Source organism: Collimonas sp. (assembly GCF_039923675.1).
Classification (GTDB): domain Bacteria; phylum Pseudomonadota; class Gammaproteobacteria; order Burkholderiales; family Burkholderiaceae_D; genus Collimonas.
Genome location: NZ_JBDTCG010000105.1, coordinates 1 through 49507, shown reverse-complemented (window position 1 = coordinate 49507; position 49507 = coordinate 1). Strand labels below are relative to the sequence as shown.

Sequence of the window (49507 nt, the reverse complement as noted above, 5' to 3'; positions counted from 1 at the left end):
CATGCTCTGGATCAAATCGCTGCATATCGTCTTCATCGCGTCCTGGTTTGCCGGCCTGTTCTACCTGCCGCGCATCCTGGTCAACCTGGCGCAGGAAACCAACCCGGTCGCCACGCAACGATTGCTGCTGATGGCGCGCAAGCTGTATCGCTTCACGACCATGCTGGCGCTGCCGGCGATTTTATTCGGCGCCTGGATGTGGCTGGGCTACGGTATCGGCAAAACCGGCCCTGGCAACGGCTGGATGCATGCCAAGCTGTTTTTGGTGCTCCTGGTGATCGGCTACCACCATGCCTGCGGCAGCCTGCTCAAGAAATTCGAAAAGGGCGTCAATACCCGCAGCCATGCCTGGTTCCGCTATTTCAATGAAATCCCGGTCATCTTGCTGCTGGCGATTGTGATCCTGGTCGTTGTCAAACCGTTCTAACCTTACCCTGGAACCAGCCATGAGCAAGCTTTGTGAATATTATTTCGCGCCGCATTCACCCTTCGCCTATCTGGGCCACGCGCGCCTGGTTGCTTTAGCCAAACAGTACAATGTCAAAATTGCATTGAAGCCTTGCGACTTGTCGAAGGTCTTCAATACTTCGGGCGGCCTGCCGTTGGCCAAACGCGCCCCTCAGCGCCAGGCTTACCGGCTAGAGGAACTACGGCGCTGGAGCGACTATCTGCAAGTGCCGTTGAATCTGCAGCCGACTTTCTTCCCGGTGCAAAGCGATAATGCGGCAAAACTCATCATCGCCGTGCAACTGGCGCATGGAACGGAAGCCGCCCTGGCGCTGACCGGCGCTATAATGCGGGCTGTCTGGGCAGAACAGCGCAATATCGCCGATGACGCCACGCTGGCTGCGATTGCCTCGGAACTTGGCCATGACGGCAAAACCTTGCTGAAGTCGGCAGAAACCGCCAGCGTCCAGAGCGAATTCGATCGTTTTACCGAGGAGGCGATTTCCGCCAGCATCTTCGGCGCCCCTTGGTATGTGGTTGATGGCGAGGCATTCTGGGGCCAGGACCGGCTGGATTTCGTCGAGCGCGCCTTCGCCAGATAGATTTTGTATTTTCATTAAAGCAGTTCAGGGAGACTCGAAAACCTAGAGAGTCTCCCGTTTTCACCTCTACGGATAAAGGGTTCCCCACCATGTCGCACCAATCTACTGATAAACACTCCTATTTCTGCCCTTGCCCGCGCGGCCTGGAAGGCGCACTGGCAGAGGAACTGAATGAAATCGCCCAATTCGGCGCGCCTGCCGTGACCCTCAAGGTACATACCCAGGTTCCCGGCGGCGTGCATTGTTCCGGCTTGCTGAGCGACGCCTGGCGCATCAACCTGCACTCGCGGATTGCCAGCCGGGTGCTGCTGCGCCTGACGCACGGCGCCTACAAGAACGAAAACGATATCTACGACATGACGCTGGAACAGGAATGGGAAAGCTGGTTTCCGGTCAGCCACACCATCCGCGTCGACGTCACTGCAGTGAAATCGCCGTTACGCAGCCTGCAATTCACCACGTTGAAGATCAAGGATGGCATCTGTGATCGTTTCCGCGACCTGTGCAATGAACGGCCGTCAGTCGACACCGGCACGCCGGACATGCGCATCGTCGGCTTTCTCGACGCCCATAATTTCACTCTGTACCTCGATACTTCCGGCGAAGCCCTGTTCAAGCGCGGCTGGCGCGCCGAAACCGGCGATGCGCCGCTGCGTGAAAACCTGGCCGCCGGCCTGCTGCGCACTTCCGGCTGGAAGCCCGGCACTGTCCTGTTCGACCCGATGTGCGGTTCGGGCACGATCCTGATCGAGGCAGCCCAGATCCTGGCAGGTATTCCAGCCGGCGCCCGTCGTCATTTTGCGTTTGAAAAATTCAACGATTTCGAGAGCGCCAAATGGCAGGCCATCAAAGGCAGCTTCAAACCCAACCCTTTGCCGACGACACCAACCATTTTCGGCAGCGACATCTCCGGCGACATGGTACAGATTGCGGCAAACAACCTGCGCAATGCGGGCATCCTGTTTGAAGTGCCGATCAAACAGATCGAAGCGCAGGAAGTCAAGCCGCCCAACGATGCAGAGAGCGGCATCATGCTGACCAACCCGCCGTATGGCGAGCGGATCGGCGTGCGCGGCGACAGCACCCTGAGCAGCGACGACTTGCTGACGGCCTTCTTCACCGCCTTCAGCACCACGCTGAAACAGCGCTTTGCCGGCTGGAGCATCTTCCTGTTCTCGGCCGATCTCGGCTTGCCCAAGCTGCTGCGCCTGAAAGAAGCGCGCAAGACACCGTTTTTCAACGGCGCCCTGGAATGCCGCCTGTTCCGCTTCGATATGGTGGCGGGTTTCAATCGTCGCGAGGCGGCCAAGCCCAAGGCTGAATGATAATCTGCTCCAATTAGCAATTTCCCCTTAAACAAGCGCATTCTTTGCGCTTGTTTTACATCCTGCTTCCCCTCCCCCTCCCCTTCATCAATGACGTTGCTGCTGTGCTTTAGCGCCGGCCCAGGCACTTTATTGTTCGCAAAGCATGATTCTGTAGCGCCCCGGCACGATGCGCTAAAAGCACTTGCATTCCAGGCTCAAGTAGCCAATAATACAAATACGAATTGTTCGCATTTACAGAAAGGACTATTATGAGCCACTCGATACGACGTGAAGTACAGCTTGAGAAAGCCCCGGTATCCAGCATCACGAAGTCAGTTGCATCTGCGGTCACACGTATCAAGAGCCAGGATCTGTTCAAACAAATGCGTGAACTTGAAATCGATCATGGCGGCAGGATCTACAAACTCAGGCTGACCCAGCTGAACAAGCTGATCCTGACAGCGTAAGGGATCGCAAAAGCAGTTTTCATTTGCCAGAACTTGTGAAGCCCGCCTGCAGCAAACGGAAGCCAGCCAGCGAGTCACACCAGGAGTACTTGATGGTTTCGGAGAAAATCAATCGGGCTTTCGTAGAGCCCAACAGTGCACCGGCGCAACCGGAACTGCTGGTCTCGGCGGTATTGCACCTGATGTCGCATTACACCGCGAACAGCCAGGAAACCAGCGCTTGCGTCAAGCTGGCCTCGGTGATCGAGCGGCATTTGAAGGCGCTGGCCGATTTGCCGAATCTGGCGCCGGTGTTGCGCGCCACCTGTCAGCAGTTGTCGGAGCAATGGGGCACGGTAGTGGAGAGCACCATGCCGCTGCCGGAAAAACACAATCTGTTCAGCAGGTTAGTAGCCGGCAATCGGGTGTTTTAGAGAAGTATCGATAAACCATAAGGCCGCACCAGCATCTTTGTCGGCCGATTCTTAATTTTAATCTGCCTTCCACTATGGCAGTAGGGTGCAAAATGATTGTTTGTGTATGCAACAACGTTTCTGATAGAAAAATCCGGCAGGCTGTCGATTCGGGCATGACTTCCATGTCTGAATTACGCGAGAACCTGGGCATTGCCACCTGCTGCGGCAAGTGCCATTCTTGTGCAAAAAGCGTGCTGCGCGAGTGTCTGGATAACCAGGCGCCCGCAGCCCTCCGTCACGTTCATGCAATGGTGTTTCAACAAAACATACAAGCCGCTTGATGTCAGATGGAATGAGCGCAACCATGTCGTCAGTAGCAACCAGCCATCCTGCGCTTGCATGGAAAAGAATCAAACGTATCGGCCCGCTAGGCACGATCCTGCTGCTCCACGTCGCCTTCTTCTGGGCGCTGGAAAGCGGCTTGATCCATCAAGCTGCGCAAGTCATGCCGAAGGAAATCTTCGCCAGCTTCATCACGCCGGAAAAAGCGCCTGAACCGCCGCCGCCCATACCGCAGCCGGCAGCGCCGAGAACCGTCGCCATCGTAAAAAAGAGCATTACCCCTCCGCGTCCGACGCCGGTCATCAACAACACACCATCGGAGACAGCAATTTCTGTGCCGACGCCATCGCCACAGCCCCGCGAAGAAACGCCGCCAGCTGCGACCGCCCCGGCGCCGGCGCCAGTTACAGCGCCGCCACAGCCACGCACGATTACCTCCGGCGTCGAATACATCCAGCCGCCCGATGTGAAATATCCGGCGACTTCCAAGCGCATGGGTGAGGAAGGCAAGTCGATCATCCGGGTCCTGATCAATGAAAAAGGACGTGCCGAACGAGTCGAAGTGCAGAAATCGTCTGGTTCGGCCCGTCTCGACGACGCCGCCAAGGAAGCCGTCATGCGCGCCTTGTTCAAACCCTATACGGAAGATGGCAAGGCGCTGCCGGTATTTGCCATCGTGCCGATCAATTTTCAGCTATCCAATTAATCAAAGGCGCTGCCGGGCTTGGCCCGGCATAACGTCAGCCGCACTCACAATACAGTTACAAGGGGAAAGTCATCATGGAAGCAAGTCCATACGGATTAGAGGCGCTCTGGAGCCAGGGCGATTTCGTCATCAAAAGCGTTGCTGTGCTATTGGTCGCGATGTCGATCGCATCATGGTACGTGATATTGACCAAGGCATTGCAGATCTTGCGCTTCCAGCGCGCCGCCCACGCCGCCGGCCACCAGTTCTGGGACACCACCAGCCTGCCGGAAGGGATTGCCACGCTGGGCACCGAAAACCCGTTTGCCGAAGTAGCGCAAGCCGGCGTCTCCTCGATGCGCCATCACGCCGCGCACAAAGGCCATCTGCACGACCAGTTATCCGTCAGCGACTGGGTCACCCTTTCCCTACGACAAGCGATCGACGAGGTCTCAGGCAAGCTGCAGGCCGGCATGGCGGTACTGGCTTCGGTCGGCTCGACAGCGCCTTTTGTGGGCTTGTTTGGCACCGTATGGGGCATTTATCACGCGCTGGTGTCGATCGGTACTTCCGGCCAGGCCAGCATCGACAAGGTCGCCGGTCCGGTCGGCGAAGCGCTGATCATGACTGCGCTCGGCCTGGCGGTGGCGATTCCGGCCACCTTCGGCTATAACGCCCTGGTGCGCGGCAATAAAACCATCATCGCTAAACTGAATAAATTCGGCTTCGACCTGCATGCGCTGTTTGTGACCGGTTCCCGCTCCAGCAATAATGAAGCTGACGGCGCCAGCGGCGTCAACGGTTCCGGCAATGGCGCCAAGCTGGTCGCCGTGAAAGGTGCATGATGGGCATGGGTTCCCTGTCCGATTCGGACGACGATTTCAATCCGGAAATCAACACCACGCCGCTGGTGGACGTCATGCTGGTGCTGCTGATCATCTTCATCATGACCATTCCGGTGATGAACCATGCGGTCAAGATCGATCTGCCGCGTGCGACCAACCAGCCGGACCAGACCAAGCCGGAAAACATCAACCTGGCGATCGATGCCGACGGCAAGCTGTTCTGGAATGAAGAAGCGATCGACCGCAACGAACTGACTTCACGAATCGCGGTAGCGGCGCAAAAACAGCCGCAACCGGAGCTGCATTTGCGGGCAGCGCGCACCGTGCAATATGAAAAGGTCGCACAGGTGATGGCCGCAGCCCAGTCTGGCGGCCTCGGGAAAATCGGTTTCGTTACCGAGCCCGACGCCAAGTAAGGCTTGCCGCCGTCATCATCTTCCAGAGCCCTTGCATCAGCCATGCACGGGCTCTATTTACGTCTGGCGACGACAAAGGCAGCGCCCTTCCCTGTTTCACCGATGCACAAATCACAATGAAAATGATTCGCGCTATCTAATGATGAAAAAGCTTTTTGCATGCGCTATCATGGCTGCGATTTCGGTTGAATTTCGGTAAAACGACGCTCCGATCCTGTGAGAAGCCGGCATAAATACTGCGTTCCCGTACTTTATTGCCGCCCCACTCTGCCCCAATATCATAGCGAGGTCCCCATGCAAGGCGAAAAACAAATCATCACGCTGCTCAATGCGCAGCTCACCAACGAACTGACAGCGATCAACCAGTACTTCCTGCATGCCCGCATGTACAAGCACTGGGGCCTGGAAAAGCTCGGCAAGAAGGAATACGAAGAGTCGATCGGCGAAATGAAACACGCCGACAAGCTGATCGACCGCATCCTGATGCTGAATGGCTTGCCGAACCTGCAAGCATTGCACAAGCTGATGATCGGCGAATCGACGCCGGAAATGCTGCAATGCGACTTGAAGCTGGAACAGGCCGCGCAAAAAACCGTCAAGGAAGGCATCGCCGCTTGTGAAAAAGCCAGTGACTATGTATCGCGCGAACTGTTCGTGGAAATCCTCGAAGATACCGAAGAACATATCGACTGGCTGGAAACCCAGCTCGACCTGATCGACAAGGTCGGCCTGCAAAACTTCCTGCAAAGCCAGATGGACGCCTGATTGGCGCTCTGAAGCGGCTCCGGCCACCAATGCAAAGCGGCTCCCGACGTGATGTCGGGAGCCGCTTTTTTTCGTGCTTACTGCACCGCGGCCAGCAAGCTGCGCATCACGGTATCGGGGTTCAATTGCGCCCCTGTTACCTCGACCAGCTTCCGCTTGCTGGTCTGGCCGTGCGTAATGCTCACCTTGCTGCGCGGTACATCGAGCGTCTCCGCCAGAAAGCGGATCAGGGCTTCATTTGCCTTGCCTTCGATCGGCTGGGCTTGCAGGCGTACCTTCAGCACATCGTCCAGCGGCCCGATTACCTGGCTTTTCTTGGCATTCGGCGTCACCTGCAGCGCCAGGCGCACACCGCCGCCTATCGCCGAGCACCAGGCCGCAGCGGGTTCGGCAAGCGCGCCGGTGAATGCCTTGCGGTTCATGCCACCGTCATGATCAGATAAATCACCAGTTGGTGCACCACGCGCAAAAGTATCAGGGCCACCAGCGGCGACAGGTCGACGCTGCCGATCAACGGGACAATCCTGCGCAAGGGCCGCAGCAGTGGTTCATTCAGCGCCCGTACGAAGGGCGCCAGAGGAGCATTCGGGTTGACCCAGCTGAAGATCGCTTCAATGATCAGCAATGCGATCAGTCCGTAAAAGATCCACTGGAAAAACAGTAATGCCGACAAGCTGAAAATCAGGGAAGCGTTGAACGCCGACCTGACGCCAAGCTCCAGCAAAATGCAGATGACGGCGACCAGCACCGCACCGATCAGGCTGGCCCAATCGTAGCCGCCTACCCCTGGCAACACCCGCCGCAGCGGCTTTACCGCCCAGTCAGACAGGGTGAAAATGAATTGTGCAAGCTGCTGCGGCGGCCGTACGCGCACCGCCTGAATCCAGAATCGAAGCAACAGGACGCCGCCCAGGACGCTGGCGATGGTTTCGATAATCAAGGTAAATATATTCTGCAACACGACGTGTTTCCTTTTCCAGATGGGGCAATGATTCGGACCGGCCCGCAGCAGCGTAAGCCGGACCGTGCAGCCAATATACTAGAACTCATTTGATAAATCTTGGCGATATACGTTCTCCTGAGATGCTCGAATACGGGAGAAAAAATACCGAGCGGAGGGAAAGCGGCCGCAAATCGGGAAAATAATGTTCTGCCCGCCATCATAGCCGCTATTCCAGCTTGATCTGAATACACGCCGCCGGCGCGCTGCGGCGCCAATTGCGTTGAGGGATATCGCCAGTCTGCGTCTACCCCTGAAAAATAAAAACCCGCTGGACAGCACTAGGCTATACAGCGGGCGATGCATCTGAATCAGATCAGATGCGCTGGCAATTCCCGATTAAGGGCGTGTGCCAGTTGGAAACGGCCAGGCCGCTGCCGGGTTGAGCACAGTCTTGGCTGGCTCAACTGCTGCAGGTTTTGCTGCCGCTGGCTTCTTGGCTGCAGGTTTCGCAGCCTTCTTGACAGCTGGCTTAGCTGCTGCTGCAGGCTTGGCGGCAGGTTTCGCTGCTGCCTTAGCTACCGGCTTTTTTGCTGCTGGCTTAGCCGCGACTTTCTTAGCTGCCGGCTTTTTTGCCGCTGGTTTAGCTGCTGCTTTCGCTACTGGCTTTTTCGCTGCAGGTTTAGCTGCTGCTTTCGCTGCCGGTTTTTTTGCTGCAGGTTTAGCTGCTGCTTTCTTGGCTACCGGTTTTTTCGCTGCAGGTTTAGCTGCCGCTTTCTTAGCTACTGGCTTTGCTGCTGCTTTAGCTACTGGCTTCTTAGCTACGGCTTTCTTAGCAACCGGCTTCTTAGCTGCTGGTTTAGCTGCTGCTTTTGCTTTAGCGACTGGCTTCTTCGCTACGGCCTTTTTAGCAACTGGCTTTTTAGCTGCTGGCTTTGCTGCGGCTTTGGCTGCAGGTTTCGCTGCTGCTTTAGCTACCGGTTTTTTCGCTACAGCTTTTTTAGCAACTGGCTTTTTAGCTGCTGGTTTAGCTGCTGCTTTAGCTACTGGCTTCTTGGCCGGAGCTGCTTTTTTTGCAGCGGGTTTCTTCGCTGCGAGTTTCTTTGTTGCTGTTGCCATTTTGTTTCTCCTTCACGTGATGGAAAAAATCAAGCTCCAAGTTGGAAACCCGACGAACCCATCGCGATGGGAACGGCGGATTATTCATCGGCGCAATCAACTCTGCTTGCGCTAATGAATTCGGCACCAGCTGAACTGCTCCATCCCCTCATTGATGCAGCACTTCAGCCATTATCGGCTAGGGCCTTTTCACCAGTTCCAATACTGGTGAGTAGGTATTCGCGACACCTGTCGGCGGCGATCCTTAGCCAAAAAAACGCCAGCGGCTAAGCCGGCGTCGGAATTCTGTTACAAAAATTTTTAGATTTTTCCAAAGAAAACGCCGCCAAACCCGATTGAATCGGGGTAAGCGGCGACAACAGATAAGTACGTTTCTGTCTTTGGTTGTTCATTAAGTTTGGAAATCACCTTTCAGTTTGCAGACTTTTTTATGTACTAAGCGCTGCAGGTCTCCTCACCTCATCCATCCACTACAATAATTCTTGTCCGAGATCTGAAGCCTTTATTCCCAGTTCAGTGCACCGCCGGTTTGGTATTCGATTACACGAGTCTCAAAAAAGTTGCGTTCTTTTTTCAGATCGATCATCTCACTCATCCAGGGGAAGGGATTTTCTTCCTGAGGGAACATCGGGTCCAGTCCGATCTGTTGCGCGCGGCGATTTGCGATGAACCGCAAATACCCTTTGAACATTGGCGCATTCAAACCGAGCACTCCACGCGGCATTGTATCCTCTGCGTAGCGATATTCCAACTCCACTGCGCTTAAAAACAACGCTTTAATTTCGTCGCGGAATTCCGGCGTCCACAAATGCGGGTTTTCCATCTTGATCGTGTTGATCAAATCGATCCCGAAATTGCAGTGCATCGACTCGTCGCGCAGAATGTATTGATACTGTTCGGCGGCGCCCATCATCTTGTTCTGACGGCCCAGCGCAAGGATCTGCGTGAATCCGACGTAGAAGAAAAGTCCTTCCATGATGCAGGCAAACACGATCAGCGAGCGCAGCAATTTCTGATCGTTTTCCGTCGTGCCGGTCTTGAACTCGGGATCGGTCAGCGTATTGATGAAGGGAATCAGGAACTCGTCTTTGTCGCGGATCGATTTGACTTCGTGATACGCATTGAAGATTTCCGCTTCGTCCAGACCCAGCGATTCCACGATGTATTGATAGGCGTGGGTGTGGATCGCTTCTTCAAAAGCCTGGCGCAACAGGTACTGGCGGCATTCCGGCGCAGTGATGTGGCGGTAGGTGCCGAGCACGATATTGTTGGCGGCGAGCGAGTCGGCGGTGACGAAAAATCCCAGGTTGCGCTTGACCAGGCGGCGTTCGTCGTCGGTCAGGCCGTTCGGGTTCTTCCACAGCTCGATATCGCGCTGCATGTTGATTTCCTGCGGCATCCAATGGTTGGCGCAGCCGGCCAGGTACTTGTCCCAGGCCCATTTGTATTTGAACGGCACCAGCTGGTTGACGTCGGTATGGCCATTGATGATGCGCTTGTCGGCGGCATTCACGCGATGGGTGACATCGACCACGGGGGCTGGCACAGCTTGTCCCATCAGCGATGGATCCAGGACGGCGTCAGACATTTGCGGGCGAGCCGAAGGCGCAAACGCTGGCTGTGCGCCTTGCAGGTGTGGCTGCGGCTGTAATGGCAGGGCCGGAGCACGAGGAGCGGGTGCGGAACTTGTTTCTTCATCCCAGGAGAGCATTCTTTTTCCTTTTATCTTTCGCAGGGTGAGCACCTGTGCCCACCCTACTTTGCAATATGTCGTTTTATCTGAACAGCGTTACTGGCAGGCTTCGCACTCTTCAAACCCTGGATCGCCAGGACGCATGGTGCATGCAGGACCATCCAGCTCCATCGGCTCCGCAGCCGCAATTGGTGCAGTGCCGTAAGTCGCCGCCGCGCCGCCGCTGATGCCGCCATCTACCGACACTGCATTCAGTGCGCCGGTTTTCGAGGTCGACTTCTCGGTATGCGTCGCGCCGATGGTGCGCAGGTAGTAAGTGGTTTTCAAACCACGCAGCCATGCCAGCTTGTAGGTTTCATCCAGCTTCTTGCCCGATGCGCCTGCCATATAGATATTCAGCGATTGTGCCTGGTCGATCCATTTCTGGCGGCGCGATGCAGCTTCCACCAGCCAGGACGGCTCGACTTCAAATGCTGTTGCGTAGATGTCGCGCAGATCTTGCGGAATGCGGTCGATCTTGGCCAGGCTGCCGTCGAAATACTTGAGGTCGGAGATCATGACTTCATCCCACAGACCGCGCGCTTTCAAGTCCCGCACCAGGTATGCATTGATTTCAGTGAACTCGCCGGACAGGTTCGATTTCACGTACAGATTCTGGTAGGTCGGTTCGATACAAGCCGATACACCAATGATGTTCGAGATCGTCGCTGTCGGGGCAATCGCCACGCAATTCGAATTGCGCATGCCGAATTCCTTGATGCGGCCGCGCAGTTCAGTCCAGTCCAGCGCTGCCGACATGTCTACCTCAAGGTAGCCGCCGCGCTCTTCCGCCAGCAGTTTCACCGAATCCTGCGGCAGAATGCCTCGGTCCCACAAGGAACCGCGATAGCTGCTGTAACGGCCGCGCTCTTCCGCCAGTTCGGTCGATGCCCAATAAGCGTGGAAGCAGACGGCTTCCATCGACGTATCGGCAAATTCAACCGCTGCTTTCGAAGCGTAAGGCATGCGCATCATGTGCAGGCAATCCTGGAAACCCATGATGCCGAGACCAACCGGACGGTGCCGCAGATTGGAATCACGCGCCTTCTTCACTGCATAATAGTTAATATCGATCACATTATCCAGCATGCGCATCGCAGTATTGATGGTTTTCTGCAATTTGGCGTGGTCCAGCTGGCCGTCTTTCATGTGCGCCGGCAGGTTGACCGAGCCCAGATTGCAGACCGCGATCTCGGATTCGTTGGTGTTCAGCGTGATCTCGGTGCACAGATTCGAGCTGTGAACCATGCCGACGTGCTGCTGCGGCGAACGGATGTTGCATGGATCCTTGAAGGTGATCCATGGGTGGCCGGTTTCAAACAGCATCGACAGCATCTTGCGCCACAGGTCGAGCGCCTGGATCTTCTTGAACAGGCGCAGTTCGCCACGGGCAGCCTTGGCTTCGTAGCCGGTGTAGGCGGCTTCAAAGGCCTTGCCGACCTTGTCGTGCAGGTCCGGCGCATCGCTAGGCGAGAACAGGGTCCAATCGCCCTTTTCCATCACGCGCTTCATGAACAGGTCAGGAATCCAGTTGGCGGTGTTCATGTCGTGGGTACGGCGGCGGTCATCGCCGGTATTTTTACGCAGGTCGAGGAATTCCTCGATGTCCATGTGCCAGGTTTCCAGATAGGCGCAGACCGCGCCCTTGCGCTTGCCGCCCTGGTTGACTGCCACTGCAGTGTCGTTGACCACTTTCAGGAACGGCACCACGCCTTGCGACTTGCCGTTAGTGCCCTTGATGTGGGCGCCCAGCGAACGCACTGGCGTCCAGTCGTTGCCCAGGCCGCCGGCGTACTTGGCCAGCAAGGCGTTTTCCTTGATGGCTTCGTAGATGCCGTCGAGATCGTCGGCAACCGTCGTCAGGTAGCAGGACGACAGCTGCGAACGTTGCGTACCGGAGTTGAACAGGGTCGGCGTCGAGCTCATGAAGTCAAAGCTGGACAACAGATTGTAGAACTCGATGGCGCGCGCTTCGCGGTTGACTTCGTTCAGCGCCAGACCCATCGCCACCCGCATGTAGAACGCTTGCGGCATTTCAATGCGGATATCGCGCACGTGCAGGAAATAACGGTCGTACAGCGTTTGCAGGCCGAGGTAGCCGAATTGCAGGTCGCGTTCCGGCTGCAGGGCTTCGCCCAGTTTCGCCAGGTCGAATTGCGCCAGGTTGCTATCCAGCAGATCGGCTTCAATACCCTTTTTAATAAATTTCGGGAAATATTCAAGGTATTCCGCCGGCGCGTCGGCTTGCGCCACTTCCTTGCCGAACACTTCCTTGCGGATGGTGTGCATCAGCAGGCGTGCAGTAACCGTGCTGTACGCAGGGTCTTTTTCCATCAACGCGCGCGCCGCCAGGATCGCCGACTTGTGCAGCTCTTCAACCGGCACGCCGTCGTACAGGTTCTTGACGGTTTCAGCCAGGATGGCTTCGGCGTTAACATGCGTTTCCAGGCCGATACAGGCTGCAGTGATCAAGTCACGCACCTGGTTCATGTCGAGCACGCGGCGCTGGCCATCTTCAGTGACAAACAGTTCCGCACCGGCGGCCGCTGATTTGGCAGGCGTCTGCTGTTGCAAGCGTTCTTCCATGCGCTTGGCGCGATACAGCACATAGGCACGCGCCACATCATGTTCGCCGGAGCGCATCAGGGACAGTTCGACCTGGTCCTGGATGTCTTCGATATGGAAGGTACCGCCGTTCGGCTGGCGACGCACCAAGGCGGCGACGACGTTTGACGTCAGTTGCTCGACCAGCTCGCGCACGCGCGCCGATGCCGCACCCTGGCCGCCGTTGACGGCGAGGAAAGCCTTGGTCACGGCGATCGAGATCTTGGACGGCTCGAAGCCGACCACGGCGCCATTGCGCCGGATAATTCTGTAATCGCCAAAACTGCTGGATACCTTGACGGGAGAGCCGCTACCGGTTGACGACGGAACACCAGCAACTTCGGCTGATGATTTAACGGAAATTTCTTGAGTAGATTGCACTGAGCCTCCCGAGACTATGAAAGCAGACGAACTCATTACGCCTGCTGTGATTAATTAGAACCTTGGAACCGTTGATGGTTCAGAAACTGTATTGCTGCATCAGCCATTGTGGTACCGGCAACCTGCCGGCAAGCGTTCATGACCGACGCTCAAATCACGATAAAAAGAGAAAATTCAACGTTAAAAACAGATATGCGAAATACGGCAAAGGGCCGAGACAAAAAAGGAGTGCAACGATGACCGACAACAAATCCAGAGGCCGCTTAGCAGCCTGTCCGACACCTGCATTTATACTGATATGAGTACAAAAACAAAACACCACACGGTGGACAGACCATGCAACACCAGCCAATGAAGAGATACAAAAAAACACTACATATAGGTTTCTGGATTTGATTTTTACTAATTGTAGTACCTAGACCTCGCTGATGCAATCCAAAAGTAGGATCTTTTTTATACGCAAAAAGAGACTAATCAATTGACTTTTTTGTCTATGGCGGGAAAGCGCAGCGGCAGCTTGCCGGAGGCTTGCGGCGTATACCCGGCTAAGGCTTGCTGGTATTGGGTCCAGTCGAAAAACGGCCCCGGATCGGTCTTTCTGCCGGCCGCGATATGTTCATGGCCGGCCACTGCCGCCAACGGATAACGCAACTGCAAAGCGTAGGTCAAGGCAGCCAGCGCACCATATTGCATTTCGGAAAACTTCTCGAAATCGGTGCCCTCCAGCTCGATCCCGATCGAAAAATCGTTGCAGCGCTCGCGCCCCTCAAAAGAGGAGACGCCGGCATGCCAGGCGCGTTCATTTGCGGACACGAACTGGATGACGCCGCCGTCGCGCAATATCAGAAAATGCGAGGAAACCCGCAGCGGACGCAGCTGTTCGAAATAAGGATGGGCGTCATACGCCAGCCGGTTGCCGAACAGGTCGGCAATATAGGGGCCGCCAAACTGGCCGGGTGGCAAACTGATGTTATGGATCACCAGCAGGTCGGTGACACAGCCGTCCGGCCGGGCGTCGCAATTGGGCGAAGACTGGCGCACCACTTCATCCGGACGGCACCAGCCATCGGCGCCGACTTCAAAGTAAGGGTGAACTGTACTCTGCTCCGTCATTGTTACCTGGCCTTAGTCCTGCTCGTGAATCGATAGCCGCTGCATCCGGTAGCGTAGCTGGCGAAAGCTGATGCCCAGCAGATCGGCTGCCTTGGTCCGGTTGAAATGCGTGCGCGTCAGTGCGCGCCGGATGACATCGCGTTCGATATCATCCAGATAATCCGGCAACGATGGCGGCAATTCGGACCCGCTTAATAGCGATGCCGCCGTTGCTGCAGTTGCCACAACCGGTTCGAAGCTGGCCGGCAAGCTGGCCAGGCCGGCATCCGCATAAGCGTCATCCATGCCCTGAGGCTCAGGCGGACGACCATTGCCGCCACCCTTCAAGCCAAGATCCGCGACTTCGATGACGCCATCGTTGGCAAACGCCAGCGCGCGTTCCAGAATATTTTCGAGTTCGCGCACATTTCCCGGGAACCCGTAAGCACATAAAGCCGCCATGGCCGCCGGCGTCAGCGTCACCGGCGCCGCCTGCGGCGCATACGCCGCCAAGCGTCCTAGCACCGCTGCGATCAGCAAACCAAGATCATCCAGGCGCTCGCGCAACGGCGGTAATTTTAATTCGATAACATTCAAACGATAGTACAAATCCTGGCGAAATCTACCTGATTCGACACACTCGGCCAGATTCTGGTGCGTAGCGCTGATCAAACGGACGTCCACCGGCTCTTCTACCGTCGCTCCAACCTTGCGCACGCGCCGCTCTTGAATCGCGCGCAATAGCTTGACCTGCATCGCCAATGGCAGATCGGCGACCTCGTCCAGCAATAGCGTGCCGCCATTGGCCGCCTGGAAAAATCCTTCACGGTCATCGGCGGCGCCGGTAAACGCGCCTTTGCGGTAGCCGAAGAATTCCGCTTCCATCAAGGCTTCCGGAATAGCGCCGCAATTGACCGCGACAAACGGCTTGTCGGCACGCGGGCTGAGCGCGTGAATATCGCGCGCCGCCAATTCTTTGCCGCTACCAGACTCGCCGGTAATCGCTACCGGCGCCATGCTGCGCGCCAGCCGCACAATCTGGGTCCGCAGCTCCTGCATGGCGGCGGACTGGCCGATCAGGCGCAACGCGGCATTGCCACGCGTCTTGGCGTCGCCTGGCTGGCGCGGACTATCGGCCGGCTTACCGATACGCAATGCCGATTGCACCATCAATCGCAGCTGATCCAGCGCCACGGGCTTCGACAGATAGTCGAAAGCGCCGGCTTTCAAAGCGATCACGGCATTGTCGGCGCTGCCATAGGCGGTAATCACTGCGATCGGAATGACCTTGTCGCCGCCGGTGACTTCGCGCACCAGTTCGATGCCGAGACCGTCCGGCAACCGCATATCGGTCAGGATCAGCGCATAGTCATTGTTTGCCAGATGGCTGCGCGCCGCGGCCAGGCTGTCGGCGCTGTCGACGTCGAGCCCCATCTTGACCAACGCTATCTCTAGCAATTCGCGCAGATGGGCTTCGTCATCGACGACCAGAATACGGGGTGAACTCATGGCAATGGTCTTTTTATAGTCAGTTCTAGTCAGCTAATGACAATGGATCATGGGGAGCAAACGCAATAACAAAACGACCACTCACATGGCTGGAATTCTGTCCTTGAACATCATGCCGGTATTCGTAATCAAGTAGTGCGCCATTATTCAAACACAACTCGCGCGCTAAAAACAAGCCCAGTCCGGTGCCTTTGCTGGAGGTGGTGTAAAACGGCTCGAACAGGTGGGCCCGCACCGCCGGCGAGATCGGCTCGCCATCATCCTGCACATGAAGCTCCAGGCGTCCGGCTACGTTGGACATGACATGCAAACGCATCCCGCCCGGCCTGCCGCTGGCGTAACGCACGGCATTCGACAACAAGTTGGTCACTACTTCGCGCAGATGCAGCGGATCGAACCAGACGCTATAGCGGTCCGCCGGGTCTACCTGCAAGGCAATCGCGCCAGGCGCCACTGCATGGGTCTGGCTCATCTCATTGACGATATCCTGCAACAGCGGCACCAGTTGAATCGGCTCTATCTGCCGTTGCGCCTTGCGCGACAGTTTAAGGATATCCTCGATCATGCGGTTCAGGCGCGCGACGTTGTCTTCGACAATCGTCAGCAAACGTATCTGCGTCTGGCTCTCCGCTTCCTCCAACAGCAAGGTGGCGGCATAGGAAATCGACGCCAGCGGATTGCGGACCTCATGGGCAATGCTGGCGGTCAGGCGCCCCATGGCCGCCAGTTTCAGTTGCTGCGCCTGGTTTTCGATTTCACTGACATCTTGCAGGAAAATAACCGCGCGGTACTCGCTCAGTTCGCGCATCCTGACCGCGGCAAAGCGTACTTTCAAATGCGCCGCCAGCTCGCGCCGCCCGCTCCAGTCGATGGCAGCCGCTTCCTGGCCCAGGTCATCGGTATGCTTGATGGTGACGAATACCGCCTCGCCGACCACCGGCGAACCGCTCCGAGGCAGGTCGCTGACTCGTGATTCCCAGGAAAACAGGGCATCGGTGATCGGCGCCAGCAGCGCATAGTCGCTCAATTTATGGCGCGCTTCTTCGTCCTGCAGCGAGAAAGACAGGCCCAGCATGCGCTCGGCGGCCGGGTTGGCCATGATCAGCGTGCCGATCGGATCGACCACCAGCAAGCCGTCGCCCATGTCCTTGATGGCGATGCGGTTGATATCCATCTGCACCCGCAAATCCCTGCCGCGCTGGGTCGCCAGCTCTTCCTGCTTGATCAGTTTGTTGGCCAGACGGTTGATCACCAGCACCGCGAAGAAGAAGGCGCCACCATACAAACCGGCTTGCACTGTGGAGATGTCGGGCGCCGACTGCAAGATCTGGTAGCCGCTTTCGGCCAGCAAGACCATGGTCGCGATCGATACAAAGAATAGCGCTACCAGCAACGGCGCCAAAATGGCAGCACCAGCCAGCGGGAACAGGTACAAGATCGCAAGGCCGCTTTTAGCGCCGCCCGCGCCGACGTACAGAATCGACACCGCGACCAAGTCGACCGTAATCGGCAGCACGATCTGCAGCATGTAATGGCGGTGGTGATACGCGGTCACCAGCGTAAAGACGATCGCGCATAGCAGATAGATTCCGCAGGTTTCCGGATTCGTAACGAGTTGCGAAAACCAGATTTCGCTTCTGCTTTGGCTGCTGAGATAAGCCAGCATCACCATCGCAACCACGATCCGCGTTACGTTGAAGGTCTGCAGCGTGCGCCAGAAAGTATCCGGTTTATCGCTCAGCGGGGTGAGGCGGGAGCGGGAGCTGGTCATGCGCAATTTTCCTGTCTCACGATGCATGTTGAAATCGCAGGCCGTCCGCGATCGGCGGGAGCCGGGAATAAAGGCGGCGATTCAATGTTTGACTGGATCAGGAAGCATGCAGGCGACGGTGTTCCGCGCTACAAAACACAGCGCCGGAAGCATCGGCAATCGCTTCCGATGCCGGAAAATGCATGCCGCAATGTACACAGGCCACCATGGCTTCCGCCTGCCCGGGTTCGTTCGCAGCTGAGGCCGCGCCGCCTGAACCGGCGCCAGTGCCAGGGAAAGGCGCGCCGCCCGACGAAGGACGGCCCTGGCCGAGATTTTTTTTCAAGCGCTGCAGCCAGACGACAACGGCCAGCACAATGACAATCAAGATAAGAAATTTCATACTAATACCCGATGCAACACGACTTCAAGCACAAAACGGCTCCCTACATACGCCAATAATAAAATGGCAAATCCGGTCAAGGTGAAACTCAGCGCGGTGCGGCCGCGCCAGCCCTGCCACTTGCGGCCGGCCAGCAACAGGCCGAACAGCGCCCATGACAACATGGTGAAAATGGTCTTGTGATCCCATTTGAATGCTTTGTGAAACAACTCTTCGGAAAAGACCACGCCCGACAGCACCGTCAGCGTCAACAGGAAAAATCCAAACGCAATCAGACGGAACAACAGTTTTTCCATCGTCAGCAATGCCGGCAAACGATCCAGTGCCAGTCCGAACCAGCCGGCTTTGACGCCGCCCGGCCGCGTATGCAGGCGCGATTCCTGCAGCACCATCAGCACCGCATGGAAAGCAGCAATCGTCAGGGTACTGTAAGCCAGGATGGAGATCACGATATGCCACAGGAAGATCGGCGATTTGTCGTTCAATGGCACCATATTTCCCGGGAATATCGCCGGCAACACCGCCGCCAAGGCCGCCATCGGCAGCACCAGCACCCGCAAACCGTCCAACGCGTAATTGCGGTTCTCCAGCCAGTAGGCGGCTACCGAGACCCATAAGGTCGCCGACAGCATCATCGAAAATCCGACCCGCAACTCCTCCGGTCCGACCACGTCGGTCCACAGCACGCCGCCATGCAGCAACCAGGCAGCGGCGACCACGATCGAAATAGTCTGGCGCCGGCTCGACGGCAAAAAGGTGCAGCCTATATAAAGCAGCGCCACCAGAACGAAAAGAGATGTTTGCATCGTGTAAGTTTACAACATGTGGCGTCTGCGCGGCGTGCTCAAACAAGGCGAACATTGCTGTGGATGCAGGCAATCCGCATTTCTTGCAACTTACGCATCATTTCCACTCTATTATTTTGATGGCGGCCCGTTTGTTACAGCGCGGCCCTGAATGCTTGGTCTTTGCCCGGCATCAGGTAAAATGGCGGTTTACAAGCTTTACTGTGCCCCGTTATAGCGCGTTAACCTATTAGTCAGACAGTCAGACGATTAATTACGCGCAAACCGGTTCACATTGACCGATTGCATCTCTTCTGGAAACGCTGCGTACCCATGCTCGACAATCTTACCCAACGCCTCGCCAAAGTCGTCAAAACCATGCGCGGCGAAGCGCGTCTTACCGAAACCAATACTGCGGAGATGCTGCGCGAAGTCCGCCTGGCCTTGCTGGAAGCCGACGTCGCCCTGCCCGCTGTGCGCGAATTTATCGCCAACGTTAAACAAAAAGCGCTGGGCGAAGAGGTCATTGCCTCGCTGACCCCGGGCCAGGCCCTGGTCGGCGTGGTGCAGCGCGAGCTGGCCTCGCTGATGGGCGCCGATCTCGGCCCGGAAGCTTCGCAACTGAGTTTTGCCACCCAGCCGCCGGCGATCATCCTGATGGCGGGCCTGCAGGGTGCAGGTAAAACCACCACCGTCGGCAAGCTCGCCAAATATCTACGCGAACAAAAGAAGAAAAAGGTATTGACCGTTTCCGCCGACGTCTATCGCCCGGCGGCGATCGGCCAGTTGCAGACCGTGACGGCCCAGGTCGGCGCCGACTTTTTCCCGACCGAGATTACCGACAAGCCGGTGGATATCGCACTGGCTGCGCTGGACTACGCCAAGCGCCATTATCACGACGTCCTGATCATCGACACCGCCGGCCGCCTGGGCATCGACGAAGCGATGATGAAAGAAATCAGCGCCATCCACGCAGCCGTCAAGCCGATCGAAACCTTGTTCGTGGTCGACGCCATGCTCGGCCAGGATGCGATCAATACCGCCAAAGCCTTCAGCGATGCGCTGCCGCTGACAGGTATCGTACTGACCAAACTGGACGGCGATGCGCGCGGCGGCGCGGCGCTGTCGGTCCGGCATATCACCGGCAAGCCGATCAAGTTTGCCGGCACCGCTGAAAAACTGGACGGCCTGGAAGCGTTCGATCCAACCCGCATGGCCAACCGCATTCTCGGCATGGGCGACATCCTGGCACTGGTCGAAGAAGCGCAGAAAGGCGTCGATGTCGCAGCGGCCAAGGATCTGGCGCACAAAATCAAGGGTGGCGGCAAATTCGACCTCAACGACTTCAAGGCGCAGCTCGGCCAGATGAAGAAAATGGGCGGCCTGTCGAACCTGATGGACAAGTTGCCGGCGCAATTCCAGCAAGCCGCGGGCGGCGCCAATATGGACCAGGCGGAGAAACAGGTGCGCCGGATGGAAGGCATCATCAACTCGATGACGGCCCAGGAACGGGCCAAGCCGGAGCTGATCAAGGCTTCGCGTAAACGCCGTATTGCGGTCGGGGCCGGGGTCCAGGTACAGGAAGTCAACCGCATGCTGTCGCAATTTGACCAAATGCAGTCGATGATGAAAAAGCTCAAAGGTGGCGGCATGATGAAAATGATGCGCGGCATGAAGGGCATGATGCCGGGCATGCGCTAACTCTTTCGTCAGTACGTTCGTGGAACCGAAAAGCCTTGCAAGTCATTGACTTGCAAGGCTTTTCGCAAAATTAATGCCATTTCAGTATGGCTCACACCGGCTACCGGCGATCATTGTTACCTGACCTGAATCCAAGCCGGTCATCACAATCGCCCGCTCAAGCGCGCCAATCCGGCATTTCTCGATGCTGAGAGGCGCTTATGCTTCCGTATCAAAACCCGCACAAACCCATAAAAAACACTTGCATCGCCAGGAAAAGCGCAACACTATTAGCGATGCGTGCTTGACGCATTTTCTCAATATCCCTGAAGGAGGCTCAAAGATGGCCACAGCAGCAAAAAAACCAGCGGCAAAGAAAGCTGTCGCACCAGCCAAAGCGCCGACTAAATCGGCACCGAAGGCAGCTCCTAAAAAAGAAGTTAAAGCCGGTACTGTAGCGCGCAAGCCAAATGCCGCATTCATGAAGCCACTGACGCCATCGGCTATCCTGGCTGCGGTTGTCGGCGCGACCCCGTTGCCACGCACTGAAGTCACCAAGAAAGTTTGGGAATACATCAAGAAGCACAATCTGCAAAATCCGGCAAACAAGCGCAATATTCTTGCAGATGACAAATTGAAAGCTGTCTTTGGCGGCAAAAAAGAAGTGTCGATGTTTGAAATGACAAAACTCATTTCCGATCACTTGAAATAATGCTTGGGGCTTAGCCGCAATTTATTGTATTGCGCCGCCCTAGGTGCCAAACAAAAACGCCCGCACCGCGCGGGCGTTTTTGTTTCCGCAGGATTTTCATCCTCACCGGATCGGCCTGCATGATTCAGTCGAGCAGATCCGAATAGTCGATTTCAGCATAGCCTGCCAGCGTCTTCCACGGCAAGACCTTGGGCGCCTCGATCACGCTGACCTGGGTCTCACGGCGTGTGCGTCCATGCGCGTCTTCCGACTCTACCTTGCGTGGGTACGCACCCTTGATGTCCCAGCTGACGCGCACCGTCAAATCGCCGCGCCTGCTTTCGTATTGCTGGACGCCGTCTTTGACAACCCCTACCGCACGCATGCTTTTCAAGCTCTGCGGATCGCTCAAATAAAACGTACTGCCCCAGCTGCCGTTGTAGCCGATATTGCCGTAGTACTGGGAATCGACCTTGACGCTGCGCCGCTGATCGCGCTCGACCAGGCGTGCATCCAGCGAACCATCCGCCTTGCGCCGCACCCACATCGGCGCGCTGCCGGCGTCCGGGTGACTATGGCCACCGTGATCTTGCTCGTGCTTGCGATCGTCGGCAGCCTCGCCGGCGATCACGCGTTCGGTCCAGACCTGGTCATTGCGGCGATATAGTCGCTCGATGAAAGTGGTTTCACGCTTGACGCCGTCCCGCCCGACTGTCATCGCATAGTGCCGGACCTGCAGATTCTGGTCAGGACCGCCGGCGACCTCCGTTGCCAAGGCGCCCGGCGCCTGCGACAACAATCCCAACGCAGCGGCCGTCATCGCCAATCCCATCTTGCATTTTTCAAAGCCCATCATTTTTCCACCAAAAAAGATGCCGCCATCGCGACGATGGCGGCTTAAGTACTACTCAGGAAACCATATTACAAACCAAGCGCAGTCTTGACCTTGCCGAATACCTTGATGTTTTCAAACGTGCCTTTGAAGCTGTCGCTGCCCGCGCCGGCCGAGAACAGCATGACGTCGCCGCCGCCGTGCGTTTCGGATCCGGGCGAGCCGGCAAAGCGCACACCGACTTGCTGCAGATAATCGTCGGCTTCGGTATCGACATTGGTCAGGTCTGCATCTTCCGGCCGTCGTGGCGCACTGCCGTTGCCGAACACCAGCGTGGTGTAGGGTTTGCCGTCGGCCGCCAGCGCCAGTTTGCCGTCGTAGTAATTGGCGACCTTGCCCAGGATCGGATTGCCGCGCTTCGGATAGCCGTTGAAGCCGATCGCGTGGTCATGGTCGGCAGTCACCACGATCAAGGTATCTTTCAAATCGACCAGCTCCAGCGCCTTCTTGATGGCGGCGTCGAATGCCAGCGTATCTTCCAGCGCGCGCTTGGCGTTGGTGCCATGCAAGGCATGATCGATGCGGCCACCTTCCACCATCAGGAAATAGCCGTTCGGATTTTTCTTCAGCACGCCGATGGCCTTTTCCGTCATCTCAGCCAGGCTCGGCTGGTTCAGCTTCTGCTTGACGCGGTCCAACTCGTAATCCATATCGCTGGCGGTAAACAAGCCGAGCAGTTTGCTGACGTTGGCAGGATTGACGGCTTTCAATTCCGTGCCGGAGGCGACGTAGGTATAACCGGCGGCCTTGAACAGGCTCAAGGGATCAAGGTTATCGTTGCGCTTGCTGGCCGGATTGGCCTTCGGCAGGAAATGGCGCAGACCGCCGCCAAGCAAAACATCGACGCCGTCTTTCAATGCCAGGTTGTAGCGCGGCGCGCCTGGTGTGGCCTGCTCCGTGATGGTGTTGTAGGCATCGCGGTTGCAGACATGCGCATAGGTTGCCGCCGGCGTGGCGTGGCTGATGCGGGTGGTACTGACAGCGCCGACCGCCTTGCCTGCGCCCTTCGACAACTCAAGCAAGGTTTGCACCGCCTGGCCGTTGCCGGCGACGCAGGTAGAGTCGGCGTTGCTTTGATAAGGCTTGCCGTTGGCGTCGAAGGCACTGGTGTCGGACGACATCGAGATGACGTCATTCTTCATCTTGACGCCGGTCATGTAGGCCGCCATCGACGGTGCGCTGTCGGTAGTCTGGCCGTCCAGTGAAAAGGTTTTAATCCGCGCGGTGCGGTTCAATGTTTCCATCGTCAGGCGTCCGGCTTCGCCATGGCCATAGATGCGCGCGGCAGTGACGGTCACTGGCCCCATGCCATCTCCCAAAAAGAAAATGACGTTCTTGGCCTTGGCCGGTACGACATCTGCGGCAATCACGGTGGCGGCAAATAACGACGACAGCGCGCACGCCATGGCGCATTGGCAGATGCGATGCTGGAACTGCTGCTTGGTTTGCTGGATAACTAGCTTATTGTTTCTCATGTCTGACCTTTGTATATGCGCGACAAATTCTGTTTAATCTCTGACGGCCTCACAGGCCGACGGCTTTCTTCACCAGCCCGAACACCTCGGAGTTGTCGAGCACGCCGCGAATGTTTTCCGCGCCCATGCCCTGTGCGCCGATAAAGACATTGGTGCCGCCGTGCGTTTCGCCGCCCGCTTCCGTCGGGATCACCGACTCTTGCATATAGTCTTTGTCCGCCACCTGCATATCCGACAGTGCGCCGCGCGCCGCCAGATGGTTCGGGCCGTTGCCGAAACCGATCACCGTGTAGGGATTGCCGTTGATGTCGCGCTCCGGCTGGCCGGTCAGGACATTCTTCACCACGCCTAGTACGCCAGGTTCGCTGCCGGTGGTCTTGCCGGTGCGTTTGGCGTAGCCGTTCAGCAGGATCGAATGATCATGGTCGGCGGTGACGACCACCAAGGTATTCTTCAAACCAGGATCGACTTGCTGCATCTTGTCCAGCGCTACCTTGATCGCATCGTCGAAGGCGACGGTTTCCTGCAAGGCGCGGCGGGCGTTGGTGGCATGCAGCGCGTGGTCGATACGGCCGCCCTCCACCATCAGGAAGAAGCCGGTCTTCTTGCTGTTCAAGAGGTCGATCGATTTGCCTGTCATCTGCGCCAGGCTTGGTTCCTTGGCCGCGTCGCGGTCGAGGTCGTAAGTCATGTGGTCCTTGTTGAACAGGCCGACCACTTTCGGCGCGGTGTTGCTGATCTTGTCGAAGTCGGCAGAATTCGCGGCATAGGTATATCCCGCAGCCTTGAATTCAGCCACCAGATCGCGGCTGTCGCTACGCTTGCTGTCGGCATCGGTCTTCGGCAGGAAATGCCGGCGGCCGCCGCCAAAAATCACGTCGACGCCATTGGTGAGCTTGCCGTTGAAGCCCGCGCCCTTAGGCGTGAGTTGCGCCGCGATATTGTTTTCGCCGTCGCGGTGACAGATGTGCGAATAGGTTGCAGCCGGCGTGGCATGGGTAATCCGCGTAGTGGTGACGACGCCGGTGCTGTAGCCCTTGGCCTTCATGATTTCCAGCAAGGTATCGGCCGGCGTGCCGTTGCCGCTCGGGCAGGTACTGTCTGCGCCGCTGACATAGCTCTTGCCGCCGGCGTCGCGCGCGCTGGTGTTTGCCGACATCGAAATGACCTCGTTGTTGGCCTTGATCCCGGTCATGTAAGCCGCCATTGACGGCGCGCTGTCGGTGACCTGGGCATCGTTCGAATAGGTGGTGACGAAGCCGGTTTCCGGCAGGGTGTCAAGAGTCAGATCACCCTCTTCGCCCACCTTGTAGATGCGCGCGGCGGTCATGGTGGTGATGCCCATGCCGTCACCCAGGAAAAAGATGACGTTCTTGGCGGCCGGTTTGACCTCCGGCCGCTCGACCGGCGCTTCCACTATCGAATTGCTGGATCCGCTACACCCCGCCAGCGCCACCGATACAGCGGCGGTGGCGGCGGCAATCAACATGCTTAATTTCATTCGTTGCTCCGTGTTATCAATCAAAAGTTGTAAGCATTTGTAATAATTTGTTACAACTGTAACTGCAACTTGTTACAACTTGATGACGACCGAAGCTATCGACTTCAATCGGAATGAAAATCTGCACGCGGAAACGCAAGCCAGGCAACGCAGGGAAGATGAAAGGGGCTGACCCGCGCATTGGCAGGCCAGTTATTTGAATAATGCTTTAAGGGATGGCGAAACGGTTACTACGAGAACAACAGCGTGCGGCGCAAGTGCGCTCGACCGCGAAAACACTTACTGGTGAGCAGATACGGTGTGCAGCGGCGATGCATCCTTGTATTCCCAGCGTTTCCAGGCTGCCAGTACGGCATTCGGATACTCCGGCCGGCCGCGGCTGCCGTTATAACGGCCCAGCGCCAAGTACAGATTACCCTGCTCCATATCGATGTACATACGCAAAATCGAACAGCCATAGCGCAGATTGGTTTGCATATCGAACAGTTTGCTGCGGTCGGCGTCGCCGATCACGCGGCTCCAGAACGGCATGACCTGCATGTAGCCATGGGCGCTGACACTCGACAAGGCGTATTTGCGGAATGCCGATTCAACCTGGATCAAACCCAGCACCATGGAAGGATCAAGGCCGGAGCGCTTGGCTTCGTACCAGGCGGTTTCCAGAAACTCGATGCGCATCTGCGAATCCGGCAGCTTCTTCTTCAGGCGCTCCGACATTTCGCCCAGCCAGTACAGATACTGGATGCGTTGGTCGATATCATTGAATTTGGGTTTAGGCGGCCGCGCATCATTGATGGCGCGCGACAAGGCCAGGCGTACCGAATCCGCCAGTTCTTCTTCTTTTTGATTTCCGGCGTGTGCCATACCGCTCAAGACCAGCAGCACGGACAACAGGCTCATCCAGCGAATACAAGAAAACCCGCGCAATCGATACTCCCAAAAAATCACTTTTTATTTTTGAAGGAGTATACAAAGAAAACGGCGCAAGAAACCGTTGCGCCGCTACTTTGTTGTATTTAGGAAACCAATCTGCTTCAGGAAGCCAGCTTGGCCTTGATGAAAGCTTGCATTTCAGCCAATGGCACCGTGGTGGCTTCGGTATCGCGCCGGCCCTGGTATTCAATCTGGCCATCCTTGAGGCCACGGTCACCCACCACGATCCGATGCGGCACGCCGATCAGCTCCCAGTCGGCAAACATGGCGCCCGGACGCTCGCCGCGATCATCCAGGATGACATCGACGCCGGCGGCCAGCAATGCTTCATACAGCTTGTCGGTTTCGGCCTTGACCGCCTCGCTGCGGTCATAGCCCATCGGGCACAAGACCACTTCAAACGGCGCGATAGAGAGCGGCCAGATGATGCCCTTGTCGTCGAAATTCTGCTCGATCGCAGCGCCCAGGATGCGGGTGATGCCGATACCGTAGCAGCCCATCTGCAGCATTTGCGGCTTGCCGCCTTCATCCAGGAAAGTCGCCTTCATCGATTCCGAGTACGCGGTGCCGAGTTGGAACACGTGGCCGACTTCGATGCCGCGCAAGATTGCCAATGCGCCCTTGCCATCCGGCGATGGATCGCCTGCCACCACATTGCGGATATCGAACACCATTGGCTCGGGCAGGTCGCGGCCCCAGTTGACGCCGGTGAAGTGGAAGTCTACTTCGTTGGCGCCACTGACAAAATCGTGCATGTTGGCGACGGTGACGTCGGCCACTACGGTCACAGGCTTCTTGGTGTTGACCGGGCCCAGATAGCCAGGCGGCGTACCGAAATATTCGACGATTTCCGCTTCGGTAGCAAAACGATAACCTGCCAGGCCAGGGATTTTATTGGCCTTGATTTCATTCAGATCATGATCACCGCGCAGCATCAGCAGCCAGACCACCTTGCTGGCAGGCTCCTTGTCCATTGCTTCTTTTTCAACGGTAAGCACGATCGACTTGATGGTTTGCGTCAATGGCAGCTGCAGCAACTCCGCCACCGCCTCGCATTTGGCCTTGCCCGGCGTCGCTGTCTTGGTCAAGGCTTGGGTCGCGGCCGCACGGGTCGGAATCAGGGGCAAGGATTCAGCAGCTTCCATATTCGCTGCGTAATCCGAGTTCGGGCAGTACACGATGGCGTCTTCACCGGTGGCGGCGATCACGTGGAACTCATGCGAACCGGTGCCGCCAATGGCGCCGTTATCGGCCGCAACAGCACGGAATTGCAAGCCGAAACGGTTGAAAATGCGGACGTAGGCGTCATACATGATCTGGTAGGACTGCTTCAGTCCATCCAGGTCGCGGTCGAAGGAATAAGCGTCCTTCATGGTGAATTCGCGGCCGCGCATCAGGCCGAACCGTGGTCGCCGCTCATCGCGGAACTTGGTCTGGATATGGTAAAAATTTACCGGCAGCTTGCGGTAGGAGCGCAGTTCGGTGCGGGCGATGTCAGTAATCACTTCTTCGGAAGTCGGCTGGATGATGAAGTCGCGGCCGTGGCGGTCCTTGACGCGCATCAGTTCGGCGCCGTATTTCTGCCAGCGTCCGGTTTCCTGCCACAGCTCGGCCGGTTGCACCACCGGCATCAACAGCTCGACCGCTCCCGAACGGTTCATTTCCTCACGCACAATGTTCTCGACTTTGCGGATCACGCGCAGACCCATCGGCATATAGGTGTAGATGCCAGAACTGATGCGCTTGATCATGCCGGCGCGCATCATCAGTTTGTGACTGACGATTTCAGCGTCGGATGGAGCTTCTTTGAGCGTGGAGATAAAAAAACGGGAGGCGCGCATAACGATGAATTCTTTTTAAAAAGAGAGGGTTATAATCAACTCAATTTTAAAGGATTAGCTGGCTGATGCGCCTACTCTTTGCACATTTGATTGATGTTCTGGCTATTGTTACTGTTAGCCGGGGCAGATTGCGCGCCTAATCGGGCGAGGACAGAGTCGTTCGCCGGACTAAGGCGGCGTTAAAGCTTTGTTCCGCAATGATGACAGCAAGCAAGGAATCAGGCAGGAGAACCGCCTGGCCGCAGAAAGTTTTGAGGTAACAACATGCTTGACCGTGAAGGCTTTCGCCCGAACGTCGGCATTATCTTGCTCAATACCCAGAATGAAGTCTGGTGGGGCAAGCGCGTGCGCGAACACTCGTGGCAATTTCCACAGGGCGGTATCAAATACGGGGAAACCCCGGAGCAGGCCATGTTTCGCGAACTCGAGGAAGAAATCGGGTTGAAGGCGGAGCACGTCAAGATCATCGGCCGCACCCGCGACTGGCTGCGCTATGAAGTCCCCGATCATTTCATCAAGCGCGACGTACGCGGGCATTATCGCGGCCAAAAGCAGATCTGGTTCCTGCTGCGCATGACCGGGCGCGACTGCGACGTCAACCTGCGCCTGACCGAACATCCGGAATTCGACGCCTGGCGCTGGCATGATTACTGGGTGCCGCTGGATGTCGTGATCGAATTCAAACGCGATGTCTATCAGCGCGCCTTGCAAGAACTATCACGTTTCCTGACGCGTCCTTTGCAAAATGTGCCGCATCACGCCCGTCATTTGCGCACCGGCCACGGGCCGCGCGCGTCGACGCCATGTACACCGGCTATTGTTGCCGAACCCGAAAAAAAGTGAGTCCCTCCATGGCTTTAGTGTTACCTGTTCCCGCTAGCGTAAAGAAAATCGTGCAATTGCTGGCCGCCAGCCTGCTGTTGCTGGGCAGCGCCACCTATGTGCACGCCGCCACCGATCCATTTGATATCGGCGGCACCAACAAACCGAATCCCGGTGATTTCGACGATGATGACGACGGCAAAGCCTGGCAAGAAATCAAGGCTGTACTGCCGCCAGCGCCGCAAGCGGCCAACCTGATGTCGTTCTATGTCAGCCCGACCGCCACCATGAATTTCTTCATCGACGTCAATTCGATCTCGGCCGACAAAGACGGCGTGGTGCGCTATACGCTGGTCAGCAAGAGCCAGGGCGGAGCGGAAAACGTCAGCTATGAAGGCATCCGCTGCCAGACTTATGAAAGCAAGATGTATGCATTCGGACAGAAAGACGGGAGCTGGTCGCGGGCGCGCCTGAATGACTGGAAGCAGATCAGCGAATCGTCCGGCAACCGCCAGCATGCGGCATTGGCCAAGGACTTTGTTTGCCAGGATGGCATGGTGGCCGGCAAGGTTACGGAAATCCGAGACAGGATTCGCTTGAACCGCACGATCAAACCGGGCAGTTGACCGAAAAAATCGGCTTTGAATAGAAAACGGCTCCTGCACTATGCGGAGCCGTTTTTGCTTGTTTTGCTTGTTTTGCTTGTGTTGCCGCAGTCACATCGCCATTACAGCAAGACCATATTGTCGCGGTGAATCAGCTCCGATTCTTCGACAAAACCCAGGATCGCCTGGATTTCCGCTGACGGATGGCGCATGATGCGGCGCGCTTCCGAGCTGGTGTAGTTGCTGATGCCGCGCGCAATGGCGTGACCATCGACGTCGGTGCAGGTAATGACATCGCCACGGCCAAATTCGCCGGAAACGCCGGTGACGCCGATCGGCAACAGGGATTTCCCCTCGTTGCGCAATTTTTGCACCGCGCCGGCGTCCAGCATGACCTTGCCTGCGGTTTTCAGGTGATCCGCCATCCATTGCTTGCGCGCGGTAAGTTGTCCGGTTTGCGCAACCAGTTGCGTGCCGATGGCTTCGCCGTTCGCCAGCCTGGTCAGCACTGCATCTTCGCGGCCCCAGGCAATCACCGTATGCGCGCCAGATTTAGCTGCGCGTTTGGCGGCCAGGATCTTGGTGATCATGCCGCCGCGGCCGATGCTGGTGCCGGCGTCGCCCGCCATCACTTCGAGCGCAGGATCGCCGGCTTTCGCCTCGTGCACAAACTCGGCATTCGGGTCTTTGCGCGGATCGGCCGTATACAGGCCTTTTTGATCGGTCAGGATGATCAGGGCATCGCCTTCAATCAAGTTGGCTACCAGCGCACCCAGAGTGTCGTTATCGCCAAACTTGATTTCATCGGTGACCACCGTGTCGTTCTCATTGATGATCGCCACCACGCCGAAACGCAGCAGGGTAAACAAAGTCGAACGGGCATTCAGATAGCGTTCGCGGTCGGCCAGGTCGGCGTGCGTCAGCAGTACTTGGGCGGTACGGATATTGTGGGCGCGGAAGCTGGTTTCGTAGATCTGCGCCAGGCCCATCTGGCCCACAGCGGCGCAAGCCTGCAATTCATCGATGCTGGTCGGCCGCTTGTCGAAGCCGAGCCGCTGCATGCCTTCCGCCACCGCACCAGAACTGACCAGCACCACTTCCTTGCCCATCACCCGCAACTCGGCGATCTGGGTCGCCCATTTAGCGATGGCGCCGACGTCCAGCCCCTTGCCGTCATTGGTTACCAGGGAGGATCCGACTTTGATGATGATGCGCTTGGCTTTTTGAATGACGGAATTCATGTTTTTATCTATAGCGGCCGTCTCGCCGACATGGGCTAAAGACGACGGGCAAAAAATAAGGCCGTTATCGATGAGGGCCTTTACTGCTCCCCATCAACAACGGCCGCCAACTACCAGTTTAATCCAGTATCTTGAAACGCGGATCGTCTGGATCGATCGACAGGATGGTTTGTGCTTCCACCACCATCTGCTTCTCTTCCGAACGGGTTTCCTGTTGGCGTTTTTCCGCCAGATAGCTGTAGATCTCCGTCACCAGTTCAGGGCAACCCTCGCGATTCAACGCGGAAATCTCGAATACCGGGCCTTTCCAGCCGAAGCGCTTGATGAAATCCTTGACGCGCTTGACGCGCTCGCCTTCCGGAATCACGTCGATCTTGTTCAGCACCAGCCAGCGCGGCTTGTCGAACAGCGATTGATCGTACTTCTTCAATTCCTTGACGATCGCCTTGGCTTCCTTGACCGGATCAACCGTATCTTCGAAGGGCGCCAGATCGACGATGTGCAACAGCAAACCGGTGCGCTGCAAATGCTTCAGGAACTGGATACCCAGTCCGGCGCCTTCTGCGGCGCCTTCGATCAGGCCTGGAATATCGGCGATGACGAAGCTTTTTTCATGGCTGACGCGCACTACGCCCAGATTCGGATGCAGCGTGGTAAACGGGTAATCAGCGATTTTCGGGCGGGCATTCGACACCGCGGTGATGAACGTCGACTTGCCGGCATTCGGCTGTCCCAGCAGGCCGACATCGGCCAATACCTTCAGCTCCAGACGCAATTCACGGCGTTCGCCTTCCTTGCCATCGCTTTTCTGGCGCGGCGCGCGGTTGGTCGAAGATTTGAAATGGATATTGCCCCAGCCGCCCTCGCCGCCCTTGGCCAGCAAGACTTCCTGGCCGTGATCAGTCAAGTCGGCAATCGCTTCGCCGGTGTTGATGTCAACGATCAGGGTGCCGACCGGCATGCGCAGCTTGATATCGTCCGCGCCCTTGCCGTAGCAATCCGAGCCGCGGCCGTTTTCACCGCGGCCGGCGCGGTGCATCTTGGAGAAACGATAGTCGACCAGGGTGTTGATATTGCGGTCGGCAACGGCCCAGATAGTGCCGCCTACGCCGCCATCGCCACCGTCAGGGCCGCCAAACGGGCGGAATTTTTCACGGCAAAAACTCGCAACCCCATTGCCGCCATCGCCGGCAATGACTTCGATTTTTGCTTCATCTATAAACTTCATTCGAAGATCCTAATGAGGTTGGAGGTTAAATTCTTATTGAAAGCACACGGTAACTTTACCGATTTTTGCGCATCGCTGCAGGAGGGCTCTCACCGACATTGCAACAATAACAATTACGTCAGACATAACCCGCCGCAAGCAAAGTCAATTCGCTGCGTGTCCGTAGTCAGCCGAGCAGTGTTTTACGATCAGAAACTAAAAAGGCTCTACCAGCGGCAGAGCCTTTCGTAGCAAGGCCGGAGCCTTGCTTATGTCGAAGCTTAAAGTACGACTTAAGCTGGAACGACAGTAACGTAGTTACGCTGAGTAGCGCCCTTGGTTACGAATTGTACTTTGCCTGGAATCAGTGCGAACAGGGTGTGATCCTTGCCCATGCCAACATTTTCGCCTGGATGCGTCTTAGTGCCGCGTTGACGAATAATGATGCCGCCAGCGTTGATCGCTTGGCCACCGTAGACCTTGACGCCGAGTCGCTTTGACTCTGAGTCACGGCCGTTGCGCGTAGTGCCGCCGCCTTTTTTATGTGCCATTTAAAACTCCTGGTATCTGGTTAAGTCAATCAACGTAGTTAATTTACGTAATTAATTTACGTAATTAAGCGTTGATCGAAACGATTTGAATTTCGGTGTAATTTTGACGATGGCCTTGATGCTTCTGATAATGCTTACGACGACGCATTTTGAAGATCTTGACTTTATCGTGGCGACCTTGCGCCAATACCTTAACCGACACCGTAGCACCTTCGACCAATGGAGCACCAAACTTAATGGTGTCGCCAGCGCCAACTGCAAGCACTTGATCAATAGTGAGTTCGGTGCCAATGTCTGCAGGTATCTGTTCTATTTTAAGTTTTTCGCCGGCAACAATCTTATATTGTTTGCCACCGGTTTTTATGACCGCGTACATATGAAACCTCATCGAAATGATTGAAGACTATTAAAAAAAATTCTTTCCTAAAACACCATATTCAGCGACGGTGGTGCATAAAATCGCTGGGCGGAATCGGGAGAACCTGAGATTGTACATGGACTTGGCGCTTTCGTCAAAAACTCTTGACAAGTGTGGAATTTGCCACAGTTCCATGCTTCCCTCCGGCAACTCAGCACTAATCGGGCCATTGGCAGGCTTGCAAGGACAGACTCACCAGCAGCGTAGCGGCCTTTTTCATATAATGGCGGTATTCTGAACTTTTTTAAGGTATTGCCATGAGCGATGTACAAGCGTGGATCAAGGAAACCGTGACCAGCAACCCAGTGGTGCTGTTCATGAAAGGAACCGCGCAGTTCCCACAATGCGGCTTTTCCGGCCGCGCCATCCAGTTGTTGAAAACCAGCGGCGCTGAAAACATCGTCACCATCAACGTCTTGGAAGACCCGGTCGTGCGTCAAGGCGTCAAGGATTACTCCAACTGGCCTACCATTCCGCAACTGTATGTTAACGGCGAATTCGTCGGCGGCTCGGACATCATGAATGAGATGTTTGAATCCGGCGAACTGCAAACCCTGTTGAAGGCCTGAGACCGCAAGTGGTCCCGGCCAGCCAGCCGCAGCGCCGCCTGATTGTCGCCATCACCGGCGCCACCGGCGTGATTTACGGCGTGCGGCTACTGCAGCAGCTGCGGGAAATACCCGGCGTCGAAACCCATCTGATGATTTCCGATGCCGGCGTACTCAACCTGCATCAGGAACTGGAGATGCGCCGCAAGCAAGTCGAAGCGCTGGCGCACGTGGTGCACAACGTGCGCGATATCGGCGCCTCCATTGCCAGCGGTTCGTTCCAATCCGACGGCATGATCATCGCGCCCTGCTCCATGAAAACCCTGGCCTCGGTGGCCCATGGCCTGTCAGACAATCTGATTGCGCGCGCCGCCGACGTGGTGCTCAAGGAACGCCGGCGCTTGGTCCTGATGGTGCGTGAAACGCCGTTCAACCTGGCGCACCTGCGCAACATGACCAGCGTCACAGAAATGGGCGGCATCATCTTCCCGCCGCTTCCGGGCTTTTATCACCGGCCGCAAAGCATCGCGGAAATGGTCGACCATACGCTGGGGCGGGTGCTGGATCTTTTTGCTGTCGAGCACACGCTGACGCCACGCTGGAATGGCTTGAAAGCGGAATAAAAAAACGGGCAAATTGCCCGGTTTTTTATTGGCCGCGCACCCTCAACGATTGTTGCGCCCTGCCAGCCATGCGCTACGCATCGCCGTGCCGAGCGCCGGCTTGGCTTCTGCATCGAGACTGACTTGCGGCGCGCTGTCGGCCAGCAGACGGACCCTGAAAACCAGCAATTCGTCGCGCCGGAAAGCGTGGACCATGATGGTGTCGCCAACCCGGTAACGCGCCAGCAAGGTATCCAGCTTGGCCGGTACCCGGATCCCGTCAATCGCCACCAGTACGTCGCCGGCCGACAAACCGGCACGGTGTGCGGCGCCGCTTTCATACACATTCGCCAGCTTGCATTCACCGCCACTGCTGACCGCACGCACTCCCAGCGACGGCTTGCCCGGCTTGCGCCGGTCCGCCACCAGCACGCCAGTCGGCGCCAATAATTTCGCCAGCGGCAAATCATCGGTTGCGCGCACATAACGGTCAAAGAAACGTTTCAGCTTGAGGCCCGTCACTTCGTCGAACAGTGCTTCGACTGCCGCCTCGCTGACACCCCGTCCGCTCAAGGCATTGTCGGCATAAAAATCGCGGCCATATTTTTGCCACAAGGCGCGCATTACATCGTCCAGCGATTTCTTGCCCTTGGTTTCGGCGCGAATGGTCAGGTCCAATGCCAGCGCCACCAGCGACCCCTTGGTGTAATAACTGACGATTGCATTAGGCGCATTTTCGTCCTGGCGATAATATTTGACCCAGGCGTCAAAGCTGGATTCCGCCACGCTTTGCTTATGGCGGCCGCTGCCTAGCAGCACGCCATTGACGGTCTTTTCAATCAGCTTGAAATACGCCTGCTGATCAATCAGCCCGCTGCGCAGCAGCATCAGGTCGTCGTAATAACTGGTGAAGCCTTCGAACAGCCACAGTAGCGGCGTATAGTTTTCGACTTGCAGATCGTAAGGCGCAAAAGCCGCCGGCTTGATGCGCTTGACGTTCCAGGTATGGAAATATTCATGGCTGCAGAGGCCGAGGAAAGTCCGATAGCCGTCGCTCATCTCCGCTTGGCCCTTGACCGGCAAATCGGCGCGGGCGCAAATCAAGGCGGTCGACGCGCGATGTTCCAGGCCGCCGTAACCGTCGCCCACCGCCAGCGTCATGAACACATAGCGCTCCATCGGCGCCTGCTTGGCGAACTTGCTGCCGGCCGGCTCGAAGAAGGCAATCTGGGTTTCGCAGATCTTTTTCAGATCGGCGCTGAGACGCGCCAGATCGAGATTCGGCACATTGCCGGTAATCGCCATGTCATGCGGCACGCCATGGGCCTTGAAACTGAGCAGCTGGAAAGTACCCATTTCGACCGGATGATCGATCAGTTCGTCGTAATTGATGGCGACATAGCTGCCAAACGATCCACGCTTGGCTTTCAGCGTCGGCAACGCGGTGGCGATCCGCCATGTTTCATAAGCGTCGCCTTGCGGCCGCTGGATATCCACGACGTGCGCCACATTTTCCTGGCCGATCACGCGCAAGAATACGCTGGTGCCGTTGAAGAAGGCGTGAGTCTGGTCCAGATGCGCGGTACGCACCGACAGATCCCATGCATACACCTGATAGTGCAAGGTCAGCGGGCCGTCGCACGGCGCTGCTTGCCAGGAGTGCTTGTCAATTTTTCTGAGGGCGATCTTGCGGCCGTTCGACTCGGCGCGAATCTGTACGATGTTGCGCGCAAACTCGCGGATCATGTAGCTGCCCGGGATCCAGGCCGGCAAAGCGACGATCTGGCCGACCGCGGCTGGTTCCAAAATCGTCAGCGTCACGGCAAACAGATGCGCCGCCGGATCGGCGGCAACGATGCTGTAACGGAGACCACTGCGAGCGGATTTAGCGGCTGATTTACTTGTATTTTTTTTCATCTTTTATCCCCGGACATTACCGGCAATTACGGTCAGCATCAGCGCCGCTACCGCGACGCAGGTCAATTTAAAACGCAGCTCGATAAACCAGGTCGGCAAGCCGTACCAGGGAAACAGCCGCTTGTCGGCCTGATAGGCTGCGATGAATCCCGCAATCAGCAAGGCGAAACCGAAACCGCCAGCCATGGTCGAGAACCATGCAATGATAGTCGGCGCCACGCCCCAGATCAGGGCTTTGCGGGTATGGTCGGCGGACAGGTTGGCGCGCAACACTACCGCGCCCCAATGAATTCCGCCCAGAAAAGAAAGCGCGGCGATGCCATAAGCCAGCTGGCCGCGGATGAAATCGCGCAGCCAGTCGGCGTTGACCAGCCAGCTCGCCAGCGTCAGCAGCACGAACGGAATCAGCCCGGCATAACCGAGTAAATGAATAATGCGTTTGTTCAGGAAATGTGGGTTCATCTGGAGGGTTCGTCAGGGAAACGTCGGGCAGACCGCATGGAAGCGCGGGCCGCTCACTTTAATAGCTGCGCAAAAAGACGCTAGTGTAGCGGGATTGCGCGGATTCGGACGGCCCTCCGTGGTAAGGCGAGCAAAACGCTCGCCGATTCCCCGCTTCAAGCCGAGGATTGTCGTATATCGGCGACGGTGTCGATATCCTGATGTATACCGGGATCATCCAGCGCCAGCTCGCATACCGGATGCGATTGCAGCAAACTGCGCGCGCCCTGATCGCCACGCAAGGCCAGCAAGCGTGACAGGTGCAAGCGGCTGAAACCGACCGGATTGCCGCGCCGCCCCTGATAGGTCGGCGCAACAATGTCGGCGCCCTCTTGCAATGCCGACGCCAGGGCTCGAAAAGTAGCGCTTTGGACATAAGGCATGTCGGCCAAGGCGATGATCCAGCCGGCAGCATCCGACGTCTGCTGCACACCATAAGCCAGCGACGCCGCCATGCCGTCATCGGCAGTTTCGCATTCCACCCAGGGATACTGCGCGACTTGCGCTATCTGATCATGTACGCCCGGCCGCAACACGATGCATAGCGGAAGCGCCACGGCCAGGTTGGCTGCGGCGCTTGCCAGCACGGTCCGGCCGTCTGCCGTCGGCAGCACTTGCAGCAATTTACTCTGCATGCCGGTGGGATCGAAACGCCGGCCCCGGCCGGCGGCCAGCAACAGGCCGACGATCCGGCCGCTGTATCGAGAAAGATTCTGAGAGAGATTCATGGCGGAAATCGAGCATGCCGGAAAGCCTGGCCAGTACTGTAGGATTAAATTACTTCAGGGAAGAAAATTTGGCTTCCATGGTTTTGGCATCGATCCAGCCTGGTGTACGCGAGCCGTCGGCAAAGATAATCGTCGGCGTGCCGGTTACGTTCAGCTTTTGACCGAGCGCCAGGACTTTATCGTTAGGCGCCTGACAAGATGCGGGCGCGGCGGCAGCGGCCTTGCCATCGACCATCATATCGGTCCAGGCCTTGTTGCGGTCGGTGCTGCACCAGACGTTTCTCGCCTTGACCGACGAGTCTTCCGCCAGGATGTTGTAGAGGAAGGTGTAAACAGTGACGTTGTCGACTTCCTGCAAAGTGGTCTTGTGGAAGCGTTTGCAATAGCCGCAGTTAGGATCTTCAAACACCGCGATCACACGCTTGCCATTGCCCTTGACCTTCTTCATCGCCAGGTCCAGCGGCAGATCCGCGAACTTGACCTTGTTCAACTCGTCAACCCGTTCGCGGGTGAAGTCACGCGAAGACTGGGCATCCACGATGCGGCCCACAAACACATACTTGGCAGCGGCATCGGTATAGAAAATATCGCTGCCGACACGGACTTCAAACAAACCGGAATACGGCGTCTTGGTTACTTCATCCACCTTGGTGCCATCGCCCAGACGCGGCTCGATCAGTTTCTTGACTGCCGCCTCCTGCAAAGTTTCGGCACCGGCAACGGTCGCCCACAGACCTAGCAGGGCGACCAGCATCACGCTTATTTTCTTCATTTCCATTCCAGTTATTCGGTTGTCCGACCCAAAGCGTGGGTCATCAGTTGTCGTTTTAAGACCGGTATCTTGTCCAGCAAGTTCAAACCTGCGTTGCGCAACAAACGCAGCGGGCCGAAATCAAACCCGAACAGCCTTGCCAGGCCATCGGTAGTCATTTGCATCAGCAATATTTCTTCCTTGCGCGAACGCGCGTAACGCGCCAACAAGCGTTCATTGCCGCAATCACGATGCGCACCGCGTTCGGCCAGCACCTGGATCAATGCCGCCACATCGCCAAATCCCAGGTTCATGCCATGTCCGGCCAGCGGATGCACCACGTGGCCGGCGTCGCCGATCAGCGCCACCCGCGGCGCCACCAGAGCATGGGGTTTGAGCAGCGACAAAGGAAATGCCTGGACCAGCTCTGGCTGCAACGGCTGCAATTGCCCCAGCTTTTCGCCCGCCAGCGGCGACAGGCGGGCGGCCAGTTGCGATAACGGTTCTTCCAATAATGTCAGCGCCAACGCTTCCGGCGCCGACCAGACCAGGGAAACGCGCTGCCCGGGCAACGGCAGCAAGGCGACGATGCCTTCGGTTTCGGTAAACCATTGATGCGCGATGCCGTGGTGCGGCCGTTCGCAGGAAAAATTGGCGACCACGCCTCGCTGTTTATAGGAGCGGTAATCGATCCCGATTCCGCACTGGCTGCGCACCCAGGACTGTGCGCCATCGGCGCCGACAATCAAAGCCGCACTGATAGCGTCGCCTGACTCTAGCTGCACAGTCACCGCGGCAGCATCGATTTGCATGCTTTGCACGCGGCCGTTGAGCACACGCAGATTTGATGCAAATTTAAGCGCGGCATCCAGGGCCTGGTTGAGATTTCTGTCCTCGATAATCCATGCCAGGGCGTCAACGCGCGCGCTGTAGGCATCGAATACGAGATTTCCCGTGTTACTGTCGGTCCCGCCTTTGATCGACATGCCGTCAACCGCGGCAACCCGCGCCATATCCAACGCATCCCAGACTTTAACGGTCGATAAGAGGGTCCGCGCGACATGGTTCAGCGCATAGACCCGCGAATCCCAGGCATCAGCCATGGTCGCTGCAGCAGTTGTCGCCATTCCCACCAAGGTGACGCGCAAACCCATTTGCGCCAGGCCAAGCGCCGCCGCTTTACCGACCGCGCCATTGCCGACAATACAAATATCGCACTGATGTTTTACCATCGGCGATGCGCCAGCATTTTTCGACATTGATCCGATATCTTTCATGCCGCCATTATAGCGATTACGCTCACAAGAGCCTGCGAACGCCATTAAATAAGGGCCGTAAGCGCCGCCCGGCCCCGCTGGAACCGCTTGAATTGCGCTCCGCAAAGTTTTTTAAAAAAAATCAACAAGGGGCTTTGCGGATTAAAAATGTTTTGCTATACTCCTGTCCCTTGGCCTGGTAGCTCAGTCGGTAGAGCAGAGGATTGAAAATCCTTGTGTCGGTGGTTCGATTCCGCCCCGGGCCACCAAATTTGAAGCGGGTTAGCGGTGAAAAGCTGCTAACCCGCTTTTCTACAATTTGGAATGCTTTTCTACAATTCAGACGAGAAGAGCGATTGCCAAAAGCAGAGATACCGTCAATGGCCCAACTACCTAACGCTGGCGAAATTTACGTCACCACGAAGTCCCAACAGGAAGATTCCTCAATAAATCCGAAGATTGGCACTCGCTATCTGGTTGAGGATGTTTTTGCCGAACAAGAAGACCACAACGATGATTTCTTTTTAATCACGATTGTTGAAGAAAACAATTCTGATGATATGTCGGAAATGTCTATAGAACTCGATCCGGACGAATGGCGTAACTTCATCAGCTTGTATGGAGCAGAAAAAATCGCAGCATAGGTTCGGTTTTTAGCTCGTAGATGATAGCCAGAGTCGACCAATTGAATGAAGGTACTGACGACCAGCCACATTTAGCCGGTCGTATCGTACTTATCTGACAATATCTTTTGATATCCTCTTCAGAGGCTTGACCAGATCCCCACGGCGTTCACGCGTATATATTTCAGTCGTACTACGGCTTTTATGTCCTAATAGACTTTGCGCGTGCGCTAAGTCTTCAATATCCGTCGCCGCTTTAGCCCGCAAATCTCGAAACTGAAAATTGACGCCAGCAAGTTCTCGTGCCTTGTCAAATCGGGATCGCAATGCAAAATAAGTTAGGCGCTGACCGCTAGGATCTTGCAACAGGGCTAGATTTTTGGCATTTCGCTGCTTAGACATAATCCGGGCTATCGTAACAGCCAAGTCCCCCTCAATTGCAATTCTGAGTTTTTTCCCTGTCTTATTTTGAGCGACGGATAGCAGACCATCGGCTATGTCAGTTACAACTATTTTTAGCACATCTGCCGGACGCTGACCGGTACATAAAGCCATGTCCATAGCATCTTGCACAGTAGGATGAGCGAAAGCCCATACTGCGGCATATTCGTCATCGGAAACGTATCTGTCTCGGGCCTTTTCTTTGTGGCCTTTGATCCCGGTGCAAGGATTCGTGATATCCGTGTATCCCCACGATCTGGCATGATTGAAAATCGTACTAAACAGCGCCTTTTCACGGTTAGCGCGAACCTTTGACTTCTCTCCTCGGATACGCAAATATTCGGCGATATCGAATGGACGAATACTATCTATTGCCACATCTCCAAAAACGGCCTCGAGAAGCGCGCAATATTGGGTGTAGTCCCGTTGAGTATGTGGTCGAAGTGTCGGCAGCACCTCGCGTAAATAGCGCCTGGCTATAATGGAAAAAGATTTATCGTTAGTCCCGACTGGCTCACTTTCCAGCTCTGCCCACTTCCGTCGTGCCTCATTTAGATCGTTGCCCAATGGCGTCCATTTTCGTGGCAACGTGCTTGAGACGTGGTAATACCTTCCAGATTTTAGATTCATCCGAGGCGGTAAATTATGATTGCCTGTACGCTTGCGTCCCATATTTAATTACCGTCCCTTTTTGCGGTTTAACGCCTGAAAATTTGGCCGAACTGTAGTGGAAACCAATTCAACCGCTTGTCTATATGCAGATGCGCCAAGGCGAGATTCAAAAAAACTTCGTGCAACCTTTGGGCGCATCTGCGCAGTGACCTCAAATTTCCAGTTGTTCCGACGCAGCCAATCAATCTGCCGAGAGTTATAAACATAACCAGTCAGTTCACGCAATTCATCTACCGTTAGGAACATAGAACCCTCCTATGGCTTTGAGTCTGACGCGGGCTTATTCGGTGGCATCGATCGTTTTGGCAGCAGTTGCTGAATTGAGATTCGATGGCGCTCACATGACCACAGGCGGGACACTGAAATCGCGGCTCATTTTCAAAATTGCATAAGTACAGTTCTGCAAATCTGATGGCGCTGAAATCCGATAATGTTGCAGCCCAATCCGTCCCGATGAACGAAGGCGAGCCGACAGGATCGGAAGTCAGGATGGCCGATACAGGAACGGCGCGAAAGCAGCCAGGCATTAAATGATCCACCTCAACCCAGGCATGCAATTCACCGTTGCCCAGGTCGCGCCGGAGGTCGTTGACGTAGCCAGCCTGGATGCCTTCGTCGGTGTCGAATGTGACGCGGTCCCGTAGTTTCACAGTGATAGGTTGAATGGGCTTATTCATGGAAAGCCCCCAGGAGCAGGCCGACCAACAGCGCAACGAGAATGAGCAGAGCCGTGAAGAATGCCAGCACCCCGTGGTAGCGGATCTTGCTGCGTATCAATGCCGGCTCGATGATCTCGGCGATGCCCACCAGGGCGAAGGCGATGAGCGAATTGAGGCACACGTACATCATGGTTTTCATAGGTCGTTCTCAGTCATAAAAATTCGTGGGTAGGGACAGGCGTGGAGAGCGGCCCAGATCGCAATCAGGCGCTTCCTGGCTGTCATGTCGTTGTTGTCGTAGGCGGATGTTTCCAGCTTGGCCATGCGTTCCCGTTCGCCGTTCCTGGCGTCCGCAAAATCCTTGGTTTCCCGCTCCAGATCCTTCGACTTTCTTTCGATGGCGGACCAGTCGGTCGGCTGATAAGCGGGTTGCGGATTCTTTTCGATGAAAGCAGCAAGCCGGACGGCGATGGCTGCCGACTCTTCCTGCGTTAAAACCGAAGTCGATATTTTCTTTTTAGATTTTTTCGTACAGTTATTTACACCAGTCCAAGGAAAGTCAAAAACAGCTGCCTTGGCAGCGCCGACGACTGTCCATTGATAACGGACCGATTCGTACACCGCGTGAGGATTCCATACGTGATAAATCCCGCATGGCTTGTCCATTTCATAAGTCGCGTACTTGCCTTCGATCACGGTCAGGCGCTTGGCGATTTTCACCAATCCCTTGCGCCCGACTGTCGGGCCTCCCTGCGCCAGCAGATAGTCGCGGAAGGAGGCTTGCTTGATCGTCTTGATGGTCTTGACGCGCTTGCCATCGACAACATTGATTTCGGTAGCCTTGATGCTCTGTGCAGCCTGCCACGCCGCTTTCACCGCCTCGGGTGCATGCAGGATGCTTTCGCTTTTTACGCGCCGTAGCTCGCGCCATGGACCGATAGGCGCGCCGCCGACCTGCTGAAATTGTCGGATGCCCCAGGTCTGCGCCCAATAGCACACGCGCTGGCTGGGCGTAATCATTTCATCACCGACCAGATCGTCAGTCACAACGTAGGTACGACCCTCTTCCCGCATGTGGTGATCGCCCACATTCGCCCCGTCAATATTCTTGGCAATGTATTTGGCGATGTAACCAGCAGCAGTGCCTTTGCCTGCCTCAATACGCACCAGCTTCACGCGATTTTTATCCGCACCGCGTTCGTTGCCATCTTCAAGCAGCGCATAAGCTGAAATGACAGCCTCGTAGCGTTCCTGGTGTTCAGGCGGCACAAACATCAGCATGTGCCAGTGTGGGCAACCATCGTGGTGTGGCTCGGCAATGCGGATGCCATACGCGTGAATGCCATCCCGGTGCAGCTTGGAGCGTATGCATTTCCATACGTCGCACAGGTACGCCTGTGCATCGCGTGGCGTCGGCTCCCCGAACTTGATGTAATTGGGATTCGCTTCACCGCTCTTGCTCAAGACTGCGTGATACTTCGACGGCGCGGTGATCGTGGCGAAGACGCCGACATGACCCATATCAAAGGCGACTTCTTCGAAACCACGGATGCGCGTCATCAGTTCGTCACGTCGAATCGATTTATTGGCGGTCCCGAGTGCGGCCAGTTCTTCCAGGCTATAGGTTTGGCCGTTTTCATTTTGCATTTCAATCGACGCCAGCAGCTTGGCATTCTGCTTGTTGCGACGGCGTTGCCGGTAGGCAGTTTCATTGCTGACATACGCGCCAGTCTTGAAGCTGGTGAAGCCCAGGCGGATCGCCATATGTTCGCAGCGGCGTGCATGCGCCTTACGAATGCCGCGATGCCACCAAGCCTTATCCACGGCACGACGGATGATCTCGACCTCTTCCTTGCCTGCCGGTGGCGGTACTTGGAGACGATCACAGACCAGGCGTATGGCTGACACAATAGCGTCCAGGGATTGGAGATCGGCGCAAAGCTGGTAGCACTCACGGGCGGCGCTGTCTGCTGCCTGGTAAATCGCACCATCGGACGCGTCGAGCGGCAACAATTGCTGCTCGGTCCAGATTTCGTCGATGACGTCGACCTTGTGTTCGTGCTTCTGGTAGCCGTCGCGGGCGAACAGATCGCGCAGAGCGCGGCCCATGCGCCGTGGAAGGCCGGTAATGCCTTCGGTGGAGTAAAAACGATAGCTCATTGTTTCGCGGCAATGCCGTCCGATTCGTGACCAGGTGCTGGAAACTGGCTAACCACTTCGCCGCCTTGGGCGCAGCGCAGGACAATTTCCAGTTCCTTGATGAGGCGGCGGGCCTCGCAATGCATCTTGCCGCGTTCCAGGGCGGTCAATGATTGCAAGGTGGCCTCGCTCTTTTTAGCGTCCAGGTCGGCCATCCACATAATCATCTTGCGTACACGCGGCGAGACGCGCCGCCAATGTGCTGCGCGGATGGATTCTTTGTCGCCGGCCAGGACGACATAGGCGTGCTGCAAGTGTGTATGCGCGATGTCCTGGTGCATGGCTTGAATTCTTCCGGCCATGGCTTAGCCTCCAATCAAGCCAACGGCGTTCAACAGCGGACCAGCCATCAGCAGGACACAACCGAGGAAGGCAACACAGAGGTCGAGAAGGATTTTTTTCATGCCGTCACCTGTTCATTAGTGACCAATTCGCCTACGTTGAGGGAGTGCAGGCCAGCTTCGAGATGCAGTACCAATTGGTGTGTACTGCCATCCTCAAATTGGAAGAGGATTCGCTGAACCGAAAATATTCCAATGCCATCGAGGTGACGTGCTTGTACTGGCTTGACCGTAATAGTTTTCAGCTGGGTGAAAATAGTTTCTACTGACATGTTTGACCTTTCTTCAGGGTGAGCGAATCCCGCACGTCTGAATACAGACGTTGCAGATAACAACAGGAGGGATAAAACGAACTAGCTGGGGACTACGGCGGCGCTAGGTTGCGAGATGTCGTCATGGGCGGCTCACAGTGTCAGCGCTAATTGATTGGCGCAGGCATTGCGGACATGCTGCGACACGTGGATACGGACATCAGGGTTCGGAATAGCCGACATCGACAAGGTGCGCAACACTTCCAGGCTAGCGACGAAAACGTGTCCGCATTCCGGGTTCTGGCACATGTAGGTGATCTCTTTCATCATGTCCGACATGGTGCGGCTCTTGGCGGCGCGCACACGATGATGGCAATGAGGGCAAGGAATGCTGATGACTCTCATGAGGGCTTCCTGTCTGCTGGGTACAAGGCACGGCTTCTGCCGGATATTTGGCGCGACTGCTTATGCAAACGCACGCTTGCAAGCCATTCTGTTGCCTGTTTCAAGCTGGCAACGAAAATGAACCCGCAAACCGGGTTTTGGCACGTGTAGGTGATCTCTTTCATCATGTCCGACATGGTGCAGTTCTTCGCGGTAATCACGTGATGGTGGCAACGTGGGCAACGAATGCTGATAACTCTCATGCGAGACCGATTATCGTGATTTAAAGGCTAGTTCGCGCTTGTAGCTTTCAAGGCCGCGTAAGACCATAACGCGCAAAAACCAAGTATGTGATTTCTTTTCGTTGGTGGCGTACTGCTTGATCTCAACCATTTCATCAGTCGTAATGCGGACGTTGCGTGGCATGGAAACTGTTCCATTGGGAAGACGCCTGTCTTTTGGCAAAATTTGCATGGTGTTATGATGTGTAGTAGCTAAGAATGGTGTAATTATGTGTATTTGAATACACAAAGTCAAGGAAATATAGTGTCTTTTAACGCGAATTGTGGTGAGCGACTACGCGAAGAGCGAGATCGTTTAGGATTTACGCAACAAGAAATGGCGGATCGCATGGGCGTGCGAAGGGAAATGTCGAGCAAGTATGAACGTGGGCAGGCAGCACCTGGTGGTAATGCTCTTACTGAGTTCGCGGCGGCTGGTGGTGACGTGCAATATGTCTTGACCGGACAGCGCTCGAATAACGCCATGTCGCCAGATGAAAAAGAATTGCTCACGGGATATCGCGGTTTGGATATTCGCGGCAAAGCTGGGGTTCTGGGAATGATCGACGGCATGAGCGACCCGAAACAACCTCCTACTGCCACTGCTCCCGCCATTGTCAACCACGGTGAAGTCGGTCAGCAAATTACAGGTGGCATCAACGCACCACAAACTTTTTATATGGGTAGCGACAAAAGAGCTAACGATAAGAAGTCCAAAAAAAAATTGGTCAAGTAATCTCTGTTTTTGGCGAAACATTAACGCAACATACATCGGCCAGCAGGTTATGGGCAATGTGCTCATTCTTGCTGATGGCCTTGATGCGATCAAACCGACCATATCCGAACTATTCGCCAAGCAAAAGGTAAGCGTTACGCGCTATTTCAAAGCACAGTTCGGAATGCAATCGATAACACTTGTAGCGGTGCTGATGAACGGGAACGGGCCGTGGTCTCGCTTGTCCGCTGAGGAAATACCTCGTACAGATCGATATTGCGGTTTCAATCAGCAAAATTATCCTGTTGGCGCGCTCATCAAAAGAGCCAATGGCACGTACACGGAATGTTTTCAGGACAACCCTGATACACGCCCTTATTGGGGCATGGAATCCCGGATCCGCTCGCGTTCGTCGCGGCTGACGTAACTTCGCGCTATTCACGCATCGCAAAAAAAATCAATCAAAATTCAATGAAATTTAAAGAAATAAAATCAACTCAATTTAAATCGGACTCAATCGATGACGACGAATATGTTCAATACAAATCGACGTCAAACCGTTTGCGCGCCAGACAATTATTACGCAATGTGCTGGTGGTCATTGCGCTCGGTGCTGGCGGCGTCGTGATAATCAATAAGAAAGCGGATGCGACCGTAGAACCCTATTGTCGTACGGTGAGTGGAGATTATTCGGTGGGCTGGATCATTCGAAGCGTCAATGGCGAGTATCGTGAATGCTTGCAGGATAGTCCGACAACACCTCCGTATTGGGGAGAAGAAGCTCGCTCCCGTTCACGTCCAGAGTGGCGAATCTAAGCTGCCATTAACGTATTACAAACAATTCATCGAAAGTCAAAGAAATGAATATTTTCAAAATAGAATGGCGGATATTACGCTTGACCGTCTCGTTTAAAATCTCGCTCGGTAGACGCTACTACTATGTTGAAACTGATGAACAGGACGACTGAGGCGGGAGGCAGATTCTTCTCGTTACATCATCCTCCGGCGTTGTTTTCTTTAATGACCTCGCGCCGCTCCCGAATTTTTCCCCATTCAAGTTTTGCAGCGCGTGCAGCAGTTTGCTTGTTGGCGTAGACGTGCTGCAATGTCTTTGTACTGGCCGTTGCGCCTGCGGCCGGCACCGCATGTTTTCCCTTACCGGTCGAGGGGGAAAATTCCTGACCGGTCTTCTTGTTGGCAACATTGCGCCATTTGGCGTACACGCCGGTAATGCCGGGATCTGGATCGACCTCATCCTCGCGCTCGACTTCCGCTTCCTCTGTGCGGGTCTCCAGCTCGATGCCGCTGGTAAAGCCGGCGTCGCTGATGCTGTGCCTGACCTTGACCGTTAGCCACTCCTGATTATCGATATCGGTTTTGAATCCAACCACTTCCACAGGCGATTGCGGCATCAGCGCCGGGGCGCCAATTGCTAGCGACAACTCCAAGGTGGCGGCGCCGCGCTGGATGCGCTGCCACTCTGCCACGGCGGCGGCGCGGGCATCAGCCTCATTGGCATAGGTTGTACGCAGTCGCTTGCTGTTGCCTGGTGCGCCGGCAACGACACTGCGGCGCAAGCCATGCCGGTCGTCATGCCAGAACACGCGCACACCGCTGTAGCTGTCACGCTCGGCGCTATGGTAGCGATGCCTATCTCCCAGGTTGCGCGTGATACGGATCACAGGCAGGTCGCGGCCCGAAGCCGTCTTGCTGCGGCCCGCCGGCATGAATAGTAGCGTGTCATTTTTGACAGTCGCGGCGACATCGTATTTCTTTCCAAGCCGGCGCAGGAATGCCGCGTCGCTCTCCCTGGTCTGGTCCAGATGCGCAATTTTTATCCCCCGCAGCGCGTCGGCAATGCCGGCTTTCAGCTCCTGCTGAAATGCGATCACCTCAATCACCGCGCCCAGAGTCGTGTCGTGGAAACTGCGCTCGACGGGTTGGCGGAACGTGTCGATCAGGCTGGCCGTGCGTGCGCGTAGCGTCAACACATCCGGCGCGCCGCTATGCTCGATCTCATCGACGGTAAATATACCCTTGTCGACCAGGCCGGATTCTTGCCAGCCGATCTGGACATTGATCCTGGCACCCTTGGCCGGCAGAGATAACTGGCCGTCCGTGTCCGACAGGGTAATACTCAGTTCATCGGCGCTGTCGCTACGACACTCGTTCAAATCGAGACTCACCAGGCGCGGCGCAAATTTCCCCGTAATGTCCTGACCATCCAGCGTGATCTTGAAGGCGGGAATTGGATAGTCCATCAGAACAGGCTCCGCATGCTATTGGCGACATTGTTAAACGTCGACACGCCGGTGTTGATGGCATTGCTCACGCCATTGCTGATGCCCTCCAAACTGAGCATGTTTTTGATGCTGCCCAGATCACCCAGGGTATTCAATAGGCCCAGCACTGATTCATCGGTACGCTCCAGCGTGATGGAGAACTCGATCTTGCCGGCGTCGCCATCCTGCGCCAGCACTGTCCTGCCCTCGGTCATGCCGGTGATGACATACGAACCCAGAATGCGCCCGGTCCCGGCAATCAGAATCCACGATTTACCCGTATCGCCCATCAGGCGCAAGGCATCAAGCGAATACACGCTGCCGGTCAGCTCCGGCGCAATCCAGCCGGACAGCGTGATGGTGTCGTCACCCTTGCCAGTGAACTGACGGGCGTTGCGGGCGCCGACCCGCGACGTGCTCGGGTGTTTCCAGTCGGTTTTACGCTGCAGCTCCTGGTAGGCCAGGGTCGGCAGGCTAAAGACAAACATGCCCAGGGCCATCATCATGATTGGTCAATCCTTAAAAGTGATTGTCGGACAGGCTGGAGCGAATACGCGCCGCCTTTTCTCTATCTCGCTGCTCCATCGCCAGCATGACGGCGCGGGCAATGGCTTGTTCGTCCATGCCTGGCCCGGCCGTAACCGAGATCGTGATCGTGTCGCCCTGGATCACCATGCCGGCGCCTGCTGAACGTGACACCTGCGGCGCAATGGGTGGGCGTGTATCGAAGGACAGCGCCGGCATGGCAGTTGCGCCGATGGCGATGCCGGCGCCGAGCTGGGTCAGCCGTTTGGCAAGACCGCTGACCTGGCCCAGCGGCGCATCCTGTCCGTTTTCGATACCGAGCGCCAGCCCCTCCGTAATGAATCCGCCGAATCGGCTAAAGACACGGCTGGGACTGTGGATCTCCTGCTCCTTTGCAAACGTGATGCCGACCATGGCCCCCAGCTGCTTGATTTTGTCTTTCAAGATGCCAAAGCCGGACGAAATACCGTTTACTAATCCCTGGATGATATTGGCGCCGAACTCGGTAAATGTCCCCGGCAGTTCAATACCAAACCAGCTCATCACCCCGGCGAATGCCTGGTAAAACAGTCCCAGCGGCGACCAGTTCACAATCAGGGCGCTAACGCCGCCAATACCGCCGTCGAAAGCTGTTTTGACATCAGCCCACAAGCCGCCGGCAAAGATCTTGATGGTTTCCCATGCACGATTGAACCGCTCGGTGATGCCGTCCCACAGATCGCTAAAGAACGCTTTCAGGGGCTCCCAATTTTTATAGATCAGGAAAGCCAGTACCGCAATGAGGGTAATCAGCAACACAATCGGGTTCGTCAGCAAGGCGCGACCTAGCCACAAGACAGTTTTACCAACTGCCATGAAGCCACCGCCAATGCCGCGCAGGATCGGAGATAACACACCGCCGGCTATTCCCATCTTGGCGAACAGCACATGCAACATGGCATAGGGACCGATCAAGGCCGCCAGGGCCAGCATCAGCGGCCCCAGCACCACCAGGATGCCGGCAAGAATGCCGAAGCCTACAATCATGGTCTTGGCCGTAGCCGGGTTGCGTTCCATGAAGCCATTTAAACCTTCCAGTGCTTTTGTCACGGTCTCGATGGCGCTGGAATACAAGGGCAGGATCTTCTCGCCCATGGTCAACTGCAGGTCGGCCAGCTTGGCGTGCGCGTCCATTTCCTTACCGCCGGCCTGTTCGCGGGCCAGCGGTTCGAGCTGGTCGACATCGTAGGCGCCTTCGTTCAATTTCCGGTTCTTGTGGATCTGGGCGCGCTGCAAGTACATGTTCGCCATCAGGTCGCCAGCCTTGCGATTGGTAAACAGGCTGCCGATGGTGTCGAGTACTTTGGTGGGCTTGGTGATGCCGTTCTTCGCCAACTGCGGCAACAGGA

At 56.2% G+C, this 49507-nt stretch carries 55 protein-coding genes, 1 tRNA gene and 1 pseudogene; 21 read left to right on the top strand and 36 right to left on the bottom strand.

Translation table 11 applies throughout. The features are described 5' to 3' along the window. Position 1: 1 nt before the first annotated feature. The 10 genes from ABI171_RS23725 to bfr all read left to right on the top strand — a co-directional run bounded on the left by ABI171_RS23725 (position 2) and on the right by bfr (position 6271). Positions 2 to 427, top strand: a complete 426-nt coding sequence (locus ABI171_RS23725) for a CopD family protein (RefSeq protein WP_348095008.1) — start codon at positions 2 to 4, stop codon at positions 425 to 427. Between the two features lie 19 nt (positions 428 to 446). Beyond that, positions 447 to 1049 (top strand): 2-hydroxychromene-2-carboxylate isomerase, encoded by a 603-nt coding sequence (locus ABI171_RS23720; RefSeq protein WP_348095007.1) that lies wholly within the window; start codon positions 447 to 449, stop codon positions 1047 to 1049. An 89-nt stretch (positions 1050 to 1138) separates the two neighbouring features. Next, on the top strand, positions 1139 to 2374 hold the full coding sequence (locus ABI171_RS23715; protein ID WP_348095006.1) for a class I SAM-dependent RNA methyltransferase: 1236 nt from the start codon (positions 1139 to 1141) through the stop codon (positions 2372 to 2374). 251 nt (positions 2375 to 2625) lie between these two features. Beyond that, the gene (locus ABI171_RS23710; protein ID WP_038493167.1) at positions 2626 to 2823 is read left to right on the top strand and encodes a hemin uptake protein HemP; all 198 of its coding nucleotides are present in this window, start codon (positions 2626 to 2628) and stop codon (positions 2821 to 2823) included. 92 nt (positions 2824 to 2915) lie between these two features. Continuing rightward, positions 2916 to 3236 (top strand): hypothetical protein, encoded by a 321-nt coding sequence (locus tag ABI171_RS23705; RefSeq protein ID WP_348095005.1) that lies wholly within the window; start codon positions 2916 to 2918, stop codon positions 3234 to 3236. Positions 3237 to 3328: 92 nt separating this feature from the next. Then, positions 3329 to 3559, top strand: a complete 231-nt coding sequence (locus ABI171_RS23700) for a (2Fe-2S)-binding protein (RefSeq protein ID WP_348095004.1) — start codon at positions 3329 to 3331, stop codon at positions 3557 to 3559. A 23-nt stretch (positions 3560 to 3582) separates the two neighbouring features. Continuing rightward, a complete protein-coding gene (locus tag ABI171_RS23695) occupies positions 3583 to 4266 on the top strand; it encodes an energy transducer TonB (protein WP_348095003.1) in 684 nt (227 codons plus the stop codon). Between the two features lie 74 nt (positions 4267 to 4340). Then, positions 4341 to 5090 carry a MotA/TolQ/ExbB proton channel family protein gene (locus tag ABI171_RS23690; RefSeq protein ID WP_348095002.1) on the top strand — a complete coding sequence of 250 codons (750 nt, stop codon included), beginning with the start codon at positions 4341 to 4343 and terminating at the stop codon, positions 5088 to 5090. Further along, positions 5090 to 5506: a biopolymer transporter ExbD gene (locus ABI171_RS23685; RefSeq protein WP_348095010.1), complete on the top strand. Its 417-nt coding sequence runs from the start codon at positions 5090 to 5092 to the stop codon at positions 5504 to 5506. Before ABI171_RS23690 ends, ABI171_RS23685 begins: the two co-directional genes overlap by 1 nt. 294 nt (positions 5507 to 5800) lie before the next feature. Further along, entirely contained in the window at positions 5801 to 6271 is a 471-nt protein-coding gene (bfr, locus tag ABI171_RS23680) for a bacterioferritin (RefSeq protein ID WP_348095001.1), read from the top strand. A 77-nt stretch (positions 6272 to 6348) separates the two neighbouring features. Here the strand turns inward: bfr and ABI171_RS23675 are convergent, their stop codons facing one another. The 10 genes from ABI171_RS23675 to ccsA form a co-directional block, all read right to left on the bottom strand. Then, positions 6349 to 6693 carry a DUF167 domain-containing protein gene (locus tag ABI171_RS23675; RefSeq protein WP_348095000.1) on the bottom strand — a complete coding sequence of 115 codons (345 nt, stop codon included), beginning with the start codon at positions 6691 to 6693 and terminating at the stop codon, positions 6349 to 6351. After that, positions 6690 to 7232: a YggT family protein gene (locus ABI171_RS23670; protein ID WP_348094999.1), complete on the bottom strand. Its 543-nt coding sequence runs from the start codon at positions 7230 to 7232 to the stop codon at positions 6690 to 6692. Before ABI171_RS23670 ends, ABI171_RS23675 begins: the two co-directional genes overlap by 4 nt. A 378-nt stretch (positions 7233 to 7610) precedes the next feature. Further along, the gene (locus tag ABI171_RS23665) at positions 7611 to 8330 is read right to left on the bottom strand and encodes a histone H1-like repetitive region-containing protein (protein WP_348094998.1); all 720 of its coding nucleotides are present in this window, start codon (positions 8328 to 8330) and stop codon (positions 7611 to 7613) included. Between the two features lie 502 nt (positions 8331 to 8832). Continuing rightward, positions 8833 to 10041, bottom strand: coding sequence for a ribonucleotide-diphosphate reductase subunit beta (locus tag ABI171_RS23660; RefSeq protein ID WP_348094997.1), 1209 nt, complete (start codon positions 10039 to 10041; stop codon positions 8833 to 8835). Between the two features lie 78 nt (positions 10042 to 10119). After that, complete coding sequence (locus tag ABI171_RS23655; protein ID WP_348094996.1) at positions 10120 to 13047, bottom strand: ribonucleoside-diphosphate reductase subunit alpha; 2928 nt, start codon at positions 13045 to 13047, stop codon at positions 10120 to 10122. 474 nt (positions 13048 to 13521) lie between these two features. Further along, positions 13522 to 14160 (bottom strand): 1,6-anhydro-N-acetylmuramyl-L-alanine amidase AmpD, encoded by a 639-nt coding sequence (gene ampD, locus ABI171_RS23650; protein ID WP_348094995.1) that lies wholly within the window; start codon positions 14158 to 14160, stop codon positions 13522 to 13524. A 12-nt stretch (positions 14161 to 14172) separates the two neighbouring features. Beyond that, positions 14173 to 15648 carry a sigma-54 dependent transcriptional regulator gene (locus ABI171_RS23645; protein WP_348094994.1) on the bottom strand — a complete coding sequence of 492 codons (1476 nt, stop codon included), beginning with the start codon at positions 15646 to 15648 and terminating at the stop codon, positions 14173 to 14175. Between the two features lie 25 nt (positions 15649 to 15673). Then, the gene (locus ABI171_RS23640) at positions 15674 to 17419 is read right to left on the bottom strand and encodes an ATP-binding protein (RefSeq protein WP_348094993.1); all 1746 of its coding nucleotides are present in this window, start codon (positions 17417 to 17419) and stop codon (positions 15674 to 15676) included. Positions 17420 to 17516: 97 nt separating this feature from the next. Further along, the gene (locus tag ABI171_RS23635) at positions 17517 to 17801 is read right to left on the bottom strand and encodes a PP0621 family protein (RefSeq protein ID WP_348094992.1); all 285 of its coding nucleotides are present in this window, start codon (positions 17799 to 17801) and stop codon (positions 17517 to 17519) included. Then, on the bottom strand, positions 17798 to 18607 hold the full coding sequence (gene ccsA / locus ABI171_RS23630) for a cytochrome c biogenesis protein CcsA (protein ID WP_348094991.1): 810 nt from the start codon (positions 18605 to 18607) through the stop codon (positions 17798 to 17800). Before ccsA ends, ABI171_RS23635 begins: the two co-directional genes overlap by 4 nt. A 312-nt stretch (positions 18608 to 18919) precedes the next feature. Here ccsA and ffh point away from each other — a divergent pair, with 312 nt between their 5' ends. Together ffh and ABI171_RS23620 are read left to right on the top strand one after the other, a co-directional pair. Further along, positions 18920 to 20287 carry a signal recognition particle protein gene (gene ffh / locus ABI171_RS23625; protein ID WP_062119146.1) on the top strand — a complete coding sequence of 456 codons (1368 nt, stop codon included), beginning with the start codon at positions 18920 to 18922 and terminating at the stop codon, positions 20285 to 20287. A 322-nt stretch (positions 20288 to 20609) separates the two neighbouring features. Beyond that, positions 20610 to 20978: an SWIB/MDM2 domain-containing protein gene (locus tag ABI171_RS23620; RefSeq protein ID WP_348095009.1), complete on the top strand. Its 369-nt coding sequence runs from the start codon at positions 20610 to 20612 to the stop codon at positions 20976 to 20978. A gap of 124 nt (positions 20979 to 21102) precedes the next feature. On the opposite strand, the gene ABI171_RS23615 is transcribed toward ABI171_RS23620, so the two are convergent. The 5 genes from ABI171_RS23615 to ABI171_RS23595 all read right to left on the bottom strand — a co-directional run bounded on the left by ABI171_RS23615 (position 21103) and on the right by ABI171_RS23595 (position 27599). Then, positions 21103 to 21813: a hypothetical protein gene (locus tag ABI171_RS23615; protein WP_348094990.1), complete on the bottom strand. Its 711-nt coding sequence runs from the start codon at positions 21811 to 21813 to the stop codon at positions 21103 to 21105. 65 nt (positions 21814 to 21878) lie between these two features. After that, on the bottom strand, positions 21879 to 23324 hold the full coding sequence (locus ABI171_RS23610) for an alkaline phosphatase (protein WP_348094989.1): 1446 nt from the start codon (positions 23322 to 23324) through the stop codon (positions 21879 to 21881). A 49-nt stretch (positions 23325 to 23373) separates the two neighbouring features. Next, positions 23374 to 24825, bottom strand: a complete 1452-nt coding sequence (locus ABI171_RS23605) for an alkaline phosphatase (RefSeq protein ID WP_348094988.1) — start codon at positions 24823 to 24825, stop codon at positions 23374 to 23376. 279 nt (positions 24826 to 25104) lie between these two features. Further along, complete coding sequence (locus ABI171_RS23600; RefSeq protein WP_348094987.1) at positions 25105 to 25725, bottom strand: lytic transglycosylase domain-containing protein; 621 nt, start codon at positions 25723 to 25725, stop codon at positions 25105 to 25107. Positions 25726 to 25859: 134 nt separating this feature from the next. Then, positions 25860 to 27599: a proline--tRNA ligase gene (locus tag ABI171_RS23595; protein ID WP_348094986.1), complete on the bottom strand. Its 1740-nt coding sequence runs from the start codon at positions 27597 to 27599 to the stop codon at positions 25860 to 25862. 264 nt (positions 27600 to 27863) lie between these two features. On the opposite strand from ABI171_RS23595, the gene ABI171_RS23590 reads away from it, so the two are divergent. Together ABI171_RS23590 and ABI171_RS23585 are read left to right on the top strand one after the other, a co-directional pair. Next, on the top strand, positions 27864 to 28442 hold the full coding sequence (locus ABI171_RS23590) for an RNA pyrophosphohydrolase (protein WP_348094985.1): 579 nt from the start codon (positions 27864 to 27866) through the stop codon (positions 28440 to 28442). An 8-nt stretch (positions 28443 to 28450) separates the two neighbouring features. Then, positions 28451 to 29047, top strand: coding sequence for a CNP1-like family protein (locus ABI171_RS23585; RefSeq protein ID WP_348094984.1), 597 nt, complete (start codon positions 28451 to 28453; stop codon positions 29045 to 29047). Between the two features lie 101 nt (positions 29048 to 29148). On the opposite strand, the gene proB is transcribed toward ABI171_RS23585, so the two are convergent. From proB to rplU, 4 genes are all read right to left on the bottom strand, one after another. Further along, entirely contained in the window at positions 29149 to 30267 is a 1119-nt protein-coding gene (gene proB / locus ABI171_RS23580) for a glutamate 5-kinase (RefSeq protein ID WP_348094983.1), read from the bottom strand. Between the two features lie 118 nt (positions 30268 to 30385). Continuing rightward, positions 30386 to 31495, bottom strand: coding sequence for a GTPase ObgE (gene obgE / locus ABI171_RS23575; RefSeq protein WP_348094982.1), 1110 nt, complete (start codon positions 31493 to 31495; stop codon positions 30386 to 30388). Between the two features lie 272 nt (positions 31496 to 31767). Continuing rightward, positions 31768 to 32025, bottom strand: coding sequence for a 50S ribosomal protein L27 (gene rpmA / locus ABI171_RS23570; RefSeq protein ID WP_061541704.1), 258 nt, complete (start codon positions 32023 to 32025; stop codon positions 31768 to 31770). Positions 32026 to 32089: 64 nt separating this feature from the next. Further along, positions 32090 to 32401 carry a 50S ribosomal protein L21 gene (gene rplU, locus ABI171_RS23565; RefSeq protein WP_038493216.1) on the bottom strand — a complete coding sequence of 104 codons (312 nt, stop codon included), beginning with the start codon at positions 32399 to 32401 and terminating at the stop codon, positions 32090 to 32092. 299 nt (positions 32402 to 32700) lie between these two features. Here rplU and grxD point away from each other — a divergent pair, with 299 nt between their 5' ends. Beyond that, complete coding sequence (gene grxD, locus ABI171_RS23560) at positions 32701 to 33012, top strand: Grx4 family monothiol glutaredoxin (RefSeq protein ID WP_348094981.1); 312 nt, start codon at positions 32701 to 32703, stop codon at positions 33010 to 33012. 8 nt (positions 33013 to 33020) lie between these two features. Continuing rightward, complete coding sequence (locus tag ABI171_RS23555) at positions 33021 to 33614, top strand: UbiX family flavin prenyltransferase (protein ID WP_348094980.1); 594 nt, start codon at positions 33021 to 33023, stop codon at positions 33612 to 33614. Between the two features lie 42 nt (positions 33615 to 33656). Here ABI171_RS23555 and ABI171_RS23550 read toward each other — a convergent pair whose 3' ends face one another. From ABI171_RS23550 to ABI171_RS23530, 5 genes are all read right to left on the bottom strand, one after another. After that, complete coding sequence (locus ABI171_RS23550; protein WP_348094979.1) at positions 33657 to 35510, bottom strand: M61 family metallopeptidase; 1854 nt, start codon at positions 35508 to 35510, stop codon at positions 33657 to 33659. Positions 35511 to 35513: 3 nt separating this feature from the next. Then, a complete protein-coding gene (locus ABI171_RS23545) occupies positions 35514 to 35972 on the bottom strand; it encodes a DUF3429 domain-containing protein (protein ID WP_348094978.1) in 459 nt (152 codons plus the stop codon). Between the two features lie 155 nt (positions 35973 to 36127). Beyond that, positions 36128 to 36739 carry a nucleotidyltransferase family protein gene (locus tag ABI171_RS23540; RefSeq protein ID WP_348094977.1) on the bottom strand — a complete coding sequence of 204 codons (612 nt, stop codon included), beginning with the start codon at positions 36737 to 36739 and terminating at the stop codon, positions 36128 to 36130. A 49-nt stretch (positions 36740 to 36788) separates the two neighbouring features. Then, a complete protein-coding gene (locus tag ABI171_RS23535) occupies positions 36789 to 37511 on the bottom strand; it encodes a DsbC family protein (protein ID WP_348094976.1) in 723 nt (240 codons plus the stop codon). An 11-nt stretch (positions 37512 to 37522) separates the two neighbouring features. Next, entirely contained in the window at positions 37523 to 38749 is a 1227-nt protein-coding gene (locus ABI171_RS23530) for a UbiH/UbiF family hydroxylase (protein WP_348094975.1), read from the bottom strand. 190 nt (positions 38750 to 38939) lie between these two features. On the opposite strand from ABI171_RS23530, the gene ABI171_RS23525 reads away from it, so the two are divergent. Further along, positions 38940 to 39015, top strand: a tRNA-Phe gene (locus ABI171_RS23525). Between the two features lie 111 nt (positions 39016 to 39126). Continuing rightward, positions 39127 to 39390, top strand: coding sequence for a hypothetical protein (locus ABI171_RS23520; RefSeq protein ID WP_348094974.1), 264 nt, complete (start codon positions 39127 to 39129; stop codon positions 39388 to 39390). A 90-nt stretch (positions 39391 to 39480) separates the two neighbouring features. On the opposite strand, the gene ABI171_RS23515 is transcribed toward ABI171_RS23520, so the two are convergent. The 9 genes from ABI171_RS23515 to ABI171_RS23475 all read right to left on the bottom strand — a co-directional run bounded on the left by ABI171_RS23515 (position 39481) and on the right by ABI171_RS23475 (position 44742). Next, a complete protein-coding gene (locus ABI171_RS23515) occupies positions 39481 to 40377 on the bottom strand; it encodes a tyrosine-type recombinase/integrase (RefSeq protein WP_348094973.1) in 897 nt (298 codons plus the stop codon). 341 nt (positions 40378 to 40718) lie between these two features. Further along, positions 40719 to 41159: a hypothetical protein gene (locus ABI171_RS23510; protein WP_348094971.1), complete on the bottom strand. Its 441-nt coding sequence runs from the start codon at positions 41157 to 41159 to the stop codon at positions 40719 to 40721. Continuing rightward, complete coding sequence (locus ABI171_RS23505) at positions 41152 to 41340, bottom strand: hypothetical protein (protein ID WP_348094970.1); 189 nt, start codon at positions 41338 to 41340, stop codon at positions 41152 to 41154. The genes ABI171_RS23510 and ABI171_RS23505 overlap by 8 nt, the downstream gene beginning before the upstream one ends. Further along, positions 41337 to 43301: a replication endonuclease gene (locus ABI171_RS23500; RefSeq protein ID WP_348094969.1), complete on the bottom strand. Its 1965-nt coding sequence runs from the start codon at positions 43299 to 43301 to the stop codon at positions 41337 to 41339. Before ABI171_RS23500 ends, ABI171_RS23505 begins: the two co-directional genes overlap by 4 nt. Further along, positions 43298 to 43642 carry a hypothetical protein gene (locus ABI171_RS23495; protein WP_348094968.1) on the bottom strand — a complete coding sequence of 115 codons (345 nt, stop codon included), beginning with the start codon at positions 43640 to 43642 and terminating at the stop codon, positions 43298 to 43300. Before ABI171_RS23495 ends, ABI171_RS23500 begins: the two co-directional genes overlap by 4 nt. A 98-nt stretch (positions 43643 to 43740) precedes the next feature. Continuing rightward, positions 43741 to 43953, bottom strand: coding sequence for a hypothetical protein (locus tag ABI171_RS23490; RefSeq protein ID WP_348094967.1), 213 nt, complete (start codon positions 43951 to 43953; stop codon positions 43741 to 43743). A 132-nt stretch (positions 43954 to 44085) separates the two neighbouring features. Beyond that, positions 44086 to 44337 (bottom strand): ogr/Delta-like zinc finger family protein, encoded by a 252-nt coding sequence (locus ABI171_RS23485; RefSeq protein WP_348094966.1) that lies wholly within the window; start codon positions 44335 to 44337, stop codon positions 44086 to 44088. Continuing rightward, positions 44334 to 44579, bottom strand: a complete 246-nt coding sequence (locus tag ABI171_RS23480; RefSeq protein WP_348094965.1) for an ogr/Delta-like zinc finger family protein — start codon at positions 44577 to 44579, stop codon at positions 44334 to 44336. Before ABI171_RS23480 ends, ABI171_RS23485 begins: the two co-directional genes overlap by 4 nt. Positions 44580 to 44589: 10 nt before the next feature. Continuing rightward, the gene (locus ABI171_RS23475; protein ID WP_348094964.1) at positions 44590 to 44742 is read right to left on the bottom strand and encodes a hypothetical protein; all 153 of its coding nucleotides are present in this window, start codon (positions 44740 to 44742) and stop codon (positions 44590 to 44592) included. A 120-nt stretch (positions 44743 to 44862) separates the two neighbouring features. Between ABI171_RS23475 and ABI171_RS23470 the strand changes: the two genes are divergently transcribed. The 3 genes from ABI171_RS23470 to ABI171_RS23460 are packed head-to-tail and all read left to right on the top strand — an operon-like array spanning position 44863 to position 46128. Further along, positions 44863 to 45333, top strand: a complete 471-nt coding sequence (locus tag ABI171_RS23470; protein ID WP_348094963.1) for a helix-turn-helix transcriptional regulator — start codon at positions 44863 to 44865, stop codon at positions 45331 to 45333. A gap of 49 nt (positions 45334 to 45382) precedes the next feature. Next, positions 45383 to 45739 (top strand): hypothetical protein, encoded by a 357-nt coding sequence (locus tag ABI171_RS23465; RefSeq protein ID WP_348094962.1) that lies wholly within the window; start codon positions 45383 to 45385, stop codon positions 45737 to 45739. 44 nt (positions 45740 to 45783) lie between these two features. After that, the gene (locus ABI171_RS23460) at positions 45784 to 46128 is read left to right on the top strand and encodes a hypothetical protein (RefSeq protein ID WP_348094961.1); all 345 of its coding nucleotides are present in this window, start codon (positions 45784 to 45786) and stop codon (positions 46126 to 46128) included. A gap of 179 nt (positions 46129 to 46307) precedes the next feature. On the opposite strand, the gene ABI171_RS23455 is transcribed toward ABI171_RS23460, so the two are convergent. From ABI171_RS23455 to ABI171_RS23445, 3 genes and pseudogenes are all read right to left on the bottom strand, one after another. Continuing rightward, positions 46308 to 47573 (bottom strand): contractile injection system protein, VgrG/Pvc8 family, encoded by a 1266-nt coding sequence (locus ABI171_RS23455; RefSeq protein WP_348094960.1) that lies wholly within the window; start codon positions 47571 to 47573, stop codon positions 46308 to 46310. Continuing rightward, on the bottom strand, positions 47573 to 48100 hold the full coding sequence (locus ABI171_RS23450; RefSeq protein WP_348094959.1) for a phage tail protein: 528 nt from the start codon (positions 48098 to 48100) through the stop codon (positions 47573 to 47575). The genes ABI171_RS23455 and ABI171_RS23450 overlap by 1 nt, the downstream gene beginning before the upstream one ends. Positions 48101 to 48113: 13 nt before the next feature. Further along, positions 48114 to 49507: pseudogene (locus ABI171_RS23445) on the bottom strand (phage tail protein); the annotation flags it as partial.

Coding starts and splice junctions, on each gene's coding strand:
- proB (WP_348094983.1), bottom strand. CDS start 30,267: ATGAATTCCGTCATTCAAAAAGCCAAGCGCATCATCATCAAAGTCGGA.
- ABI171_RS23520 (WP_348094974.1), top strand. CDS start 39,127: ATGGCCCAACTACCTAACGCTGGCGAAATTTACGTCACCACGAAGTCC.
- ABI171_RS23665 (WP_348094998.1), bottom strand. CDS start 8,330: ATGGCAACAGCAACAAAGAAACTCGCAGCGAAGAAACCCGCTGCAAAA.
- rplU (WP_038493216.1), bottom strand. CDS start 32,401: ATGTACGCGGTCATAAAAACCGGTGGCAAACAATATAAGATTGTTGCC.
- ABI171_RS23480 (WP_348094965.1), bottom strand. CDS start 44,579: ATGAGAGTTATCAGCATTCGTTGCCCACGTTGCCACCATCACGTGATT.
- ABI171_RS23715 (WP_348095006.1), top strand. CDS start 1,139: ATGTCGCACCAATCTACTGATAAACACTCCTATTTCTGCCCTTGCCCG.
- ABI171_RS23620 (WP_348095009.1), top strand. CDS start 20,610: ATGGCCACAGCAGCAAAAAAACCAGCGGCAAAGAAAGCTGTCGCACCA.
- ABI171_RS23605 (WP_348094988.1), bottom strand. CDS start 24,825: ATGAAATTAAGCATGTTGATTGCCGCCGCCACCGCCGCTGTATCGGTG.
- ABI171_RS23690 (WP_348095002.1), top strand. CDS start 4,341: ATGGAAGCAAGTCCATACGGATTAGAGGCGCTCTGGAGCCAGGGCGAT.
- ABI171_RS23610 (WP_348094989.1), bottom strand. CDS start 23,324: ATGAGAAACAATAAGCTAGTTATCCAGCAAACCAAGCAGCAGTTCCAG.
- obgE (WP_348094982.1), bottom strand. CDS start 31,495: ATGAAGTTTATAGATGAAGCAAAAATCGAAGTCATTGCCGGCGATGGC.
- ABI171_RS23720 (WP_348095007.1), top strand. CDS start 447: ATGAGCAAGCTTTGTGAATATTATTTCGCGCCGCATTCACCCTTCGCC.
- ABI171_RS23450 (WP_348094959.1), bottom strand. CDS start 48,100: ATGATGATGGCCCTGGGCATGTTTGTCTTTAGCCTGCCGACCCTGGCC.
- ABI171_RS23500 (WP_348094969.1), bottom strand. CDS start 43,301: ATGAGCTATCGTTTTTACTCCACCGAAGGCATTACCGGCCTTCCACGG.
- rpmA (WP_061541704.1), bottom strand. CDS start 32,025: ATGGCACATAAAAAAGGCGGCGGCACTACGCGCAACGGCCGTGACTCA.
- ABI171_RS23485 (WP_348094966.1), bottom strand. CDS start 44,337: ATGAGAGTCATCAGCATTCCTTGCCCTCATTGCCATCATCGTGTGCGC.
- grxD (WP_348094981.1), top strand. CDS start 32,701: ATGAGCGATGTACAAGCGTGGATCAAGGAAACCGTGACCAGCAACCCA.
- ABI171_RS23465 (WP_348094962.1), top strand. CDS start 45,383: ATGGGCAATGTGCTCATTCTTGCTGATGGCCTTGATGCGATCAAACCG.
- ABI171_RS23505 (WP_348094970.1), bottom strand. CDS start 41,340: ATGAAAACCATGATGTACGTGTGCCTCAATTCGCTCATCGCCTTCGCC.
- ABI171_RS23640 (WP_348094993.1), bottom strand. CDS start 17,419: ATGACCAGCTCCCGCTCCCGCCTCACCCCGCTGAGCGATAAACCGGAT.
- ABI171_RS23675 (WP_348095000.1), bottom strand. CDS start 6,693: ATGAACCGCAAGGCATTCACCGGCGCGCTTGCCGAACCCGCTGCGGCC.
- ABI171_RS23685 (WP_348095010.1), top strand. CDS start 5,090: ATGGGCATGGGTTCCCTGTCCGATTCGGACGACGATTTCAATCCGGAA.
- ABI171_RS23725 (WP_348095008.1), top strand. CDS start 2: ATGCTCTGGATCAAATCGCTGCATATCGTCTTCATCGCGTCCTGGTTT.
- ABI171_RS23615 (WP_348094990.1), bottom strand. CDS start 21,813: ATGATGGGCTTTGAAAAATGCAAGATGGGATTGGCGATGACGGCCGCT.
- ABI171_RS23710 (WP_038493167.1), top strand. CDS start 2,626: ATGAGCCACTCGATACGACGTGAAGTACAGCTTGAGAAAGCCCCGGTA.
- ABI171_RS23530 (WP_348094975.1), bottom strand. CDS start 38,749: ATGTCGAAAAATGCTGGCGCATCGCCGATGGTAAAACATCAGTGCGAT.
- ABI171_RS23595 (WP_348094986.1), bottom strand. CDS start 27,599: ATGCGCGCCTCCCGTTTTTTTATCTCCACGCTCAAAGAAGCTCCATCC.
- ccsA (WP_348094991.1), bottom strand. CDS start 18,607: ATGCAAACATCTCTTTTCGTTCTGGTGGCGCTGCTTTATATAGGCTGC.
- ABI171_RS23455 (WP_348094960.1), bottom strand. CDS start 47,573: ATGGACTATCCAATTCCCGCCTTCAAGATCACGCTGGATGGTCAGGAC.
- ABI171_RS23550 (WP_348094979.1), bottom strand. CDS start 35,510: ATGAAAAAAAATACAAGTAAATCAGCCGCTAAATCCGCTCGCAGTGGT.
- ABI171_RS23645 (WP_348094994.1), bottom strand. CDS start 15,648: ATGAGTTCACCCCGTATTCTGGTCGTCGATGACGAAGCCCATCTGCGC.
- bfr (WP_348095001.1), top strand. CDS start 5,801: ATGCAAGGCGAAAAACAAATCATCACGCTGCTCAATGCGCAGCTCACC.
- ABI171_RS23660 (WP_348094997.1), bottom strand. CDS start 10,041: ATGCTCTCCTGGGATGAAGAAACAAGTTCCGCACCCGCTCCTCGTGCT.
- ABI171_RS23460 (WP_348094961.1), top strand. CDS start 45,784: ATGAAATTTAAAGAAATAAAATCAACTCAATTTAAATCGGACTCAATC.
- ABI171_RS23700 (WP_348095004.1), top strand. CDS start 3,329: ATGATTGTTTGTGTATGCAACAACGTTTCTGATAGAAAAATCCGGCAG.
- ABI171_RS23510 (WP_348094971.1), bottom strand. CDS start 41,159: ATGAATAAGCCCATTCAACCTATCACTGTGAAACTACGGGACCGCGTC.
- ABI171_RS23600 (WP_348094987.1), bottom strand. CDS start 25,725: ATGAGCCTGTTGTCCGTGCTGCTGGTCTTGAGCGGTATGGCACACGCC.
- ABI171_RS23705 (WP_348095005.1), top strand. CDS start 2,916: ATGGTTTCGGAGAAAATCAATCGGGCTTTCGTAGAGCCCAACAGTGCA.
- ABI171_RS23490 (WP_348094967.1), bottom strand. CDS start 43,953: ATGTCAGTAGAAACTATTTTCACCCAGCTGAAAACTATTACGGTCAAG.
- ampD (WP_348094995.1), bottom strand. CDS start 14,160: ATGACGGAGCAGAGTACAGTTCACCCTTACTTTGAAGTCGGCGCCGAT.
- ABI171_RS23585 (WP_348094984.1), top strand. CDS start 28,451: ATGGCTTTAGTGTTACCTGTTCCCGCTAGCGTAAAGAAAATCGTGCAA.
- ABI171_RS23590 (WP_348094985.1), top strand. CDS start 27,864: ATGCTTGACCGTGAAGGCTTTCGCCCGAACGTCGGCATTATCTTGCTC.
- ABI171_RS23635 (WP_348094992.1), bottom strand. CDS start 17,801: ATGAAATTTCTTATCTTGATTGTCATTGTGCTGGCCGTTGTCGTCTGG.
- ABI171_RS23495 (WP_348094968.1), bottom strand. CDS start 43,642: ATGGCCGGAAGAATTCAAGCCATGCACCAGGACATCGCGCATACACAC.
- ABI171_RS23535 (WP_348094976.1), bottom strand. CDS start 37,511: ATGAAGAAAATAAGCGTGATGCTGGTCGCCCTGCTAGGTCTGTGGGCG.
- ABI171_RS23475 (WP_348094964.1), bottom strand. CDS start 44,742: ATGCCACGCAACGTCCGCATTACGACTGATGAAATGGTTGAGATCAAG.
- ABI171_RS23695 (WP_348095003.1), top strand. CDS start 3,583: ATGTCGTCAGTAGCAACCAGCCATCCTGCGCTTGCATGGAAAAGAATC.
- ABI171_RS23545 (WP_348094978.1), bottom strand. CDS start 35,972: ATGAACCCACATTTCCTGAACAAACGCATTATTCATTTACTCGGTTAT.
- ABI171_RS23540 (WP_348094977.1), bottom strand. CDS start 36,739: ATGAATCTCTCTCAGAATCTTTCTCGATACAGCGGCCGGATCGTCGGC.
- ffh (WP_062119146.1), top strand. CDS start 18,920: ATGCTCGACAATCTTACCCAACGCCTCGCCAAAGTCGTCAAAACCATG.